This window comes from Ruegeria sp. R13_0 (genome assembly GCF_017743995.1).
Taxonomy (GTDB): Bacteria; Pseudomonadota; Alphaproteobacteria; order Rhodobacterales; family Rhodobacteraceae; genus Ruegeria.
In genome coordinates, this window is the sequence record NZ_JAGHRB010000004.1 from 168025 (window position 1) to 223828 (window position 55804).

The following is a 55804-nucleotide window of genomic DNA, read 5'->3' on the forward strand; positions in this document are numbered from 1 at the left end:
GTCAAGGCCTTCAGGCCGCCGCGCGATCGCCAGACCGCCCGCACGGGCTGGCGATTTTGAAGCCTCACAAACAGAAACCTCGTCGGCGGTACTTGGCTGGCATAAAGCACACCGTTCCACCGTTTGATCGCCATCCCGCGGTCTGGCAATCGCGCGGCTTGGCGCCCTATAACAACCCTTCTTCGCGCAGCAATTCTTGCATGTTCGCCTCGGGGCGCGGGCCGATATGGCTGATCACTTCGCGCGCGCAGACATTGCCGATCTTGGCGCAGGTCTCATAGTCGCGGCCGGTGGCCATGCCGAACAGGAAACCGGCGGCGAACTGATCGCCTGCGCCGGTCGCATCCACGGGCACTACTTTTTCGACCGGCACGTCATACCGCGCATCGCCGTTCAGAACCGTCACGCCATCGCCCGAACGGGTGCAGACGACCAGAGGGCAGATCGCGGCGGTTTTGGCCAGTGCGTCCTCAAGATCGTCGGTTTCGAACAGGGATTTGATCTCGGCCTCATTACCGATCACGAAGTCCAGTTCGTTCTCGATCAGCAGCAGGAAATCGACCCGGTGACGCTCGACGCAGAAAGGATCGGAAATGGCGATACCGGCCTTGCCGCCGCCCTTGTGGCAGGCGCGCGCGGCCTCAAGAAACGCGGCTTTGCCCTTTTCCTTGTCGAACAGATACCCCTCGAGGAACATGATCTGGCTGTTCCCGGCAACCTCGTCCGAGACGTCCTGAGACGACAGTTCCGAGGAAATCCCCAGATAGGTGTTCATCGACCGCTCGCCATCAGGCGAGACAAAGATCATTGAGCGCGAGGTCGGCAGCTCGCCACCCGGCACAGGCGGGTTCACGAAATCCACACCGTCTTCGTTCATCGCATCGGCATAGAAGCGACCCAACGCGTCATCATGCACACGGCCAATAAAGGCGGCATCCAGACCCAGCGCACCCGCGCCCGCGATCGTATTCGCGACCGAGCCGCCCGGCGTCTGCACTCGGCCTTCCATCGAGGCATAGAGCACTTCGCCGCGCTCCTGCTCGATCAGTTGCATGATGCCTTTTTCAATGCCCATCAGTTCCAGGAAACTGTCATCGGCCTGGGAAATGACATCCACAACGGCATTTCCGATGCCGGTCAGTTGGTAGGTTTTCATAGGGTCTTGTCCTCGAATTGACAGAGATCACGGATGATACAGGTCGGGCATTGCGGCTTGCGCGCTTTGCAGTGATAGCGCCCGTGCAGGATCAGCCAGTGATGTGCATGGAGTTGAAAGTCGGCTGGAATATTGTCCTCGATGGCGCGTTCGACGGCGTCTACGTCCTTACCGGGGCAAATACCAGTGCGGTTGCCGACACGGAAAATATGCGTGTCCACTGCTTGCGCTGGTTGCCGCCACCACATGTTCAAAACCACATTGGCCGTCTTGCGCCCGACACCGGGCAGGGATTGTAACGCAGCGCGGGAATTGGGAACCTCACCGTCGTAGTCTTCGACCAGTATACGGCTGAGCTTGATGACGTTCTTCGCCTTCTGGCGGAACAGTCCGATGGTTTTGATGTGCTGGGTCAGGCCCTCTTCGCCCAGATCCAGCATCTTTTGCGGAGTGTCTGCGATCTTGAACAGCTCACGCGTGGCTTTGTTGACGCCCGCATCGGTCGCCTGCGCCGACAGCGCCACTGCCACGACCAGAGTGTAGACGTTCACATGCTCCAGCTCGCCCTTGGGTTCCGGGTCGGCCTCTTGAAAGCGCGTAAAGATCTCGCGGATCGTGTGATAATCGAGTTGCTTTGCCATCCGCGCCTTAATGCCGCCCAAGGGCCAATGACACAAGCCCAAAGCCAATGCGCAAGTTCCGGGTCGCGGGAGCGTGAGCTGCGCGTTATGGTTCAGATCAACAGATGAGGTGAAAGCCATGAACGTCCAGACGCACGAAAGCGGATACCACTACAACGTCATGCGCCGCGCGATTGAGTTGATCGATCAGGGCGGCGAAACCCTCAGCCTTGAAGAACTGGCCAGTCAGATGGGCATGAGCCCCGCCCATTTCCAGCGCCTGTTCTCGCGCTGGACCGGGGTGTCGCCGAAGCGGTACCAGCAATATCTGACTTTGGGCCATGCCAAGGCGCTGCTGCGGGAACGGTTCACTACGTTGGAGACCGCCCACAATGTCGGCCTGTCCGGCAGCGGTCGCCTGCATGATCTTTTCCTGAAATGGGAATCGATGAGCCCCGGTGAGTACGCCCGCAAAGGCGCGGGGCTGACGGTCTACTGGGGGTGGTTCGATTGCCCCTTTGGTCCGGCGCTGGTCATGGGGACCGACAAGGGTATCTGTGGCATGGCGTTCGGTGCAGAAACCGGTGAGGCCGCCGCGATGGAGGACATGACCGCGCGCTGGCCCAAAGCCAATTTCGTCGAGGAAGCCGAAAAGCTGCGTCCTTGGGTCGAGGCCTCTTTTGGCGCGGACCGGTCCGAAACACCATTGCATCTGATCGGCTCACCCCTGCAGATCAAGGTTTGGGAGGCGCTAATGCATATCCCTTCGGGTCAGGTCACAACTTATTCAGAGATCGCACAGCGGGTGGGGTCGCCTCAGGCGGTGCGCGCGGTGGGGACGGCGGTTGGCCGCAATCCGGTCAGCTGGTTAATCCCCTGCCACCGAGCCTTGCGCAAGTCGGGAGGTCTGGGCGGATACCACTGGGGTCTGCCGGTGAAGCGCGCGATGCTGGCCTATGAGGCCGCGCAGGCGGATGCCTGAAATAGAGCGAGGCACCGCGAGGTGCCTCACCGCTGGATCCCCAAGAGTGTTTACTCGGGCACCCAGCCGCCGACGGCTTTGACCTCAAGGAAGTCTTCCAGGCCGAATACACCACCCTCGCGGCCGTTGCCGGATTGCTTCATGCCACCGAACGGAGAACCGGCGCTGCGCGACTGGCCGTTCATCTCCACCATCCCGGACCGCAACACCCGCGCCATACGGTTGGCGCGCGCGCCGTTCTGTGTCTGGACATAGTTGGTCAGGCCATAGGGCGTGTCATTGGCGATCTCGACGGCTTCTTCCTCGGTGTCGAAGGGGATCATGGTCAGAACTGGGCCGAAGATCTCCTGACGCGCAATGGTCATCTGGTTGTTGGCATCTGCAAACACCGTCGGGCGCACGTAGTAGCCTTTGTTCAACCCCTCGGGCCGTCCGGTACCACCCGCAACTAGCCGCGCGCCTTCATCAATACCGGCTTGGATGAGGTCCTGAATTTTGGTCCACTGAAGCTCATTCACAACGGGGCCGATATGGCGGCCTTCCTCCGTTGCAGGACCGACCGTGACAGCATTGGCCACTTCGGCTGCGGTCTCAACGGCCTTGTCATAAATCGGGCGCTGCACCAGCATACGGCTGGGGGCGTTACAGCTTTGGCCGGTGTTGTTCATCATGTGCAGAACGCCGCGTTTCACGGCCTTTTCATCCGCGTCCTCAAAGATCACGTTGGCGCCTTTACCGCCCAGCTCCAGATGCACTTTCTTTAGCGTATCGGCAGCGCTTTTCGAGATCGCAGTGCCCGCGCGGGTCGAGCCGGTGAAGCTGATCATGTCCACATCCGGATGCGCAGAGAGTTGCGAACCGACACCCACGCCATCGCCGTTCACCAGATTGAATACTCCTGGTGGGAAACCGGCCTCGTCCATCAGTTCGGCAAAGATCATCGCGTTCAGGGGGCTTTGCTCGGATGGTTTCAGAACCATCGTACAGCCCGCGATGGCCGCCGCGCCTACCTTGAGGGTGATCTGGTTCATTGGCCAGTTCCACGGGGTGATCAGACCTGCGACACCCACGGCTTCATAAATGATGCGATCATTGGGGGCGTGATCGCCCAGTGGGCGCTCGAATTCAAACGCCTTGGCAGCGCGGATGAAGTTCTTCAGGTGATAGATCCCGGCACCGGATTGAGCCGTGCGCGACATGTCGATCGGCGCGCCCATCTCAAGCGACATGGCCTGCGCCAGGTCCTCGGACCGGGTCATGTAGAGGTCGGCCAGCTTTTCAACCAGGGCGATACGCTCTTGGACCGGCGTAGCCATCCAGCCGAGCAAGGCCGCCTTGGCCGCGGCAACGGCGGCGTCAGTGTCGGCCTGAGCGCCGAGGGAGATCACCGCGCAGGGTTCCTCGGTCGAGGGGTTGATTACCTCGAAATCATTCGCCTCAGATGGAGCAACCCATTGACCGTTAATGTAGAAATCGCGTTTTTCGATCATGGCGTATCCTCCGGGCCGTGATGTCAAAGACTGGTTTTGCCGCACAGTCTGTCATTCGCTCTGAGGCGCGGCAAGGGGGTAATTTGATCAAATTTGTTTGGCGACCTCCCGGAAAAAGACTTTTGCGGAAGGTTTAACTCTGGCGCAAAGTGGTTAGGTTCACAGCATTCGACTCGGTCAGTAACCAAAGAAGGAGTTGCACCATGGGTTTGCGTATCAACGACACGGTCCCGAATTTCACCGCAGAGACGGATCAGGGCACCATTCAGTTTCACGATTGGATTGGTGACAGCTGGGCGATCCTGTTCTCGCATCCCAAGGACTTCACCCCGGTCTGCACCACCGAGTTTTCGGCTGTGGCCCAGTTGAACGACGAATGGGCGGCGCGCAATACCAAGGTGATCGGTGTTTCGGTCGACGGGGTCGAGGACCACAAGAAGTGGAAGAAAGACATCGAAGCCTATGGCAAGGCCAACCCCGGTTTCCCGATCATCGCAGATGATGGGCTGGCGGTGTCCAAGGCCTTTGACATGCTGCCCGCCGAGGCCTATCTGCCCGATGGCCGCACTCCTGCGGATAGCGCCACCGTACGTTCGGTTTTCATCATCGGACCCGACAAGCAGTTGAAACTGTCGATGACCTATCCGATGACCGTTGGCCGGAACTTTGCCGAGATCCTGCGGGCACTGGACGGGTTGCAGATGTCGTCCAAGGGTGTTGCGACACCTGCGAACTGGGTGCCGGGTGAGGATGTGATCATCCCGCCCACCGTTTCGAACGAAGACGCCAAAGCGAAGTTTGGTGAGTTCGAGACGATCTTCCCTTATCTGCGCAAGACCAAGGCTCCGTCCTGATTTAGGTCGGGTCAGGGGGGCTGTCTGCCCCCCATCGCGCCTGAGGCGCCATTCCCCCCGAGGATATTTTCAGCCAGATGAAGCAGGCGGGCGCTGCGGGTGCAGGTGGAGCTGTGCTCGGTAAGCGGCGCGTTTGACTTCGCGGGTCAGTTTGTCTGAGAAGGGCGGTTTCGTCTGGATGGTCGAGCCGCCGATATCGCGGGCCACTTCGCGGTTGCCGCTGCCCAGAACGGCATGGATGGGCTGACCGGTGATCCAGTGCATTTGCAGGAAGGTATCCACAGGGCGGTCGATTTGATCGGTCGCCTTCAGGAGCCGTTTGGCGGCGTTGCGGCCGACCATCTGGCAGACGCATTGCAGGCCGATCACTTTGGGCAGGATCACGCTTAGGCCATCTTGCTCGGCCAGTGTGTGGGCCGCGACTTCGCGTTGTTTGACGGGGATGCGGATATAGTGATCCGGGGTGGCGATGGCGCGCAGCATTTTGATGGCTTGGGCTATTTTGTCAGGATCGACGCGCAGGTCATCTTCGGTGATGATGGCCAGGTCGATCTCTTCATCCACCAGTTTCTGCCAGAGGCGACGGTGGCTTTGGAATACGCCGATCTCCGCGGGGCGCAGGTCGAACGGGTAGTGCGGTTTGTGCAGGGTGCCGGGATGCAGGCTGACATCTGCGATCTGGTCCGGGTCGCGCCCGTTGGTCGCCTCAAACAGTTCGGCATTCGGCAAGTCCTTGCACAGCTGGTCTGCGTTGGCGCGGCGGGCCGTACTGGAGGACATATGGATGATGAAAGATCGCATGCCCCCGTGCATAGAACACGCGGGCATGCGGGGGAAGCGAAACCGGAGAAAAACGCCTCCCCCAAACGGGTTTAGAAACTGTAGCGCAGGCCGAAGTTCAGGCTGAACGTGTCCAGATCGTCCTCGACCGTGCCGGTCAGGGCACCGTTCGGGGCCAGACGCTCGGACGAGACGTCAAACGCGCGGGAATAGCGCGCGTCGACGGTGAAGGCAGTGTTGGCGTTGATATCATAGGCGACCCCGGCGATCAGTTGGGCGGCAAAGTTGGTGTCGCTGTCGTCCAGCTCGACCCCCGGCCCGTAGGCGAAGTTGATATCCGAATAGGTGGCCCCCAGACCAAAGCCCGCATATGGGGTCAGCGGACCGGATTGTTTGAAGTCAAACAGGATGTTGGCAAAAAGCGAGGTCTGTGTGATGTCGCCCGAAACATTGGCCTCGGCCGCAGGGCCATTGCCCGAGAAGTTCACGCCATCCACGTCATTGTCGCGGTAGGACAGCTCCAGCTCGATCCGGGTGCCGATGCTGTCGTTTGACCATTGGGGGATCTCTTTGCCGAATGCGATACCCAGCCCGTACCCGGCGTCGAAATCCGTATCGACGGTTTGAGAGTTGCCGCCGATTGTGCCCGAGAAATCTGTGTCCTGCAGTTGGCTGTAACCAACGAAGCCCTGGATATAAGCACCGTCGGTCAAGCTCTGCGCTGCTACAGCGGATGCCCCGAGTGTCAGTGCCGCCGAGGCAAGAATAAGTCGCGTAGCCATGTTCGTGTCCTTTGTTCCACATTGCGTATGGCGCAGATGTGGGCAGAACGTGGCCAAAGGGAAGCCCACGGGCTTTCACTTCGGATCACAGCAATTTGGAGGGGCGTGACCGAATAATTTTGCAATGGACGGCTGTGTTTTGTTGCAGCAGTTACGGCTTGTAAAACGTTGTTCTTCCCGTCGGTTCAGGCCGAAACTGTTCCCATTTCGGGCAGAGCTCGCGGTACGGTCAAATCTGCCTGCAGCATACGGGCTTCAAAAGCTTTCATGACCGGAAGGGCGGTGTTCCCGTAATATGCCGCATCCACAAACAACTCTGGAAACAGTTCACACAACTCGCGTTTCACTGCAGGGGCCAGAGCGTCCATTGTTGTGTCACCGGGGAAAAAGGACTCGGACCAAACGCCTTCGACATTCACCAATTCGTGTTGGTCGAAAAGCAGATGGATATACACAACTTCGTTCTCTGGCGACATGTGGCGAATGCGTGTGCCGTCTACAAGGGCTTTGGCTGGGGCGAGCATCATGGAGTTGAAGAAGTGAACCTCCATCAGGTCGGATGTCACGACTATTCTGTGTTGCGGCGATACCTTCAAGTCGCGCGACGGAAGCCCATTTGCGAAGTGGTTCATTGGAATACAGACCGGACGTAAATGTGGCGCTTTGACCAGGTCGTCCAAGGACAAGCGACGGAACCCAATCCACCTGACGGGCGCGGCGCGACCCTGGGCCGTCAGAACCATATCGCCAGGCTTAAGTGTCTCGATCCGGCGGTCCCCCTCTGGGGTCTTGATCAGCGCCCCTTCGGTGAAACAGACGAACGAGGGCAGTGTTTCGTATTCTGAAGGTGGTGCTGTTATGATCGAGTTGTTGGTGTTTTCAATCGTGTCGCCGACCTCTACCTCGCCTGAAGTGACGACAATGTACTGTGGGTTGAAAAACTGCAGCAGAGTAAAGGTAACAGGTTCTCCACCAACGTCGCCGCTATAGGTTTCAAAGACCTGGAAGTTTGTCGAGTTTCCAATGAAACCCGGTACTGCGCTGACATCTAGCTGCAGTCCACCATCCGCGTCTGGGTCTTCCAGTTCGTCGTCATTGTCGACGATGGCAACCTGAAATGCGGCCAGAACGACGACATCTGAACTACCGAGCGGGTCAACGTCTATTTCGTAAATCGTAATAAACTTCATGTTGGGCGTGCCCTAAATAAATGAAGAAAATTCGAAGTTACGCTGAAGGATACACGCTATAGGAGAGTTTTGATAGTTATTAGTTGTTTGGCCTTGTCGGGAGCGCCCGCGGCATCCCAATTGAAAAAAAGACCCCGGACAAGGCCGGGGTCTTTCTGCTTTGGAAAGGGGCAGATTACTCTGCGTCTTCCTTCTTTTCTTTCTTCTCAGGAACGATCTCTTCGCCGGTTTCCTGATCGACGACTTTCATCGATAGGCGGACCTTGCCGCGATCGTCGAAGCCCAGCAGTTTGACCTTAACTTCCTGACCTTCTTTCAGAACATCCGACGGATGGTTCAGGCGGCGGTTTTCGATCTGGGACACGTGGACAAGGCCGTCGCGCTTGCCAAAGAAGTTCACGAAGGCACCGAAGTCGACGATCTTGACCACTTTACCGGTGTAGATCTGACCTTCTTCCGGCTCGGCCACGATCGAATAGATCATGTCATAGGCCTTCTGGATCGACTCACCATCCGGCGAGGCGATCTTGATGACGCCGTCGTCGTTGATGTCGACCTTGGCACCCGAAACCTCGACGATCTCACGGATGACCTTACCACCCGAGCCGATCACTTCGCGGATCTTGTCAGTCGGGATGTTCATGGTCTCGATGCGCGGAGCGTGGACCGAGAATTCGTTGGTCTCGGACAGGGCTTTGCCCATCTCGCTCAGGATGTGCATACGGCCATCTTTGGCCTGTGCCAGAGCGGTCTCCATGATCTCGGGCGTGATGCCCGCAACCTTGATGTCCATCTGCAGCGAGGTGATGCCGTTTTCGGTCCCCGCCACCTTGAAGTCCATGTCGCCCAGGTGGTCTTCGTCACCCAGAATGTCGGTCAGAACAGCGTAGTCACCGTCATCTTCCAGGATCAGACCCATGGCCACACCGGCAACCGGTGCTTTCAGCGGAACACCCGCGTCCATCATCGACAGCGAACCGCCGCAGACGGAAGCCATCGAGGACGAGCCGTTGGATTCAGTGATCTCCGACACCACGCGAACGGTGTAGGGGAAGTCGGTCGGCGCAGGCAGAACCGCCTGCAGCGCGCGCCATGCCAGCTTGCCGTGACCGATCTCACGACGGCCGGGCGAGCCAACGCGGCCCACTTCACCAACCGAATAGGGGGGGAAGTTATAGTGCAGCAGGAAGTTCGATTTGAAGTTGCCGTGCAGTGCGTCGATGAACTGCTCATCGTCACCGGTGCCCAGCGTGGTTACGGCCAGCGCCTGAGTTTCACCACGGGTGAACAGGGCGGAACCGTGGGTCCGGGGCAGCATCGAGGTTTCGGCTTCGATGGCACGCACGTCGGTGGTCGAGCGACCGTCGATGCGCTTGCCGCCCTTGACGACGTCACCGCGCAGGATGCCAGCTTCCAGCTTTTTCATTGCCGCGCCGAGGTTCGCGTCTTCCAGCTGTTCCTCGGTCAGCGCTTCTTTGATCGCTTCACGGGCCGCGGCAACAGCGGCGGTGCGCTCTTGCTTGTCGGTGATCGCGAATGCGGCGCGCATCTGCTCTTCACCGGCTTCGGAAACAGCGGCGTAGAGGCTCGAATAGTCGGGTGCTGCGAACTCAAACGGCTCTTTTGCGGTTTCTTCGGCCAGATCGATGATCAGGTCCAGAACCGGCTGGATTTGCTCATGCGCGAAGTTCACGGCACCCAGCATTTCGGCCTCGGACAGCTCGTAAGCTTCCGATTCCACCATCATCACGGCGTTTTTGGTACCGGCAACAACCAGGTCCAGACGCTGTTCGGGGTTCAGGCGCAGGTCCTGCATGTCGTCCACGGTCGGGTTCAGGACGTATTCGCCATCCACGAAACCAACGCGGGCACCGGCGATCGGGCCCATGAACGGCGCGCCGGAAATGGTCAGAGCAGCGGATGCCGCGATCATCGCAACGATGTCGGGGTCGTTGACCAGATCGTGGCTCAGTACGGTGCACATCACCAGAACTTCGTTTTTGAAGCCGTCAACGAACAGCGGGCGGATCGGACGGTCGATCAGACGCGCGGTCAGCGTCTCTTTCTCGGTCGGGCGCGCCTCGCGCTTGAAGAAGCCACCCGGAACTTTACCGGCGGCATAGTATTTCTCTTGGTAGTGGACGGTCAGCGGGAAAAAATCCTGACCGGGCTTTTGTTGCTTGGCAAAGGTCACGTTGGCCATGACGCTGGTTTCGCCCAGCGTGGCAATCACGGTGCCGTCCGCCTGACGGGCAACCTTGCCTGTTTCCAGTGTGAGCGTCTCTTCGCCCCACTGCATAGATTTCTTAGTTACATCAAACATATGCGTATCCTAGAACGGAGCACTCCCGCCCCTGCGGGTCTCCGGTTTGCATGGCGGCCCCATTGCCGCCGACCCCACTTTATCTTCCATTCGAGTGCCGGGGTCAGGGCACAACGTCTCAGATACCCGCGCGCATACATGAGTTTGGGGGGGAAGGAAAGGGGAACGGCTGCGATTGGCAGAATCGCGCAGACTGGTATTTGAGCACCCTGCGCAGCGCCATTTTTGAGGCTGCGAAACGTCAGTTCCCACGGGGCTTAAGATTCAAATAAATGAATGCGTTTTGAAAAAACTGTATGCAGTGTAGACTGTTACCACTGAACCCACGGTCGAAGAGACGGGAATACGCCAAGGGGGTAACATACTCATAACCGTCAGCCGGCCGACTACCTTGGCGTTTGCAGCTTGTGAGCAAAGGGGCGAAGTATGTCTCAAACCAAGAAAATGCTGGATCCGGATCCGCGGATCTACGATTTCGAAACCGAGTATGAACTGGGTCAGGACAACGTCCGGCCATTCGGTTTGGATATCCACAATCCGGTCTTCCTGATCTCGAGTATTTTGATCTTTGCGTTCGTTTTGATCGCATTGGCCAACCAAGAGGCCGCGGCCGCCTTTTTTGGCTGGCTCAGACCATGGCTCACCAGTACGTTTGACTGGTTTCTCGTCCTGTCCGTGAACGCCATCACCCTGTTCTGTCTGGTTCTGATCGTACTGCCTGTTGGCAAAGTCAGGATCGGTGGCAAGGACGCCAAGCCTGACTATTCCTATGCCGGATGGATCGCGATGATGTTCGCCGCCGGTATTGGTATCGGTCTGCTGTTCTTCGGCGTGATGGAGCCAGTTTATTATAACTTCGCCGAAGACGGGAATGCGGTGCCTCTTGGTATTGATATCGCTGTTCCTGGGAATGAATACGCGGGTATCGTTGGTACGATCCACCATTGGGGCCTTGAAGGTTGGGCGGTGTATGCCGCCGTTGGTTTAAGTCTTGCGATCTTTGCATATAACCTGAACCTGCCCCTGACTTTACGCTCGGCTTTCTATCCGCTTCTGGGTGAGCGTGTCTGGGGTTGGTGGGGTCACCTGATCGACACTCTGGCGGTGTTTGCCACGCTGTTCGGTTTGACCACCTCTCTGGGTCTTGGGGCGCAGCAAGTTGCCGCCGGGTTGTACGAGGTGTTCGGTATCGAGCCTAGCCCGACCGTCACTGTCCTGCTGATCATCGGCATCACGCTGATCGCGCTTGGCTCGGTGCTGCTGGGTATGGATGCGGGCGTGAAACGGCTGAGCGAGATCAACATGATCATGGCCGTTGGTCTGTTCCTTTTCGTCATCATTGTCACCGGAGTGGGTACAGCCATTTCGCGGTATTTCAACGTGATGGTGGATTACGTGACCCATCTACCGGCACTGTCCAATCCATTTGGGCGAGAAGACACCAGCTATTTCCATGGCTGGACGACCTTCTACTGGGCTTGGTGGATCGCGTGGTCGCCTTTTGTGGGCATGTTCATCGCCCGCATTTCCAAGGGCCGTACGGTGCGTGAGTTCATCCTCTGCGCGCTTCTGGCCCCCACGGCGGTCTGCGCCCTGTGGATGTCGACCTTCGGCGGTGCCGCTATCGACATGCTGAACGCAGGCGGAGCAGAAGGCGTGCGCGCAACCGTGATCGACAGCTATGCCCCCGAGGGCGCCCTGTTCGGCTTCCTTAAGGAACTGCCGCTCTATGGCATCATCGCGCCGATCGCCCTGATATTGATCGTCGTGTTCTTTGTGACCTCGTCGGATTCAGGCTCGTTGGTGATTGATACGATTACTGCCGGAGGTAAGATGGATGCTCCGGTGATCCAACGGGTGTTCTGGTGCACGCTCGAGGGTCTGGTGGCAATCGCCCTGCTCTTGGGCGGCGGTCTTGCGGCTCTGCAAGGCGCGGCTGTGTCGACGGGCATCCCGTTCACGTTGGTGGTTCTGATGATGTGCTACTGCCTATGGCTGGCATTGAAATCGGAACGGGCCAAGATGTAGCGACGTACCTTGTATGCAGGGCTTTCCAGCCCTGCCCACATGGCCATGCCAAAAAAAACGCCCGCTGTTTCGGCGGGCGTTTTGATATCAGCTTGATCAGCTCTGATCTTAGCGGCGGATGCCCAGCTTTTTGATCAGGTCCTGATAGCGTGCTTCTTCCTTACCCTTCAGGTAGTCCAGCAGCTTACGGCGCTGGGCGACCATTTTGAGCAGACCGCGACGACCGTGGTTGTCTTTTTTGTGGGTCTTGAAGTGCTCGGTCAGGGTGGTGATGCGCGAGGTCAGGATGGCAACCTGGACTTCAGGCGAACCGGTGTCGCCCTCTTTGGTGCCGAATTCTTTCATGACGCGTGCTTTTTCAGCGGCAGTAATCGACATCGGGGTCTCCTTTAAAGGTTAGAGTTAATGGCGCAGGCCGGGATGTCGTCCAGCACAGGCCCATGGAGAAAACCGCACCGATTCCGATGCGGATGGGCGCGTATAGGCGCTTTTGGCGCGAATGGCAAAGGGATTCTGACGGCTCAACCAGCAGGCAGGTATTCCGCCAATTCGGCCTCGGTCAGGAGATGGATGTCGTCCACCGTCAACCCGTCGGCCCCGAACAGATGCGCGACCTCATGACCGTTGAGGCTGACGCGGGTCAGGTTCTCATTCTCGGGGTCCTGTTCGATTTCGATCTCGGGTGGGTCCTGATCTTCCCAGGTGATCAGCAGGCGGTCCTCACCGGATTGAAAGCCCATCACGGTGACTTCGGAATTCTCCGTGTCGGCGATGATGTCATCCGCGCCTGCGCCTCCGGTCGCAACGTCGCCATCTTTGGCCAGTATCGTGTCCTCACCTGCGCCGCCGTTCAGATAGTCCGTCTCGCCGTTATCTTCATCGCCCAGCAACAGGTCGTCGCCATCGCCGCCGAAGAGGGTATCCTCGCCCGTACCGCCGGTCAGAGTGTCATCACCATAGCCGCCCTGCAGGGCATCATTGCCTTCTCCGCCGTTCAGATCATCGTCGCCCTGACCACCATACAGCGCGTCACTGCCTTCGCCGCCCTGCATATGATCGTCGCCGAAATGACCGTAGAGCCTGTCATCGCCCTCATCCCCGAACAGGGCGTCATCGTCGGCCTCGCCATGCAGAAGGTCATCGCCCTGACCGCCGGACAGGGTGTCCTCACCTTCGGCTCCGTGCATCACGTCGTCGCCATCGCCGCCCATGATGTGGTCATCACCGCCATAGCCGTTGATCTGGTCCGTGCCGTCCTGCCCGGTTATGACATCGGCGTTGTCGCTTCCGGCGATCACCAGATCGCCTTCATGTTCCGAGATCACCGTGCCGCCGGTGTCGTCGCTGTCCTGCGCCGGCTCGATGCTCTCGCCCACGTCAAGGAACTCACCTTCGCCGATCTCGGTCTGGCTTTCGTCCTCCGCGCCTTCGTCTTGCTCATCTTCTTCTTCGATGAACACATCCCCAATGGCGTATGCCGCGCCGCCGACGGCGGCCAATCCGATCAACCCGGCCAGAAACATATCGAACCCTCCGAAAGAAATGAGACGCCTTGGCGGCACTGTCCCATCCGAACGGTTCATCGGTCAAAGCATAGCTGGCCGAGTGGTTAACCCTTTGTCACCAGAGTTCGGGCTGCTGGGTATAGGCGATGTAAAGCGGATGTTTCGGGTGTCCCGCTTTGGACAGGCCCAGATGAAACAGAGGCTGCCCGGTGCCGCGTAGCAGCGCCTCAACCGCTGGGCCGCGGTCCAGATGTGCGCCGTGGGTGCCCCAGGCGGCAATGACCTGATCGGCCCATTGGGCGCCATCCAGAATGGCCGCGTCGTTCGCCGGACCGACCGGATCAGCTGCGGCGCGCATCTTGCGCGGATCGGTATCGCGCCAGGCAAAGATGTTGGTGACTTGAAACGCCCCGAACCCCAGCGCCCGTGCGCGGCGTTCGCAACGCTCGACCGTCGGGTCGTTCTGCACCTCGGTCGCGGTTGACGGGTTCAGCATCACAAACAGCGCCTTACGCCCTGCCGGATCCCAAACACGGGTCAGGCTATAGCGGTATTTCTCGCAATCCGAGTAGACGGCGGTCGAGGGCGCATCGCCCTTGGTATGCGTTCGGGTAATCATGCCCTTCGCCTAACACAGGGCTCAGGTAACGAACACCCGGCTTGGGTGCAGCTCGCCGGATTTGTAGATGCCCACCGCCACGGCCTTGCCGTCCAGCGAGGCCCAGGCCTCATCGCCATATTCCACGTCCGAGGCCAGAACCATGCCCGGATTTCCGTTGCGCAGACGGGTGGCGCCTTCGTGTGTACATTTCAGTTCGGGCAGGTCAGAGAGGCCGGTTTCCAGCGGATGCAGGTAGTCGTCCAGCGCCTCGGTCTTGGCCATCTCGTCGATCTGTTCGATGGACAACCCATCTTCGGCCTCAAAAGGGCCGGACCAGATGCGGCGGAGTGCCTTCACGTGTCCGTGGCAGCCCAAAGCCTCACCCAGATCCCGCGCGATCGAGCGGACATAGCCGCCTTTGCCGCAGGTCATCTCCAGCACCACATGGTCTTCGTCGGGACGGTCAACGAGGATCAGTTCTTCGACCCAGAGGGGGCGGGCGGACAGCTCTACCTCTTCGCCGTCGCGGGCCAGCTTATAGGCGCGTTGCCCGTCGATCTTCACGGCCGAGAACTTGGGCGGCACCTGCATAATATCCCCCAGAAACGGAGCGAGGGCCTGTTTGATATCGTCATCTGTAGGGCGCGCATCGCTTTGCGCAATCACTTCGCCTTCGGCATCGTCGGTGTTGGTGGCTTGTCCAAGACGTACGGTGAAAGTGTAGGCTTTCAAAGCATCGGTGATGTAGGGAACGGTTTTGGTCGCCTCACCCAAAGCCACGGCCAGAACGCCGGTCGCCTCAGGGTCCAGAGTACCCGCATGGCCCGCTTTCTTGGCGTCCATCGCCCAACGCACCTTGTTGACCACTGCGGTCGAGGTCATGCCCGCGGGCTTGTCCACCACCAGCCAACCGGAAATGTCGCGGCCCTTGCGTTTGCGTCCCATCTTGCACCTTGCCTTTTGCTAAGGCGCGCGGGTTAGCGGATCGTTTTGCCGCTGTCAAACTCAGGGCGCGTCTTCGACGACGCCTACGATTGGCCCTAGTGAGAACCCGATATCCGACCGGTTGCTGGCGCGCTCATACATGCGCGAGATATTTCCATCGAGGAACAGCGCATTCGGCGTTTCCAGCACGTCGCGGAACAGCCTGCCGAACTCATGGAAGGTCACGTAATCCTCGGAAATCGCAAAGACCGTGCGCGTGCCATCGGCACTGGTCCCCACACCATTGCGAATGTAGCGTGAGGTCGAATCGGGCAGGAACCGGGGGTGCAACTCGCCGTCGATCACCAGCATCGGGCCGGATTGGGTTGCAAATCGGCACTTTGGGGCCTGATCCACGAAAGTGAGCGTTTCGAACACGTCAGCGCGGCGCTCGCGAATGCAGAACACCCCGTTGGGCAACAATCCGAAATTACCGGGCCCGGCATTCGGGATCACACGCATCTTCTCTTGCCCGTTTTCGACATAGTGGCCAACGGGTGAGCGGTCGTCGTGGTACATGCCCGCATTCATCGCAAAGACAAGCCGTTTGCCTTCGGGCGCGAGCGAGTCGTTCACCGATGAGAAATGCCCAAGCAGATCGCCTTCGTCATCGTTCAGAAACAGGCGCAGGTCTTCCGAGGCATCGACCTCGCAGACCGTATACCGCTTGTCCTCATGGGTCAGCTTTTCACAAGTGACCGCATGGGCCTGCGCGGCCCAGAGAGCCGCGCCAAGTGTTGCGAATGCCCGGATCACTCGTCCAGATCGCGGCGCACCGCGTCCTGTTCGAACATGCGGCGGGTGTCGTCCAGCCGGTCAAACGTATCATCCAGACGGAACCGCAGATCGGGCGAGAATTTCAGGTTCAACTTCTTGCCGATCATGCGCCGCAGCTCACCCTTGTTACGGGCGAGCAGGTCGATCACATCCTCTTGGCCTTTGCCGCCTAGCGGCAGCACATAGGCGGTGGCGATCTTGAGATCGGGCGAGGTGCGGACCTCACCTACGGTGATCGACATACGGTTCAGGTCGGGGTCGTGGACATCTCCGCGCGCCAGAACTTCGGACAGGGTGCGGCGGATCAGTTCGCCGACACGCAGTTGCCGTTGGGACGGGCCGGGGCCATCGTGGAATTTGTTCTTTGCCATACCGACGATCTAAGCCCTAACCGAGCCTTTGCCAAGCGGGCGCGAACCGGGTAGGAGGCTTTGAGCCGACTATATCTAGGGGAAGAAAGCAATGACCCATATTCCGGGGATCGTCATCACAGGGGCTTCGGGCCGTATGGGGCAGATGCTGATCAAGACCGTGACTGACAGCGATCAGGCCCGTCTTGTTGGTGTAGTCGAGCGCGCGGGCCATGACTGGATCGGTCAGGACGTGGGCACCGCGATAGGCGGGCAGGCGCTGGGCGTGACCGTGACAGACGATCCGTTGGAGGCGTTCGCGCAGGCGCAGGCCGTCATTGATTTCACCGCGCCCGAGGCGACGCTGGAGTTTGCTGCTTTGGCCGCGCAGGCGCGGTGTGTGCATGTGATCGGTACCACTGGCATGACCGAGGAACAGATCGCCGCGCTCGAGCCTGCCTCGCGCCATGCAGTGATCGTGCGGGCGGGCAATATGAGCCTTGGGGTCAATTTGCTGGTGCAACTGACCAAAAAAGTCGCCGCTGCTCTGGACGAAGATTTCGACATCGAGGTCATCGAAGGCCATCACCACCACAAGGTCGATGCGCCCTCGGGCACAGCGCTGATGCTGGGCGACGCCGCCGCTGAAGGGCGTGGTGTCAAGCTGTCGGATGTGGCCGACCGGGGCCGCGATGGCATCACCGGCGCGCGAAAGCGCGGAGACATAGGCTTCCACGCCATTCGCGGCGGAGACATCGTGGGCGAACATGACGTCCTGTTCGCCGCGCCGGGAGAGCGCATCGTCCTGCGCCATCTGGCCACGGACCGCGCCATATTTGCCCGCGGCGCGCTGAAGGCGGCGCTTTGGGGGCAGGGCAAGGCACCGGGTCAGTATGACATGGTGGATGTGCTGGGGCTGTAAGTCATAGACGGATCGCCTGACGACGCTAAGGTCTGGTTATGAGGACCCTGAAATCTCGTTTGGTAGCCGGGTTGGTGCTGGTACTGTTCTACCTGACGCTGCTGCCGTTTGTAGTGCATGGGTTCGGGATGATTGGTATCGGATTGTCCGAGAACGCGTCCCGGCAGAGCTATTTGTTCGCCGATGACGCCCGCGTCGGCAACGCCGCCATGATGCTGCATATCGGTGCTGGAACAGTCTTGGTGGCTCTCGTGCCGTTGCAATTGATCCGCGCTGTTCGTCTGAGGTTCAACCGATTTCATCGTATGTTGGGCGCGGTGCTGATCGCGCTGGCACTAGTCACAGGGCTAGCCGGTATGACCTATATTCCCCTGCGCGGAACGATCGGCGGGCCGGTGATGTCTGCTGCGTTTTTCCTCTATGGATTGTGCCTGTTCACTTCGGCCTTGATGCTGGCGCGGATGGCCCGTGTTAGGAACCGAGCAGGGCATTGGGCTTGGGGGTTGCGGCTGTTTTGGCTGGCGCTTGGGTCGTGGCTCTACCGTGTTCATTACACCCTTTGGTACCTTTTGACCGGAGGTGTCGGGTCAGAGCCCGATTTCTCGGGCCCTTTCGATCTGGTGCAGAACTTCGCGTTCTTTGTTCCCTATCTGTTGATGGTGCAGATTTGGATCTTGCGAAAGCGTTCTGCGCATCAGGCTGCATGGACTACAGGTCTTTGATTTTCTCCGCGCGCAACGGGCAAGCAAGATAGACGCCGAATTCCTTGCCGATATCTGCGCTGACGCGGGCGTGAACCGCGCCTTGCCGGTCGAGAAAGCGCTGGTTGTCTTCGACCGGGAAAATCCCCTCATGCCAAATGCCGGGATGGATATAGAAGCCGCGTGAGCCATCGCACCAGAAGGCCACCACCTTTTCCGGTGTCAGATTGTCGCCCGGCAGGGCAACGGGAACGATGAAGGGCTTGTTGTCCAGCGGCCAGAACATTTGCCCGCCATCCGGGTGGTAGTTCATGTGCCACAAAAGGACTTGATCGCGCGGTGCGCTCTGCCGCTCGACCTGTGCCTGCTGAGGATCAGTTGACCAGCCCAGAACGTAGTGGCCGCCCACGGCTTCGTTTCGGCCATAGAGGACATCGCCTTTCCACTGCCCATGGAACGTGCCTTCGACCCAGCCGCCTTCATCGCCGGTGCCTTCGTCGATGGGCCGCCAGCCTTGCTGCGGCCAGCGAGTGATCTCGATCTCGAACCCTTCGGGGTCATCGACCAGACAGCCATAGCCTTTGACCGAAGCGTCCGTGGCGCGGATCAGGGGAACCTCGTGCCACGGCAGCGAGGGTTTGGTGCTGGCTTCAAAGATATATTCCGGGGCGTTCATGGCGTACCCATGTGCTTGTCGACCATACGCTGCACCATCGGGGCGAAATGTGCAAAATCAGGGGTCTCCATATCCGCGCGCTTTCCGGCCTCATCGAGATATCGCACCTGAATGATCTCCTTTAGGTTCGGGTTGGCCTCGAACGCGGTCACTTCCTCGGAGCTCATCGGGCCGCCTTGCAGCTCCAGCGTGTGGACCGAGGCGGCGGACAGCCGGTTGAAATACTCGGGCTTCGTGGCGCAAAGATACCGTTTGGCGGCTACATGGTAGCGACAGCAATCGGTGATGACGGACGGAAAGAACTGCTCCAGCACTTCCGCACCTGCGTCTTCATGATGGCGATCCTCGGTGTCATCCGGGTGATAGGTTCCGAATTCCGAGGTGAAGTGGCCGATGTCATGCAGGAGGGCACCCACGATGATCTCTTCGGGCATGCCGTTCTGTTCGGCGATGGTGGCCCCTTGCAGCATGTGCTCGGCCATGGTCACGGGTTCGCCCAGATATTCCTCGCCACCACGGCGGTCGAAGATATCGCCGATGAAGGCCACGATATTGTCGCGGTTCAGAGTCGTGTAGTCGGGTTTCATTCCGCCGCCTCCGGTTGTGCCATGTCCATAGCGGCCAGAGTGGACAGCAACCCGTCCTTGTCGGCGTAGCAGCCTTGCAGCCACCGCGACCCTGCGCCCGAATAGCCAAGTCGCGCATGCAGCACGCGGGTGTTGTCGACGATGAAGCTCTCGCCCGGTTCAAGCTTGAACGACACGCCCATCGCAGGGTCGTCGATGATGTCCCCCAACTGGCGATAGGCGGCGTAATAGGCCTCCATTTTGTCGAAGGGCACATCCACAAAGGGCGCGGAGGAGCGGTTATTGAACCGGATGCCAATGACTTCGCCATCGGGTGACAGTTCGATCATCGGGCGGCGTGAGCGCAGGCAAACCCCGTCCGAGCCTTTGTATTCGAACCGCGCAGGATAGCCGGCCAGCAGAGCAAAGCCCTCGGGATTCTGGTCGCGCAGTTTTTCGGCGGCGCGGAACCCGTCAACGACGATCGAGTCGCCGCCCTCGGCGCTGTTTTCAAGGCAGTAGAGGATTTGTAGCGTCGGCACCGGATCGCGGTAGGGATTGTCGGTGTGGGCCTGCAATCCCAGTCCGGTATAGGCGAGGTTGGTCGGGTTCACCTCTGTCCGAACCTCAAAATAAGGGCCGTAGTTGGTCTCACGCACATAGCCAAACAGGTCGGCCACCTTCAGTAGAGACTCGGGCTCGGTCGGACCACCGGTCAGTTTGGCAAAGCCGAATTCGGCCACAGCCGCCAGCCAGTTGCGTTTGGCGCTCGGGTCGGCGTGAACCGCGTTCCAGTCGCCGCTGGGGGCTGCGATGCCGCTTTCCCATGTGGTGATGCCGGGGGCGATGCGCCCGAACGGGGCGCTTTGATCGCGATCGTAAACATGATCGGCCAGCCATTCGGCGGGGAAGGTGACGGTTTTACCCTCTGGCTGGAAGGTGACGCTCAGATCGCCGTCGATCACCTCGGCCGCGGTGACTGAGGTGTTTTCGGGGATGTCGCCAATGGTGATCAGGCGCTGCCCGTTGCCTGGCGCGCGGGTGTCCGGGTCAAGCGCGTTGTCGCGCAGCCAGATGGCATGAAATCGGGCCGAGGTTCCGTCGGTGAATTCAACAGTCACAACCGAAGGGTCAAAGGTGGCGGTGCGCAGCATGGGGTCTCTCCTGTTCAGCGCGGGCGTTGCTTGAAGGGGATACGCGCCTTATGACATTATCACAATTAATGCTTATTTCGTCTGAGGGTTGGTTTTTCTAATGACTAAGGAAAAGATCGGTTTGCCGCCTCTGGACTGGCTGCGGGTGTTCGAGGCGGCTGGTCGACTCGGCGGTTTCTCGGCCGCTGCGCGTGAGTTCGGTTTGACTCAGGCGGCGGTCAGCCAGCGGATCGGCAACCTTGAGGCATGGCTCGGGCGCATGCTTTTTGTGCGTGAGGCGCGGGGCGTGTCGCTAACCATCGAAGGCGAAAGCTATCTGCCGCTGGTGCAAGACAGCCTGCAGGCGCTGGAACGGAACACCGAAGATCTGTTCGGCAAATCCCCACGAGAGCTTCGGGTCGCGGGGCTTTCCTCACATATCCACGCACTGGTTCTGCCAGCCTTGCCTGCCTTTCTGAACATGCGGCCCAAGGTGCGGGTGATGACGGATTCGGTGACACGCAGAACGTCGCTGGAGGAGGAGCGGACATGGCTGCAAATCCGCTACGGTCGCGGTGTCTGGCCGGGGCGCAAGGCCAAGCTGATCGCGCCCGAGGTGCTGGCCCCGATGGCTGCGCCGGATGTATCATGGGGTGCGCCGTTGATTGATCTGCGGGGCGAGCGGCCCGGCTGGCAGGATTGGGCGCAGGGTTCAGGGATCAAGGACCTGCCGCAGGGCCGGATCAGCTTTGATTCCGTCGGGCACGCTATGAAGGCCGCGCGGCAGGGACTAGGGGTTGTTCTGGGATCAGTGCCCCTCGCTGCTGAAAGCTTGCAGTCGGGGCGATTGCGCAGGCTCGACCTGCCAGAGCTGAAGACCAAGGATGGCTATTGGCTGACATGGCCCGAGGATCGGGCCAAATCGAAAAAGCAGCGCGCGTTGTTGGACGATTTCCTGCAAGCGCTGCGGGCATGAGCCATCAGAAGTCGATGGCGATGCCCTTCTTCTCCCAATCGCCATAACGCGCCGGGTCCGGGCCATCACGCCCGCCCAGCTCTTTCGGCATGTCTTTTGCTTCGGCTTCGGCCTTGCGGCGGCGCTCGGCGGCCTCGGCCAGTGCGCGCTGGGCTGCGGGCGGCAGATCTTTGGTGTCGTCACTCATGACATCGGGTTCCTTTCCGGTCACGGTCTTGATATACGCCACCGTCCGCCAAAGGCAATGCGGACCACAAGCACATCAAAAGGCGGTTCCATGTCCGACAATGCAACAGCGGCGCGACGCAGCGCGATCTATCTGCTGGATCAGATTTTGGGCGAAGGGCGGCTTTTGTCCGAATGTCTGGCCGCAGGCGCGCTGGACCGTCTGGCCCCCGAAGACCGGGCGCGGGCGCAACGCCTGACGCTGGAAACCCTGCGCGGGCTCGAGCGCGCGGACCGGCTGCTCGACAATCACCTCAACCGTACCCCGGCGCTGACCGTCTACAACGCTTTGCGTCTTGGCGCGGTCGAGCTGTGCCACGGCGAGGCCGCCCATGGTGTGGTGAATTCCATGGTCGAAATTGTTGGCCGCTCACGCAAGCATGGGCGTCTCAAGGGATTGGTGAATGCGGTGCTGCGCAAGGTAGCCGCCGAAGGGCCAGACGCTTGGCCCAAGATGCGCGTGCCGCGTCTGCCGGACTGGCTGCGTGATCCGCTGGTCATGGCTTGGGGGACAGAGGCCGTTGCAGGCATGGAGCAGGCGCATTTCGCAGCCGCCCCACTGGATCTGACGGTCAAGCCGGGCTCGGATGCGCCGGGTCAGGTGCTGCCGACCGGGTCAATGCGCGTGCAGGATGCGGGGCAGGTTTCGGGTTTGCCGGGCTACAAATCGGGCGATTGGTGGGTGCAGGATGCGGCAGCGGCGATGCCGGTGCGCGTGCTGGCCCCACAAGCCGGTGAGAAAATCCTCGACCTTTGCGCCGCACCGGGGGGCAAGACGCTGCAACTGGCGGCTACTGGGGCCGAGGTGACGGCGTTGGATATATCGGAGCAACGGTTGGAGCGGGTGCGGGAAAACCTCATTCGCACCGGGTTGGAGGCAACTGTCATCGCAGGCGACGCACTGGAACATCAGGGTCAGTATGATGCGATCCTGCTGGACGCGCCCTGTTCGGCGACCGGTACGATCCGCCGCCACCCGGATCTGCCCTTTGCCAAGGACGGCTCGGAATTCGGCGGTCTGATCGAGCTGCAGACCCAGATGCTGGCCCATGCCTGGAGCCTGCTCAAGCCGGGCGGGCGGCTGGTCTATTGCACCTGCTCTTTGCTGCCTGACGAGGGCGAGGTGCAGGTCGAAGAGTCGCTGGAGATGTACCTGGACATGTCCGTGGATCGCGACGCGTTGAAGCGCGACGGGGTTGAACCGGACTGGATCACCGAGGAAGGCGGCCTGCGTCTGCGGCCCGATTATTGGCCCGATCGCGGCGGGATGGATGGATTCTACATCGCCTGTCTGAACAAATCCGCCTGAGCGCATGCTTTTCGATGACTTGACGATCGGCGCGGTCTATCGTTGGGTCTCAAGCGCCAGCAGAGCGCAAGAGGCAGAGTAACGAGCGTCATGTCAGATACGGACACCATGACCAGCCGGTGGATGCGGTTCCAGAACCGTCTCTATGCGCGCCTGAGCCAAAGGCAAAAGGCGGTCACGGGGTTTGTCACGCAGCCCGAACCGCGCACGGTTGGGTCTTTTGCCCGTGGTCGTCAGCTGGTGGCGGGCAACCTGCTGTTCTCCGGATATCTCGTCGAGGCGCAAGATACTGGCCTGTGGGAGGTCACGGCCCCCAGTCTGGGTTTTGACGATGAAAGGCACGGCTTTGCCTGGCTGGATGATCTGGCGGCTGTCGGGGATATGCGGGCGCGAGACAAGGCGCAGCGCTGGGTCTGGGGCTGGATCGAGGCGCATGGGCGCGGGCAAGGGCCGGGATGGGTTCCCGATCTGACCGGACGGCGCGTCATGCGCTGGATAAATCATGCGTCCTTCTTGCTGCGCGGCGCAGATGAGGCGCAGAGCAAACTGTTTTTCCGGTCTCTCGCGCAACAAACATGGTTTCTGTCGAAACGGGCCCATGCCGCAACGCCGGGTTTGCCAAGGTTCGAGGCACTGGCTGGTCTGGTTCAGGCTGGATTGGCCTTGCAGGGGCTGGAGGGGATGGCCGATCCCGCCCTGCGTGCGTTGGCGCGCGAATGCGAACGGCAGGTCGACAAACAGGGCGGCATCCCGACGCGCAACCCCGAAGAGCTGCTTGAGGTGTTTACGCTACTCGGCTGGACCTCTGCCGCCCTCAGCGATCTTGGTCGTGGCACACCGGTGGCGCAGGCCGCAGCGATCAAGCGGATTGCGCCCACCCTGCGCAGTTTGCGCCATGCGGATGGCGCTCTGGCCCGGTTCCATGGCGGCGGGCGCGGGGTCGAAGGCCGGTTGGAACAGGCGTTGGCCCAAAGCGGAGTCAAACACAAGGCGGCAACGGAATTGCCCATGGGTTTTGCCCGGCTCTCTGCCGCCCGCACGACGGTGATTGTGGATGCCAGCCCACCGCCCGTTGGCGCGGCCTCGTTGAACGCGCATGCCTCGACCACGGCGTTTGAGCTGACCTCGGGCCGGCGTCCGCTGATCGTGAATTGTGGCTCCGGCGCCAGTTTTGGACTGGATTGGCGCCGGGCGGGACGGGCCACCCCGTCTCATTCCACGCTCTGTCTGGATGGGTATTCCAGCGCGCGTCTCGCCAAACCTGTGACGGGCAGCGAGCGGCAGGCGCTGGTGGATGCGCCGCAAGACGTCCCTGTGGATTTCGAGGACGCGTTCGAGGGCATCCGCTTCATGGTCGGCCAAGACGGCTATACCAAGGTTTTCGGCTTGACCCACGCCCGCACGTTCGAGCTGCGCTTTGACGGGCGTGAGCTGACCGGCGAGGACATCCTGCTGACCACAAGCGACAAGTCCAAGCGGCAGTTTGACAAGGCGATGGATGCCTCGGGCCTTGCAGGTGTCGGGTTCGACATCCGGTTCCACCTGCACCCGGATGTGGATGCGGCCGTGGATCTCGGAGGTTCGGCGGTGTCGATGGCCCTCAAAAGCGGTGAGATCTGGGTTTTCCGCCATGATGGCGTGGGAAAATTGTCCGTCGAGCCAAGCGTTTACCTTGAAAAAGGGCGTTTAAAGCCGCGCGCGACAAAACAGATCGTTCTATCTGGCCGCGCAATGGAGTATGCGACGCGCATCCAGTGGACGTTGAGCAAGGCGCAGGATACAGCCTATGCCGTGCGCGACATGCACCGGGACGAACCCGAATTCGACTGACGCCAAAAGGACCTTTGGACCCATGACCGACCTTCACCCCGTGCGCCGCGCGTTGCTTTCCGTTTCCGACAAGACCGGGCTGATCGAGCTGGGAAAGGCGCTGGCCGAGCGTGGGGTTGAGCTGCTGTCCACCGGGGGGACCGCCAAGGCCCTGCGTGATGCGGGGCTTGAGGTTCGGGACGTCAGCGAGATCACGGGCTTCCCCGAGATGATGGATGGCCGGGTCAAGACCTTGCACCCGATGGTGCATGGCGGCCTTCTGGCGCTGCGCGACAATGACAGCCACGTGGCGGCCATGGAAGAACATGGCATTGGTGCGATCGACCTGCTGGTCGTGAACCTTTACCCATTCGAGGCGACGGTGGCCAAAGGGGCCGATTATGACACCTGCATCGAGAATATTGATATCGGCGGTCCGGCGATGATCCGCGCGGCGTCCAAGAACCATGCTTTTGTGAACGTGGTTGTGGATGTGCAGGATTATGACGCGCTGCTGGCTGAACTAGCGGCAAACGATGGTCAGACCTCTTACGCGTTCCGTCAGGGTCTGGCGCAGACGGCCTATGCCCGCACTGCAGCCTATGACACAGCTGTTTCGAACTGGATGGCTGATGCGCTGGCCACTGACGCTCCGCGCCGCCGTGCCTTTGCCGGTGAGCTGAAACAGACCCTGCGCTATGGCGAGAACAGCCACCAGCAGGCGGCGTTCTACACCGATGGCACCGACCGCCCCGGCGTGGCGACCGCCGTGCAGCATCAGGGCAAGGAACTGAGCTACAACAACATCAACGACACCGACGCAGCTTTTGAACTGGTTGCCGAGTTCAACCCTGCCGACACTGCCGCCTGCGCGATTATCAAACACGCCAACCCCTGCGGTGTCGCCACCGGAGCGACACTTCTGGACGCGTATAAATCGGCGTTCGATTGCGACCGGACCTCGGCCTTTGGTGGGATCGTCGCGTTGAACCAGCCTCTGGACGCGGAGACAGCGCAGGAGATCACCGGTATCTTCACCGAGGTCGTCATTGCCCCCGGTGCCTCGGATGAGGCCAAGGAGATCTTTGCCGCCAAGAAGAACCTGCGCCTGTTGACGACTGAGGGTCTGCCGGACGTGACCGCAGGAGGGAAAACCGTGCGTCAGGTGGCCGGTGGCCTTCTGGTCCAAGACAAGGATAACGGCTTTGTCGGCATGGATGACCTGAAAGTGGTCACCAAGAAAGCGCCGACCGACGAACAGATGCGAGACCTTCTGTTTGCGTGGAAAGTCGCCAAACACGTCAAATCCAACGCTATCGTCTACGTCAAGGACGGCGCGACCGTCGGGGTTGGTGCGGGCCAAATGAGCCGCGTCGACTCGGCGCTGATTGCGGCCAAGAAAGCCGAGCGCATGGCTGATGTGCTGGGACTGCCGCAGCCGCTGACCATCGGCTCCGCCGTGGCCTCGGATGCGTTCTTCCCCTTCCCTGATGGTCTGATGGAAGCCGCCGAGGCCGGTGCCACCTGCGTAATTCAACCCGGTGGCTCGATGCGCGATGACGAAGTGATCGCGGCGGCGGATGAGGCCGGTTTGGCCATGGTCTTCACCGGCATGCGCCACTTCCGCCACTGATGCGCAGCCGTCTTCTGCTCTGGGCCGCGCTGACGGCGTTTCTGATCGACCAGATCAGCAAATATCTGGTCGTACACGTGATGCGCGTGGCCGAGGGCAATATCGAGGTGCTGCCGCCGCTGCTGGTTTTCAAATACGGCGAGAATCGCGGTATCAATTTTGGCCTGTTTCAAGGCAATTCCGACGCCGCGCGGTGGGTTCTGATTGGCATTTCCGTGGCCGTATGTATCGCGGTTGCGATCTGGCTGTGGCGGTCGGCCCCGACCAAGGTGATGCTGCTAAGCGGCGGGCTGCTGATCGGCGGGGCGCTTGGCAATGTGGTTGACCGGGTGCTCTATGGCTATGTTTTGGATTTCCTGAACATGTCCTGTTGTGGTATCGACAATCCCTTCGTGTTCAATCTGGCCGATGTGTTCATCTTTGCCGGTGCCATCGGGCTTGTGTTGTTCGACAGTAAAAAGGCCTCGTGACGCGCCCGATGAGATGCGTTAAAAGCACCTGAAACAGGTTGGAGACTCTGATGCGGTTGTCGCGCGCCTTACTTGCCATGATCCTTGGTGCAGCCATTGCAGGTTGCAACAACCCCGGCCTGCGCGACCTTCAGCCTCCGGGGGACGGTCCGGATGAGTTCTCCGTGCTGCCGGTCAAACCGCTGACCCAGCCCAAGGACTATGCGTTTCTACCGGCCCCCACACCGGGCGGTGGCAACCTGACGGATCCGAACCCGAACGCAGACGCCGTGGTGGCCCTTGGGGGCAACGCGTCGGCGCTGAACCCGAATGCGGCGATCCCATCGTCGGATGCTGCATTGGTGACCGCTTCAAGCCGCTACGGCGTGCCTGAAAACGCGCGCGCCGTGGTCGAGGCTGACGACGAAGCTTTCCGCAAGCGCCGTGGTCGCTGGACCGGTCTGCGCCTGTTCCCGGTCGACCGCTACCAGCAGGTTTACGAACGTCAGTCGATCGATCCTTACGCCGAGACCGACGCTGCCCGCCGCGCGGGGGTTGAGACTCCGTCTTCACCTCCGAATGAATAATTCTTTAACTTTCTGTCATCTCCCTTGATCCCGCCGGGCACCACCGTAGTTTGAAGTCTAGAAACGAAACGGAGGATGCCCCATGGTTCGGGCTTTGGCACTATCTGCCGCCCTGATGGCAGCCACCCCGGTCCTGGCCGAGGACGGGAAAGAGGCGGTCACAACCTTCACTTTGGACAACAGCATGGATGTCGTTGTGGTCGAGGATCACCGCGCGCCGGTTGTGCAGCACATGGTCTGGTATCGCGCCGGATCGGCAGATGAGCCGATCGGGTCATCCGGCGTGGCGCATTTCCTCGAACATTTGCTGTTCAAGGGCACCGATACTTTGGCTCCGGGCGAGTTCTCGGCCACGGTTGCGGCCAATGGGGGCAATGACAACGCTTTTACCTCCTACGACTACACGGCCTATTTCCAGCGCGTCGCGGCCGACCGGCTGGAGCTGATGATGCAGATGGAATCGGACCGGATGCGGAATATTCGCCTGTCTGAAGACGATATTGCCACCGAACGCGACGTGATTCTGGAAGAGCGGAACCAACGCACGGACAACAACCCGCGCGCGCTGTTTGGCGAGCAGATGAACGCGGCGCAGTACCTCAACCACCGCTACGGCGTCCCGATCATCGGCTGGCGGCATGAGATGGAGACGCTGGACATGGAGGACGCGCTGTCCTTCTACCAGACCCACTATGCCCCCAATAACGCCATCCTTGTCGTGACCGGAGACGTCGACCCGGACGAGGTGCGCAGCCTTGCGGATCAGTATTACGGCGTGATCCCGGCCAACCCGGACCTGCCGGAACGCATCCGCTCGCAGGAGCCCCCGCAAACGGCGGAACGTCGCCTGACCTACAAAGACCCACGTGTGTCGCAGCCCTATGTGCAGCGCAGCTACCTCGCCCCGGAACGCGATCCGGGCGCACAGGAGAAAGCGGCAGCCCTGTTTCTATTGGCTGAACTGCTCGGGGGCGGCACGACCTCTTATCTGAACGAGAAACTGCAATTCGAAGATCAGGTCGTTACCTATGCAGGCGCCTTCTACCGGGGGGTCTCACTGGATGACACCACCTTTGACCTGTTGGTTGTTCCCGCCGAAGGTGTCTCGCTGCAAGAGGCCGAGGATGCCATGGATCGTGTTGTGGCCGAGTTCATCGCCGAGGGGGTGAACGAAGAAGATCTTGATCGGATCAAGATGCAGCTGCGCGCCTCGCAGACCTATGCCCGTGACAATGTGGACGGCATCGGCAACCGCTATGGCCGTGCCCTGACCAGCGGATTGACGGTTGAGGATGTACAGGCCTGGCCCGACGTCCTGCAGGCCGTGACCGGGGATGAAATCATCGCCGCCGCCCGCGAGGTTCTGCAACTGGAAAGCTCGGTCACCGGCTGGCTGATGAAGGATGATGAGGTGACCCAATGAAACGCATCTTCGCAACCCTGATCGCCTTTGTCATCGCGCTTCCCGCATGGGCCGAGATCAAGATTGAGGAGGTCACCTCGCCCGGCGGCATCACCGCATGGCTGGTCGAGGATCATTCGATCCCCTTCGCGGCGCTCGAGCTGCGCTTTCGCGGTGGCACCTCGCTGGATGACCCTGACAAGCGCGGCGCGGTTTACCTGATGAGCGGCCTGATCGAAGAAGGCGCGGGCGACATGGATGCCCGCACTTATGCGCGCGAGCTGGAGTCGCTGGCCGCCTCATTCACCTACAATGCCGGAGACGACTCGGTTTCGATCTCGGCCCGTTTCCTGACCGAAAACCGGGACGAGGTGATTGATCTGCTGCGCACAACACTGCTTGAGCCGCGCTTTGACGAGGACGCGGTGGAACGTGTGAAGGCGCAGATCCTGTCCGGCCTGCGCTCGGACCAGACCGACCCGAACGATATCGCCGGTCGCAGCTTTGCCGCTATGGCCTATGGCGATCATCCCTACGGGTCCGAGGGCAAAGGCACGCTTGAAACCGTAGCGGCCCTGACGCGCGATGATGTAGTCACCGCTTATGAGAGCGTATTTGCCAAGGATCGCCTCTATGTGGGCGCTGTCGGCGATATTACAGCCGAGGAACTGGGCGTGCTGCTGGATACGTTGCTGTTGGACCTACCCGAGACCGGCAAACCGATCCCGGACAAAGCCGAGGTTCAAATCGAGGGTGGCGTAAGCGTGGTCGAATTCGACACGCCGCAATCCGTGGCGCTGTTCTCGCAGAAAGGGATCGACCGTGACGATCCTGATTTCTTCGCTGCTTTTGTCCTGAATCACATCCTTGGCGGCGGCGGTTTCGAAAGCCGCCTGATGCAAGAGGTGCGCGAAAAGCGCGGCCTGACCTACGGTGTCTATTCCTATCTGGCGCCCAAGGACCTGGCCTCAGTCTATTTGGGTTCAGTTTCGTCCTCCAATGATCGCATCGCCGAAGCCATCGAGGTAATCCGCGACGAATGGGCCCGAGCAGCGTCCGAGGGCGTGACCCAGAAGGAGTTGGACGACGCCAAGACCTATCTGACCGGCGCGTATCCGCTTCGGTTTGATGGCAACGGCCGTATTGCCGGGATCATGGTCGGGATGCAAATGCAGGGTTTGCCGATCGACTATATCGCGACGCGCAACGACAAGGTGAATGCGGTGACGCTGGAAGAGATCAATCGCGTGGCGTCCGAACTGCTGGACCCGGAAGGCCTACACTTCACCATCGTCGGAAAACCCGAAGGGGTGGATGGCTGACGCCGTCCCCCCTGCGCTTGGCTTGCAGTAGACCCATTGATAGCAAGCGATGCGCCGCTTACCGGATCGGCAACTCTCCGCCTTAACCAACCGTTAACGCGTCTTGGCCATACTTTAGCCAGAAATGTCGAGAATTCTGTGGTAATCGGGATGAGAGAGGGGATTCCTTTGGTCCTCATCTCTTGTCACAGCTTGGGATGGATAGTGACGCTATGGTAGTTGCGATTATGGGATTGGGAACAGTTGCGGGGTTGCTGACCTTTGCTGCCGCTCTGATTCTTGGCCAATCCCTGCTCAGCGCCTTTGCACTTTACGTAGTGGCCGGCGTGCTGACCTCGCTGCTGGTTGCCGCAGGGATTTATTTCAGAAGCTCTTGAGCTAGCTGTAGCCGAAACAAAACCCTACGGCTGAGCATTCAGCCTTCAAGCTTTAGCCCTTTTTCGCCGCCCGCAGCATCTGACCCATCATCTGGCCAAACTTGCCCGAGCCGCGCTGATACAAGGCTCCATCAACCGCCATGACTGTGCCGCTGATATAGCTGGCCATATCAGAGCTGAGGAACAGACAGGCGTTGGCCACGTCTTGCGGTTGGCCCCAACGGCCCAATGGAACGTCCTTGCGCAGCGCTTCGCCCGCATCGGGGGTTGGCGCAAGGCGCTTGGCCCCTTCAGTACCTTCGATAAAACCAGGCACGACCGAGTTCACACGGATGCCTTCGACGCCCCATTCCATGGACAAGGTTCGGGTGATCTGATCAACGCCCGCCTTGGCCGCGCAGACATGCGCCTGCCCTTCGTAAGGCAGATAGGATTGCGGGGCCGAGATGTTGATGATGCTGCCACCGGGCCGTTTGAGGTAAGGATAAGCCCCTTTCAAAACATGAACGGTGCCCATCAGATCGATGTCGACAACGGTTTTGAACGCATTGACCGACATCTCGGACATCAGCGCCGGGAAATTCCCTGCCGCGCCGGATACCAAAACGTCGAAATCGCCAAACGCGTCATGGAACTGTTTCAACCCCGCCGCCACTGCGTCCGGATCGCGCACGTCAAACGCCGCACCGATGGCCTCTGCCGCGCCTGCCGCTTTCAGCGCAGCGACCGTGTCATCCACTTTCTCTTGTGAACGGCTGGCAACGGCAAGTTTGGCGCCCGAGGCCGCAAAGGCCTCGGCAATCCCCCGGTTAATACCGCTGGTGCCGCCAATGACGATGACGGTTTTGTTTGCAAAGTCCATGTGGGCCTCCCGTGATGCGGGAGCCCTACTCGCCGTAGGGCACCCAGATGTTTTTCACTTCGGTCGCAGCCTGCAGGAAGCGGCGGGAATGGTCCATGCTCCAGTCAAATGCCGTCGCGTTATTGACCCAGGTTCGTTTCAGGTTCCCGGCTGAGACAACCTCGATCTCTTTCGAGAGATCCGTCGAAGAGAAGGACCAGACCGCATCCACGTTCAGGTGTGAGGCCAGTGGTTTCGCCAATTCCGCATGGCTGCCGGTTAGGATATTGACCACACCGGCGGGCACGTCCGAGGTCTCGAGGATCTGATAGAAATCGGTGGCGGCCAGCGGATACGGCTCGGATGCGGCCAGGACCACCCGATTCCCCATCGCAATCGCAGGCGCCATCGCCGAGACCAGACCCAGCAGAGGTGCCTCATCCGCGCAGAGTGCGCCGATCACGCCGACGGGTTCTTTCATGGCGATTGCCACGCCCCGGATCGGAACGCCATGCACCTGACCGTCATATTTGTCGGCCCAGGCGGCTGCGGTGAAAAGGCGCTGGATCGAGGCTTCGACCTCTTTCACGCCGTCTTTCTTGCCGGTCATGGCGTCGATACGGGCAGCGAATTCACCCGCGCGGGCCGAGAGGTTTTCGCCGATATAGTATAGGATCTGTGCCCGCAGATGACCGGTGGTCTTGGACCAGCCTTTCGCGCCAGCGGCGGCCTCAACCGCGTTGCGGACGTCCTTGCGGTTGGCCAAACCCACGTGACCCAACAGACCTGCCTTGCCCCAGACAGGCTTGGAATACCCGCCATCCGGCCGCGCCTGCTTGCCGCCCACATACATCTTGGCGGTGCGGTCGATGGGGTCGACCGAGGCACCTTCGCCCATGGTCGCCTCGACCTTTGTCAGCGCCTTCGCCTTACCCTTGGGCTTGGTATAGGCCGCCAGCCCTTCCCAACCGCCTTCGCGGCCAAAGCCGCTTTCGCGCATACCGCCGAACCCCGCGGCGGCGTCGAACAGATTGGTGGCGTTGACCCAGACTACGCCCGCAACCAGCTTGGGCGCGATATCCAGCGCGAGGTTCACATTCTCGGTCCAGACCGTCGCGGCCAGTCCGTAGCGGGTGTTGTTGGCCAATTCCACGGCCTCAGCCGGGGTGCGGAAGGTCGAGGAGACCAGAACCGGGCCAAAGATCTCCTCCTGCATCAGCGGGTCCGAGGTCTCGAGCCCCGAGATCAGCGTGGGCGGGTAGTAGCAGCCGTTTTCCGGCAGCTCGCAGGCCGCGTGGTGAACATGGCCTGCGGTGTTGCTGTCGACCATGGCTTTGATCGTCTGCAACTGAACCGGGTCCACAACCGCGCCGACGTCGATGCATTTGTCCAGCGGATCACCGATGCGCAAGCCGTCCATCCGGGCGCGCAGCTTGTTGTGAAAGCGGTCGGCAATGCCCTCTTGCACCAGCAGGCGGGACCCTGCACAGCAGACCTGCCCCTGATTGAACCAGATCGCATCGACCAGACCTTCGATGGCTGAATCGATATCAGCGTCGTCGAACACGATATAGGCGGACTTTCCGCCCAGCTCCAAGGTCAGTTCCTTGCCCGATCCAGCCGTCGCCTCGCGAATACGCCGCCCCACAACGGTCGAGCCGGTAAACGCGATCTTGTCCACGTCCGCGTTTACGATCATCTCGCCCACAGCGCCGTCTCCGGTCACGATATTGACGACGCCCTTGGGCAGCCCAGCCTGCGAGCAGATATCAGCGAACAGCAGCGCGGTCAGCGAGGTATACTCGGCCGGTTTCAGAACCACCGTATTCCCCATCGCCAGCGCGGGCGCGATTTTCCAGGCCAGCATCAGCAAGGGGAAGTTCCACGGGATGATCTGCCCGCACACGCCCAAGGCCTCGGCATCGGGCAACTCACTCTCCATCAATTGCGCCATACCGGCGTGATAGTAGAAGTGCCGCTGCGCCAGAGGGATGTCGATGTCACGCGATTCCCGGATTGGCTTGCCGTTATCCATGCTCTCCAGCACGGCGAACAGGCGCGCGTGTTTTTGCAAAAGCCGCGCAATGGCATAGAGATACCGCGCCCGGCCTGCGCCGCCCAGCTTCTCCCATTTTGGCTGTGCCTTGCGGGCAGCGGCGACGGCGGCGTCCACATCAGCCTGCTTGGCCTGGGTCAGCTTGGCCAGCACCTCTCCGGTCGCGGGGTTGCGGCTTTCGAACCCCTTGCCCGGTTTGGTGAAACTCCCGTCGATATAGTGACCGAACGCGTCACCCTGATCGACCAGCCAGGCCAGCGCCTCAGCCGCGCTTTCAGGGGCCGGGCCATAGTCCATGGTCTCAAAAATCTCTTTCACGCTCATGACTTCATCTTTTCCCAAATACTCACTGTCCTGACATCAGCCACAGGCTCAGCCGAGTGAATGACGATAACCAGCCGAGTACGCCCCGGTGACATAGTGTTCCAACTGCCGTTCGATATCGCCCAGCAGTGACGAGGCGCCAAAGCGGAACAGGTCCGGCTCCAGCCAGCGGTCGCCCAGCTCATCCTTGATCAGCGACAGGTACACCAAGGCATCCTTGGCCTTGGAGATACCACCCGCAGGCTTGTACCCCACACGATACCCGGTGCGGTCACAGTAGTCGCGGATCGCGCGGATCATCACCAGAGAAACGGGCAGGGTGGCGTTGACGCTTTCCTTCCCGGTCGAGGTCTTGATGAAATCCGCCCCCGCCATCATGCACACCAATGAGGCGCGGGCGACATTGCGCAGGCTGCCCAGCTCTCCGGTCGCCAGGATGGCTTTGACATGGGCATCGCCGCAGGCGGCGCGGAAGGCCTTCATCTCATCGTACAAAGCCTGCCAGTCCCCAGACAGCGCGTGACGGCGCGAGATGACGATGTCGATCTCTTCCGCTCCGGCTTTCACGCTTTCTTCGATCTCGGCCACGCGCAGATGGAATGGCGACAGGCCCGCCGGAAACCCGGTGGAGACGGCAGCCACCGGTATCCCAGTGCCCTTCAAAGCGGCAACGGCAGTTTCGATCATGTCGTGATAGACGCAGACGGCCCCAGTCGTGATCGCAGGCATATCCAGCGCTTGCAACGTTGCTGGCGCAACCGGCTGGCGCGCTTTGGCGCACAAACGGCGCACGCGTCCTACCGTGTCGTCACCCGATAGGGTGGTGAGGTCGATCATCGTGACTGCCTTCAGCAGCCACGCGGCCTGATAGTCCTTCTTCACCGAGCGCCGACCGGGCAGAGTTGCCGCGCGGCGCTCAATGGCCGAGGTATTGGCCTGAACGGCCCGAACCCAATCCAGATCAAGGTCCATTCCAGGGTTTCTGGGTTCAGTGACTTGCGGCAGATGCGCGGTGCGCACGGGGCTGTCTGAGCGCTGCGGTTCCATTCTCACATCCTTTGGGAGGTTTGCGCCAAAATCGCACGGCTTGGCAATAAATGGAAGGCAGCAGAGCGGCCTTGTGGTATTTTTTTGACCATTTGGACAAATAAACTAGGATTTTGTTGCGACTAATTCGCAATAGCATTGACTTAGTTGCGAGTCGTTCTCATATTTAAACGCAACAGGGTCCGAATTCCGGAGATCAACTATGATTCGTCGCAGTTTCCTTGCTGCTATAGCTATCGCTAGCGCCATGCCGCTTGCTGCATGGGCGCAGGCGCCGCTGAAAGTCGTGGCGACGACCGGCATGATTGCCGACGCCGTGCGACAGGTCGGTGGCGATCAGGTCGAGGTAAAGGGCCTCATGGGTCCCGGCGTTGATCCGCATGCCTACCGTCAGACCCGCAGCGATATCGTCGCCATGACCCGCGCAGATCTGGTGCTGTGGCACGGTCTCTATCTCGAAGCGCAGATGGAAGATTTCTTTGAAGATCTCAGCCGTAAGCAGACCGTGGTAGCCGTGGCTGAAGGCGTAGATAAATCCAAATTGCGCGCGCATGACGACTATGCCGACAAATATGACCCGCACATCTGGATGAGCCCAACCCTGTGGGCCGATGTGGTCACCATGGTCCAAGAGACATTAACCGAGGCCCGCCCCGAAGCTGCCGAGATTTTTGCCGCAAACGCACAGGCGCATCTGGCCGAGCTGGACGCCCTGACAGCCTATGCCGAAAGGGCCCTGACAGCAGTGCCCGAAGACAGCCGCGTTCTACTGACCGCCCATGACGCCTTTGGCTATTTCGGTGCGGCCTATGGCTATGAGGTAATGGGCGTTCAGGGCATCTCGACCCAGTCCGAGGCCGGTCTGAACCGGATCGGAGAATTGGTCGACACTTTGGTCGACCGCCAGTTGACCGCTGTGTTTGTAGAAAGCTCGGTCTCGGATCGCTCGATGCGTGCGCTGATCGAAGGGGCTGCGGCCAAGGGCCACAAGGTCTCGGTCGGGGGTGAGCTGTTCTCGGACGCAATGGGCGAGGATGGCACATATGAGGGCACTTATGTCGGCATGCTGGATCACAATATCACCGTGATCGCAGGGGCCTTGGGGGCGGATGTTCCCGATCAGGGTCTGAACGGCAAACTGTCCGCGGGGTTTTGAGTGATGCTGGAGCTTGCAGCGGTTCAGGGTGTGTCCGTCGAAGACCAAGGGATTGAGGCCAGCCCACTGGCTGTGCGTGGCCTGACAGTCTCATACGGTCAGAAGCCTGCTGTATTCTCTGTGGATATGACCGTTCAGCCGGGGGCGATGACCGCGATTATTGGCCCCAACGGGGCAGGGAAATCGACACTCCTGAAAGCGGCGCTTGGGATCGTGGCGCCCTTGTCCGGGCAGGTGACTGTATTTGGTCAACCACTCGAGGAACAACGTGCCCGGATTGCCTATGTCCCGCAGCGCGCCAGTGTCGACTGGGATTTCCCGACCCGCGTAATTGATGTGGTTCTCATGGGCCTGTCGCGTCAACTGGGCCTGTTGGGCCGTGCCCGCGCGCGGCACAAAGCGGCTGCGATGGATTGCCTGAACCGCGTTGGTATGCGCGACTTTGCGGATCGTCAGATCGGTCAGCTGTCCGGCGGCCAGCAACAGCGGGTGTTCTTAGCCCGTGCCTTGGCGCAGGACGCCGATCTTTACCTGCTGGACGAGCCGTTCGCCGGCGTCGATGCGGCCACCGAAAAAGCCATCATCGCGGTGCTGAAATCGCTGAAAGAGGGGGGCAAGACCGTCGTGGTCGTCCATCACGATCTGGCCACGGTCTCGGATTATTTCGATCATGTCTTCTTGATCAACACACGCAAGATCGCCGAGGGTTCGGTGGCGCAGGCCTTTACCGCCGAGACCCTTCAATCCGCATACGGAGGCCGCTTGGCCACCGCCCAAATCGACCAGATTTCGCGCGCGCTGGGGTAGAGAATGCTCTGGGATGCGCTCAGCCTGCAGCTTGGTTACAACGCCACGCTGGTCGCTATCGGTGCGAGTTTGCTGGGAGTCGCGGCCGGTGTGACCGGCACCTTTCTGTTTTTGCGCAAACGCGCGCTGGTCAGTGACGCGATCAGCCATGCGACTTTGCCGGGGGTCTGTCTGGCCTTTATGTTGCTTGTGGCTTTGGGTGGGGACGGGCGCAACCTTCTAGGGCTGCTGGCCGGATCGGCAGCGTCGGCCTGGGTGGGTCTGCTTTGCCTGAACTGGCTAACCCGCCACACGCGACTGGCCGAGGATGCCGCCATAGGCGCGGTTCTATCGGTGTTTTTCGGTTTTGGCATCGTTCTGCTGACCGTCATTCAGACCATGGGCGTTGGGCGGCAAGCGGGGTTGGAGGGGTTCCTTCTGGGCTCAACCGCCGGGATGCTGTGGGCGGATGCCTTGATCATCGCGATCGGAGGCGCGGCGACCCTGGTGCTGGTGATGATCCTGCGTCGCCCTATGACTTTGGTGGCGTTTGACCCCGAATATGCCGCCGCCCGGGGCTTGCCCGTGCATCGCATTGACCTTGCCATGATGGGTCTGGTGATGGCGGTCACTGTGGTGGGTCTGAAGATCGTTGGTCTGATCCTGATCGTGGCTTTGCTGATCATCCCTCCAGTCACCGCGCGGTTCTGGTCCGAGCGGTCGGATCGCGTCGTCTTGCTGGCCGGTCTCGCGGGTGGTTTGGCGGGCTATATCGGCGCCGCCCTGTCGGCCACTGCGCCGAATCTGCCGACTGGGCCAATCATCGTTCTGGTCAGCTTCGCCTTCTTCGTCTTGTCCCTGTTCCTCGCCCCGGTTCGAGGCGTTCTGGCCGCCGTTCTGCGCCATCTGAGGTTCCAACGTCGGGTGCATATCCGGCAAGGGCTGTTGGCTTTGGCGCAAGGCCAGAAGATCTACGAGCCTTTGACCCTGCGCCTGTTGCGACGCGCCGATCTTGTGCGCGCCGATGGCGTGGCGACCGAAGCCGGAAAAGCCCGCGCCGCCAAAGCCTTGCGCGATGAAAAACGGTGGGAGGTCGTGCGCGCGGATCAGGCGCATGAGGCGACTGCCGCGCTGTATGATGGCCTGCGCGATATCGAAACCGTACTGACCAAGGATCAGATTGCCGAAATAGACCACCGCATCGGCGGACCACAGGGGGTTCCGACATGAGTGGTGAGGAATTCGTACCCCTGTCGTTGACGCCGCTGCTGATCGGCACCTTTGCGGCGATCGCCTGCGCCTTGCCCGGCAACTTCCTCGTGCTGCGCAAACAGGCGCTGATCGGGGATGCGATCAGCCATGTGGTGCTGCCCGGTATCGTTGTGGCCTTTCTGCTGACCGGAGCGATCTCGACCTGGCCCATGATGCTGGGCGCGGCGGGCGCGGCGATCGTGGCCGTTGTTCTGATCGAGGCGATCCGGAGGCTGGGTCAAATCGAGCCGGGTGCGGCGATGGGTGTGGTCTTTACGACCATGTTCGCGGCAGGTGTGCTGCTGTTGGAGCAGACAGATACCTCGACAGTGCATCTGGATGTGGAACATGCGCTGTATGGCAATCTGGAAAGCCTGATCTGGCTGGATGCGACGGGCTGGTCTTCGCTTTGGGATCTGCAGGCCTTGGCCGGGCTGCCACCGGAACTGCCTCGGATCGCGGTGACGATGCTGGGTGTTCTGCTGTTCACATGGCTTTTCTGGCGGCCGCTGAAAATCTCGACCTTCGATGAGGGGTTCGCGCGTACCATAGGCATCCGCACGGGCGCGCTAGGGCTGGCGTTGGTCATCGTCGCCGCGATCGCCGCCGTTGCCGCCTTTGATGCGGTCGGCTCGATCATCGTGATCGCCATGTTCATCTGCCCTCCTGCTGCGGCACGCATGATGACCAACCGGCTGGAGACGCAAATTGCCTGGAGCGTGGGATTCGCCATCCTCTCAGCTGTTTCGGGATATGTGCTGGCCGGGTATGGCCCGCTTTGGCTGGGTGCAGCGGACGCCGTCAGCGCGGCAGGGATGATCGCCACAATGTCCGGCGTGATTCTGGCCCTGACCGCCCTCTTCGGCCCGTGCCGCACCCGAGTGGGTGCGCACACGCCTGCGTGAAGCGGCACTTTCCTGCCACCGGTTCCCGCAGGTCATCGGCTGAACTTTGCCCAGAGTAAACAAAGATGACTCTTAATAAGCAATTTAACTAATTGCGTGTTAGGTCAATTGCATTACCGGCTAACACCTACCACTCACTTCGGTAAGTCCGGGCAGGGTTTGGTGAGGGCGGCACAGCCAGCCCCCGAACACTGTCCGGCCCCCCTCCCTTGTTGATCTGATAGATCGGCCGATATTACGGTTCAATCCGGTGGCAGAATCGGGCCGTGATGTGCTAGGTCTGGTGGTATGGCGCAGACGACCCCCAATATCAGCGAAACACGACCCGTTATCCGGCAGCTCGACGATGCTGCGATCAACCGCATCGCCGCCGGTGAGGTTGTCGAACGTCCGGCCTCGGCCGTCAAGGAACTGGTCGAGAATGCCATCGACGCCGGAGCCACCCGTATTGCCATAGATATCGCGGACGGGGGCAAGACCTTGATTCGTGTCACCGACGATGGCTGTGGTATCGCGCCCGAGGACTTGCCGCTGGCCTTGTCGCGTCATGCGACCTCGAAAATCGACGGGTCGGACCTTTTGAACATTCACACCTTCGGCTTTCGGGGTGAAGCTTTGCCCTCGCTCGGCGCGGTAGGTCGTTTGTCGATCACCAGCCGCGTTTCGGGGGCGGATGCGGCGTCAATCACTGTGTCGGGCGGCCGGATGGAGGCGGTGAAGCCCGCCGCACTTCGGGCAGGCACAGTGGTCGAGCTGCGCGATCTGTTTTTCGCTACGCCGGCGCGGCTCAAGTTCATGCGCACCGACCGGGCCGAGGCGCAGGCCATAGGCGATACGGTCAAACGCCTGGCCATGGCCGAGCCTTCCGTCACGTTCACCTTGCGCGATGTTTCGGGCGGAGGTGAGGGCCGCGTGACCTTCCGCGCCGACCGCGAGAATGGCGATCTTTTCGATGCCCTCCACGCCCGTTTGGCCCGCGTGATCGGTCGCGAGTTCGCCGAAAACGCCCTGCAGATCGATGCGACGCGCGAAGGTATTCGGTTGTACGGCTATGCTGCCCTTCCGACCTATTCGCGCGGGGCTGCGGTTGCGCAATACCTGTTCGTCAATGGCCGTCCAGTCCGTGATAAGATGCTGACTGGCGCGCTTCGGGCCGCATATTTCGACTTCCTCAGCCGTGACCGCCACCCGGCTGCGGCGCTGTTTATCGACTGCGATCCGACGCTGGTGGACGTGAACGTGCATCCCGCCAAGTCGGAGGTTCGGTTCGGCGATCCCGGCGTTGCGCGCGGTTTGATCGTATCCGCCCTGCGCCACGCGCTGGCCGAGGCCGGGCATCGCGCGTCCTCGACCGTTGCCAATGCGACTTTGGGCGCGATGCGTCCCGAGGCGCCTCAATCCGCCCCCGCGCGGGTCTACCAGATGGACCGCCCGTCGCAGGCGGCTCGGCAAGCAGCGTATCGGGCGCAATCCCCCGGCTTTGCTGAATTGGCAAGGGACTATAGCGGCAGCATCGTTGAACCGACCCCGGTTGTGACCCCGGTGACCACTGAAGAACCTGTGCCGCAGGACCTTCCCTTGGGCGCTGCACGCGGTCAGGTGCATGAGAATTACATCATCGCGCAAACAGCCGACGGGATGGTCATCGTCGACCAGCACGCGGCGCATGAGCGGTTGGTCTATGAAAAACTCAAAACGCAGATGGCCGAAAATGGCGTCGCCGCGCAGGCTTTGCTGATCCCCGAGATCGTCGAACTGTCCGAAGGCGATTGCGCGCGGTTGATGGCAGTGGCCGATGACCTCTCACGCCTTGGCCTGACGCTCGAGCCTTTTGGCGGCGGTGCCATTGCCGTGCGCGAAACCCCTGCCATTCTGGGCGAGGTCGATGCCCGCGCGATGATCCTGGATATCCTCGATGAGCTGGCCGATCAGGGCGACAGTCAGATGGTGCAAGCGCGGATCGAGGCGATCCTCAGCCGCGTTGCCTGCCATGGTTCGATCCGCTCTGGCCGCCGGATGCGGGCCGAGGAAATGAACGCCCTGCTGCGCGAGATGGAGGCCACCCCGCATTCCGGCCAATGCAACCACGGGCGACCCACTTATGTTGAACTGAAACTCAGCGATATCGAGCGTCTGTTCGGGCGCAGTTGATCGGGTCTCGCGAAGTGTTTAAGAAGATAGAAACAAAACGAGAACATACAGGTTCATATGATTGAGATTGCAGGCACCCAATATGCACTGAATGACCCCGTAATCCTCGTTGCGGGTGGCGTTCTGGCGCTGATCCTTTTGTTGCTGTTCCTGTCGCTGCGGGCGTCGCAGCGTTCCGCCCGGATGGCAGAGCCTCTGGCGCGTCAGATGGCGCATCTGGGGCAACATGTGCAGGCTTTGGGGCAGGGGCAGGAGCAATTGCGTGGCGGGTTGCAGCACGTCTCGGACACCCAGGCCAATGCGCAGGTGCAGGTGATCCAGACGGTCGAAACCCGCCTGTCCTCGGTGCAGCAGCAGATGAATGACCGGCTGGCCGACAATGCTATGAAATCGGCCCGCGCGCTGGCGGAGATGCAAGAGAGGATGAAGGAATCGCTGCACGGGTCCTCGAAACAGACCGCGACCTCGCTGACTCAGTTGCAGGAGCGGTTGGCCGCCATCGACAAGGCGCAGGATAACATCACCAAGCTGTCCGGCGATGTGTTGTCGCTGCAGGATATCCTATCGAACAAGCAGACGCGGGGTGCGTTTGGTGAGATTCAGTTGAACGACATCGTCTCCAAGGCGCTGCCGCATGACAGTTTCCAGTTGCAGGCGACACTCTCGAACGGCCGCAGGGCGGATTGTCTGATCCATCTTCCGAACCCACCGGGGCCGATTGTGATCGACAGCAAATTCCCTTTGGAGGCCTATGAGGCGCTGATCGGATCGACCAATGACGCCGAGCTGAAGGCGGCGGTGCAGATGTTCCGCAGCACGGTGCGCAAACACATCAACGATATCGCTGAGAAATACATTCTGGATGGCGAAACCGCCGATGGCGCGCTGATGTTCCTGCCGTCCGAGGCGGTCTACGCCGAGTTGCACGCCAAGTTCCCCGAATTGGTGCAGGAGAGTTTTACCAAACGCGTTTGGATCGTGTCACCGACCACCTGCATGGCGACGCTGAATACGATGCGCGCGATCCTCAAGGACGCGCGGATGCGAGAACATGCAGGCGCCATCCGCAAAGAACTTGGGATGCTACACAAGGATGTCGAGCGTTTGGGCGACCGCGTTGCCAATTTGGATCGCCATTTCGGGCAGGCGGCCAAGGATATCTCGGACATCAAGATCAGCGCGGAAAAAGCTGGCCGCAGGGCGCAACGGCTTGATAACTTTGATTTTGAGGAACTGGCGCCAGAGGCCCCCTCGGAGGTCGTCCCTTTAACGCGGCACGAGGGCTGAGTGCGCATCCTGACAGACAGGTTGCTGAATGAAAAATGCGGCGCACCCGCCAGAAATTGACCAACTGCTGAGAACGGCCGAACAGGACGCGGAGCAGATCGTTGGCCTGTTGCGAATGGGGGTGGCAGCAGGTCTTGGCGTCTTCTTCCTCGTCACGATCCAACCGGTTTCGAACAGTGGACATGCGGTTCTGGAGCGCCAATGGGCGTTCGCGTTCGGAACCCTCTTTGCCTATTTCCTGCTTGGCTTCGTGACTTGGATGGCGGCTAGCAGGGGGCGCTTTTCGGGTTGGATGGCGTGGCCTGTGTCAGGCGCAGATTCTGTGTTCCTGATTGTTTCGGTTTGGTTGGGCTTACTCAATACCGGTCTTGTCGGGGACGAGGTCTTCGTTTTGCCCGCCGTCTGGCTGGCCCCTGTAGTCCTGGCTTTCGGAGTATTGCGCGGCAACCCCAAGGTCATGTTGATGCAGGTTGTCTTGCTGTCGCTTGGGTTTCTGTTCCTGATCGGGATAGATGCAGGATCTGCGCGGGGTCACACAGACAGCCCCATCTGGCTGTTTCTGGCACCCCCTCCCAACCTGATCCGCGTCTTCATGATCGCTCTGGCCGGGGTGGTTCTGATCGTCGCCGCAAGGCGGGTTCACAAGTTGCTGTTCCAATCCATAACTGAGGCGCAGCGTCGCGCGAACCTGACGCGCTACCTGCCCTCGCAGGTCGTTCAGGACCTCGGCGACAGCGGATTGGCGGCTTTGAAAAACGGACGCCGCCAGAAGGCCGGTTTGATTTTCATCGATCTGCGCGGTTTCACGACACTGTCGCAACAGCTGGAGCCGGATGAGGTCTCTGAGCTGATCTCAGACTACAGACGCCGGGTCTCGGCCGTTGTGCGTCGGGAAAACGGGATCATCGACAAGTTCATCGGAGACGCTGTCATGATCGTGTTTGACGGAGAACAGGCCGCAAAACGGTGCCTGAACTGCGGCGCGGGACTGTTGAAAGAAATGGCCCGATGGACCGCCGAGCGCAAATCGGCGGGCCTTCCTTCACTTGGCACCGGAATCGGCTTGCATTGGGGTGAGGTTTTTCTCGGAGTGATAGGCGATCAGGACAGGCTGGAGTTTTCAGTGTTCGGAGATGCGGTGAACACAGCCGCAAGGCTTGAAAGCCTGACCCGCGATCTGGAAATGGACCTGATCGTCTCGAACGACCTTGTGACAGCGGCTGGAGGGCCGGACCTCTTGGACGGGCTGGTCAGCATCTCCCCGATCGAGGTCAAAGGCCGCAGCGGTGCGTTGGAGTTGTTGGGGGTTCCTATCCGGTCTGAAAACGCCGAAGACCCCAGCGAGGGCAAGTAGCACCTTACTGGATCGACAGATCCAGATTGTAGCCCACGGTTTTGCCCATATCCCGGTCATTTCCCATCAGATAGACACGGATCGTATAGTCTCCGTCTTCGGGCAGATCGATCCGGGCAGTGTTGCCGTCAATCGAGCCGTTATAGATCGCGACGCCATCGCTGCCGGGAGGCAGGATGTTGAAATAAATCACACCATTGCCGTTGGTGTCGCTGACCTTGAGATCGGCAAACATCTCTTGCCCGGCTTTCGCGCCAAGCGAGTAGTCAAAATACTCGTCTCCGGTTACGGTACCGTTGACCATTGTGCCAAAGTTGCCTGGCTCGAATTTCACATCGGCCTTCATTTGGGCAGACGCAATCGAGGCAACGCACGCAACGCCAAGCGCGATCATATAAATTCGGTTCATAACATATCTCCTGTCAGAGGCAGTTCTGATCCGAACCATACACGATCAGATCCGCAGGAAGGGCTGGAAAAGACGCGGCATCAGTTTGCTAAACTTCAGCGGTGCATCTGTGACAGCCAAGCAGATGCAATCCTCGGTGATGTCCGCCGTTGGCGTGTGATGCAGGTCTTCATCTGCAATCTCGACATCGCCGCGCGCGAAGCGATCAACCTCATCCGAAAAGGCGCCCTGAAGAACCATCGTCAGTTCCGTACCATTGTGACTGTGATCCGGAACAGCGACACCTGCAGGGATGAACAGCAAGCGGGCGGTGGCCTCTTTGCTGGTCGGCAGGATCGCCTGTTTCACGCCCATGCCAATCGGTTTCCACTGAATGTCATCAACTGTCCCACCGACATAGTCTTGCAGGGGGGTCGGCAGGATGGCGCAGCCCGGACGGGCGGGCTTGGGGGTCGGTGCGCCTTGAGAAATCAGGGCCATCGTCGCGGCTAGGGATGAGTCGCTCATGCTGACAGCATCTGGTTGCGCGTCCAGAACATGTCCGCCCACGGCCTCATAGCTTTCGGCGCGGGCACGGCAGTGGTCGCACAGTGACAGATGGGTTGCGACCATCAGGTCGAACGCCTCGGGCAGCGAGCCGGCGGCATAGGCCATCAGCAGCTCATCTGTCAGGTGATGTTTAATCGACTGGCTCATCTTGCTCATCTCAGTTCATCGCGTGGCGCAAGCGGTCCAGCGCCAACCTGATACGTGATTTGATCGTTCCCAAGGGCAACCCGGTCTGAGACGCAATCTCTCGGTGACTCAGGTCCCCGAAATACGCCTTCTCGATCAGTTCTCTCTGCGCCTCGGGCAACGCCAGCATGGCGGTGCGCAGCTGCGCGGTTTCCTGTTGCAGCGCAAGGACATCGTCTTGTTCCGGCTCAGCCTCGGGCCCCCATCCCAGTTCCTCGGGTTCAGGGCGACGTTGCTTGCGCAGGACGTCAATGCGCTTGTTCCGAGCGATGGTGAACACCCAAGTGGCCACCGTGGCCCGTGACGGATCGAACAGATGGGCCTTGTGCCACAAGGTCGCCATCACCTCTTGCGCGCATTCTTCGGCCAGCGCGGCGTCGGATCCTGACTTCATCAGGAACGCCTTGATGCGCGGAGCGAAATGCTGGAACAGCTCGGCAAAGGCCGCCTGGTCCTGCGCGTCTCGGATGCGCCTGACTTGGTCCACCCACTCGGTCCTGGTGTCGCAACTGCCGTTCGTTCCGTTCACCTGTCTACCCTTGATGCGTTTCTTTGCGCGCCAAGGCTGAGGGGCGGCCTGTTCAGCCGCAGGTTCGTCCAAGGTCACGGTATTGATCTCGGTAAACATAACCGGATTACGCGGGGGGCACCAAGGCGGATCACTTTCATGTCACAAAAAAAGTCCAAACCGGGGTGGATTCCGTATTTCAAATGACGTCTCTTTTCTGAAAAGGGCGCAAGTCGAACAATTAACAGGCAAAGCAGGACGCGCGGCGGAATGAAAAATATCGACCACATAGCAGGTTACACCTTTCACGGTCGCAAAGGGGCGATTGAAAACGCCTTTCGCTATTCGGTCGATTACATCCTGCTGGACCCCGAGGCCGATCTGTCCACGCCGCTGCTTTTTTCGGTCGACCGCGTGAACATCACCAATTGGCGCAGGTCAGATCACGGCGGTGAACCGGGGCAGGGGATCGGAACCCCATGGTTGCGCGCCCGGTTTGAGGAACTGGAGGTGCCCCAGCCGGCGCAGATCATGTTGCTGACGCAGCCGAGGGTTCTGGGCCATGTTTTCAACCCTGTCAGTTTCTGGTTCTGTTTCGATCGGGATGGACAGCTTTACGCTGTGGTCGCTGAGGTCACGAATACTTACGGGACGCGCCACAGCTATGTTTGCCACAAGCCGGGTTTTGCGGTCATCGACCCTTCGGACCGGGTGGTGGCGGACAAGCTGATGCATGTGTCGCCCTTCCAGAAGATTGAGGGGAATTACACGTTCCGCTTCGACTATCGCCCCGACCGTGTTGGGGTTTGGATCGACTATGGACGGGAAGGAGGCGGGCTGATCGCCACGCTGACGGGTCCGCGTCAGCCTCTGACCAACCGCTCTATTCTGTGGTCGTTGTTGCGCCGTCCGTTTGGCGCGCGACGCACCTTTGCGCTGATCGTGTGGCAGGCAATCAAGCTGTGGATCAAGAAAGCCCGGTTTCGTCCGTTCCGCACCGCGCCTGTTCCGGAGCAGCCTGTGTCGCGGGTTCGGCGATAGTTGCCCCTCTGTTTGCGTAAGATCAAAGACTCGGGGTGCGTGTCGGGGTCTGATGTGTCGAAACCGCGAACAAGAGGAGCTGAAGGCATGTTGGAAATTTCGGCAAGGAAAGTGGCTCAGGTTGCTATGATGGGGCGTGAGCTGGGACGGGCCGAAGGTGAGTTGCGCGCCTTTGTCGACCGGATGAGCGAGGATGAGCAGGCCGAGTTGGTCGCCATCATGTGGATCGGGCGCGAAAGCTTTTTCGCCGAGGATCTGGCCGAGGCCATTGCCACCGCCAAATCCGAGGCCTCAACCCCCTGCGCCGATTATCTGATCGGCACGCCGCATATGTCGGACCATCTTGAGAACGGCTTGGATGCGTTGGGCATATCGGCTGAGGATATCGAGAACGATCTGATGTAGCCGAAGGCTCCGGATAGCGCGTGCCATCGCGCCCCATCTTCCTAAAGAAACTTTAATGGAACGCTGCTTTTTGGTTAACGCAGCGTTCCTTTATTTGATGTCAGTACTGCACTGAAAATCAAATTTAGGAGGAAAAGAAATGGCATATACACATACTGCAGAAGCCCGGACTGGCCTCTTTGACGGTTTGTTCTCGAACTACGCGGACGCAAAGGTCGAGTATTTTCGCAGACGCATTTTCTCGAACACGGTGCGCAATCTGGAAAGACTTTCGGATCGCCAACTCGCGGATATCGGGATTGATCGGAGCGAGATCAAACAGCGCGCCTATGAGAGCGTTTTCAACGGTGCCCCGCTTCGACATTGAAACAGGGCCCGCGACCGTTCGCGAGCGCCGTTTTCAAAATGAGTGAGGTAACGAATATGTTTGATGTCATCCCGCCCGTAGATCAGCCAACGCCATCCGCTACGGCTCTGCTGTTGTTTGATCGCGCCATGCGTATCAGGGCCATAAGTCCGGAAATTGTGCGTGCTGCGCAGTATCTGGATGGCCTGAGCGACAATCAGTTGGCCGAGTTGGGCATAAACCGCAGCGATATCGAGGACACGATCAATCGATATATCTGACGCTCGGGCGTCGTAAGGAAAGCCAGACTAAGAGATGGAAAAATACGAGATTGAAGGCCATTCCAGACATGCTGGGATGGCCTTTTTCTTTTGCCGGCTGGTTAACCCAGGTGATCCACGATTTGCAGATGCTGCGCGAGCGTGTCGATTTCACCCATCCAGCTTTGCACCAGTTTCGGGTCGCTGGGGGCGGCGTGAACGCCGGCAGGGATGGCGCGGTTCAGGACGGCCTCAACGGCCAGTGAAACCGGGATCGACACCAGACGTGCCATCGCGGTGCCGCGTTCATCGCCCCAGGCATCCATGACGTAGGTTTTGTTCCAAACCGGGGCGCCGTCATTCTCGGCTTTCAGGCCGACGCAAAGCACCACGCGGTCGGGCTCGCCTTCGTCATAGGCGTTTTCGGCCCAGAACTGGTCGGACATCTCCTTCAGACGCGCGTCGCCTTCGGGGCCTGAGAGGGTTTCGATTTCGGTAAACACGTCGGCCCAGGCATCGGTCCAGCCATTCAGGCGCAGGGTGCCGCGGACGAACTCTTTGACCGGCCAGTGATCCTCAAACTGGTATTCGGCCATGAAGGGCAGCGAGTCGCGGTTTGGGTAGACCTCGAAGCTTTCCGGGGTCGGCAGTGGCGCGATATAGCTGCTGATCGCGTCCCAAGGGCGGGCGACGTCCAGCGGGGCATAGTCGCGGATCGATTTTGACGGTGAGCGAAGCGCCTTGAGTACGCCCAGTGGCGACCAGCTGAACTTGTAGCGGAACGGGTTCGGGTTCTTAGGGATGCCGCCACAATAAGAAATAAAACTCAGATGGTTTTGCGCATCGAACGCCTCCGAGGCGCGGTAGTCGGCCATCAAAGCATGCGCCATCAGGTGGTCGATGCCCGGGTCCAGACCAACCTCATTGACCAAAGCCACACCAGCCTCGCGTGCCTTGTCGTCCAACGCACGCATTTCGGGGGCAATGTAGGAGGACGAGACAAAGTTCGCTTCCTTGGAGATCGCCAGTTCCGCCAGCGGCACGTGCCAGTCGCCCGGCAGCATCGAGACGATCACGTCGCCCTTCTCCAGCACCGCACCCAGAGCGTCGATGTCAAAGGCGCGGATGTCGTCGGTCAGGTCTCCGACCTCGGCTTTGGCCTTTTCGATGGTTCGGTTCCAGACGGTGACCTTGTGCCTGCCTTCGATCAGGCGGCGCAGGCCGGGGATGGCCGACAGGCCGGTGCCACACCAGTGAATCGTCATCGCTCAGATCCCTTCGATATGAGTTTTATAGGTTGCTTCTGCCCGACCCCAGACGCCGCTGCCCAGATCGGTGAGCGTCAGCAGGGACGGCAGCAGTTGCGCCGCGTAGTCTTGCGAGCTTTCGACTGGCAGCATCGAGGGCAGGTTGTCGATGGCCATCACATCCATCACCGGGTCGGTGGCCACGCGCAGGGCGGGCGCCTCCCATGTGGTGGCGCGGTCGTAGACCGGTACCGGGTTGTAGTCGCTGTCCGGGTCGCAGGCCACGTCGCCGATGGCGGTCAGGGTGCGCGGGGCGGTCAGAGCGTCACGCGGGACAAAGACCGGCGTGCCGGGGCGGGCGAAGATGCAGTTCAGGAACAGGTTGTGGTTCAGGATGTCCGGGAATGGCCCGCCGCTGGCGGTCTCGGCCATGTCCCATTTGGTAACGGCGACGCCCATCGCTTCGCACATATCTGCGGCACCCGTGCCCACTCTGCCCAACGCGCCGATGACGATGGCACGGGGGCGGGTGCCAATGGCGTTCAGCTCGGCCAGCAATTCGGCATTCAGGGCGTCTTTGTTGGCATAGACGCCAACGGGCGGGCATTCCTGTCCGCATTGCTGTGCGGCCCATGTTTTCAGTGTGACCGCGGCACCGGCATAGCCAGCCCAATAGCCAAAGGCAGCGACGCGGCGGCCGTTTTCGTCGACCAGATATTCCAGATCATAAAGCGTGCCGCCACCCGCCTTGAACCGCTCTAGCAAAGCCCGACCAGAGTGCTGGCCCTTGTAGGCATGGCCAAACATGATGTGGCGATGAGGCAGGGGTGTGCCGTCCTCGGGCAGCTCTTTCAGGCCGAAGATGATTGCGTCCTTTGGGGCCTCGGGCCAGCTGTTTTCAGCCGCGATCTCGCAGCCTGCGTCTTTGTATCCGTCCAGCGGGATGGCACGGACAGAGCTTTCCTCGACCGTCACACGAACGCCTGCCGCGATCAGTGCGGCGGCGCCTTCCGGGGTCATCCCGACCCGATCCTCGTTCGGGCGCTGTTCTGCCCGGACCCAGAGATGTGTCATCGTAATTCCTTTTGTCAGAGCATTCCGGCGGCATGGACCGCCTGAACGGAAGGGCGTGCCTCCATCGCTTCGCGGAAGGCGAGGATTTTGTGGAAGGCCGAGACGTCAACGCCGTCGCCCTCCAGCCAACTGCACACCACATAGAGATAGGCATCGGCGAGCGAGAAGGCCTCACCCAGAACAAACGGCCCGCGCAGCCCGTTCGACGAGATGTATTTGCAGGACGCGGTCATGGTCTGCGCGACCTTGTCCTTCATGTCTTTCCAGCTGGATTTCTTGTCGGCCCAGCGGTGCGCGCGCATCTTGTGGGCGTGATTCACATGCATGGTCGAGGCGAGGTAATACATCACCTCGCGCATCCGCGCAGCCATGACCGGGTTTTCGGGGACCAGCCCAGCCTGCGGGGCGATGGTTGCGATATAGTCGAGCAACGCGCCGGTTTCGGTCAGGATACCGCCATCCACCGCCAGCGCCGGAACCCGGCCCTTGGGGTTGATCTGCTTGTAGGCGGGCTTGGTCTGTTCGCCATCGGCAAAGTCCAGCCGGATCGCCTCATAGTCCAGACCGGCCTCCTCAAGCGCGATGGCAACAGCGACCGAGATGGTGCGGGGAGCGTAGTAAAGCTGCATCGGGACCTCCTTACAGATGGGTCTGGGCGAATTGCCGGTCTGGCGCTTCCAGATGCGGGGTCGCGTTGAAAAGAACCGGGCTGAGCTGCGCTCCAATCGGGTGGAGGCGGTGCAGCGAGGTGTTCATGATGGCAAGTGCCACCCGCGCCATCGACGGGATATCCAGACCCATTGCCTGCCGAACCACCATCGAGATCAGCCCGCCCGAAGTGACGACAATGGCCGGCCCGCCCTCGGTTCCGATCTCATGCAGGGCGTCGCTGACGCGGGTTTCGAACTGTTCGAAACTTTCGGGCGCATCCTGGATGTCGCCAGCGGCCCAGGCGGCGAATGTACGGGGCAGGTGATCAACAAACCCTTCGCGATCTGTCGGGATCGCCACACCGTGCTGTTCGTGAAACAGCTGCGCCAAGGTGAAATACTCGATCTCATTCAGGCGTGCATCGCGAACCGGCTCGGGCAGCCCCATGCTGGAGGCGGTTTCAACATGCCGGGTCAGCGTGCCGCAATAGACGCGAGGATAATGCGCGCGCGTGTCGCGCAGATGCGCGCCCAGCCAGCGCGCCTGCTGGTGGCCCAGATCGCTGAGCTTGTCATAGTTAACCTCGTCCCGCGCTGCCGTGTTGGCCTGACCGTGACGAACCAGTGTGATATGTGACATGGCGGTCCCTCTTGCTGGCAAGTCTTAGGGCAGGTTCCGGGCCGGGGCCAGAGGGGTTCGGCAAAAATCGAAGTGTGATTGCAGGTTGCCACCCTGGCGCTATGGTGGGCCGCGCAATACGTTGGGGGGAGTTCATGGCAATCAACGAAAACCGCTTTGTGGCCGATCTGCACAAGCTGCGCGAATTCGGAGCCTCGGGCGTTGGCAAAGGCGTCATCCGTCCGGCCTATTCCGAGGCCGACATTGCCGCCCGGACATGGCTTGCAAACCGGATGGCTGATGCAGGCCTGACCCCGCATTTCGATCCGGTCGGGAATCTGTTTGGTTTGGCGGACGGGCCGTCCCTGCTGATGGGGTCACATAGCGACAGCCAGCCCGAGGGCGGTTGGCTCGACGGTGCTTTGGGCGTGATCGCCGCGCTGGAGATTGCGCGCAGCAGTGATCAGCCTGTCTCGGTCGTCAGCTTTCAGGATGAAGAGGGACGGTTTGGCGTCACCACAGGTTCGGCCATCTGGTCGGGCGGTTTGCCTTTGGATCAGGCGGACGAGCTGACCGACCATACGGGTATACCTTTCGCTACAGCTCGGGGCGCGATGGGAGATTTGACCGAGGGCTTTGTCGATCCCACCCGCTTCACCGGCTTCATCGAGATGCATATCGAACAAGGCCCGACGCTTGATACCCAGAAAGAGCAAATCGGCGTTGTCACCGACATCGTTGGCATACGCGATATGGTGGTTCAGTTCGAGGGTCAGCAGAACCATGCCGGAACCACCCCGATGCATCTGCGCCGCGACGCGTTTCAGGCTCTGTCTGCGTTCAACACCCGTTTGAACGACCGGTTCCGAAACGTGGTTACGCCGCAAACCGTCTGGACCATTGGGCATGTAGATCTGCACCCCAACGCCTCGTCCATTGTACCGGGACGGGTGCGGTTTTCGGTGCAATGGCGTGACGGGGATGCCGACCGTTTGGCAAGGATGGAGGAGATCATTCGCGTTACAGCCGCCGAGATCGCGGCAGAGATGGGCATGGGCCTGAGCTACGGCCCGATGCTGGGATTGGAGCCCGTGGCCATGGACCCTTCGCTGAGAGCAGCGTTGGAGCATGGGGCCGAACAGGTCGCGTCCGGTAAATGGCGCAGGATGCCCTCGGGCGCGCTTCATGATGCCACCAACGTCTCGCGCCTGATGCCGGTTGCCATGCTGTTTGTGCCGTCTATCAACGGAATCAGTCACGATTTCGCCGAGGATACCGCCGAAAGTGACCTGATCGCCGGGCTTCACGTGCTGGATCACGCTGTTCAAAGGCTGCAGCCAAAACCGTAGCGAATCCGCAAATTCTCAATCGTAAGCATGACCATAGCCGCAATCCGAGTTGAACGCGCAGCTTCGCGAATGTGCCAGTTTCCAGCGCTGGGAATATCGTCTGTTGCCTAACGGAAAAAAGTTTCCTATAGGAACATTATCGATGCATGCGCTCGTATACATGCTCGCTCTGGCTGCGGTTCTTCGCCGAAACACCAAGGCTGAATCGTTGCATTAGTTCCAGCTTGGGGCGAACTTACGGGTATGCGTTCAGAACACTCGATACGAAAAGGTATCTGCCATGACCGACGCGCCAAAACGCACCCCACTTTACTCTCTTCATGTTGAGTTGGGTGGAAAGATGGTTGATTTTGCGGGCTGGGAGATGCCTGTTCAGTATCCGTTGGGGATCATGGGGGAGCACAAGCAATGTCGTGAGAAGGCGGCGGTGTTTGATGTGAGCCATATGGGTCAGGTGATCCTGCGCGGTGAGAATGTGGGCGAGAAGCTCGAGGCGCTCTGCCCGCAGGCCTATGCGACGCTGAAGGAAGGCAAGGCGCGGTACGGGTTCTTTACGAATGAAGACGGCGGGATCATGGATGACCTGATCGTGTCGAATGCGGGGGATCACTACTTTGTGGTGGTGAACGCGGCGCTGCGCCATCAGGACATTCCGCATATGCGCGAGCACCTCGAAGGCGTCGAAGTGACCGAGATCTTCGACCGCGCGCTGGTTGCGGTGCAAGGCCCCGCAGCGGAGAACGTTGTGGGTGAGCTTTGCCCGCCCGCCCGCGATCTGAAGTTCATGGAAACCACCGTGGCCGATATCAACGGCGTCGAATGCCGTATCTCGCGCATGGGCTATACCGGTGAGGACGGCTACGAGATCTCGATCCCCGAGGACAAGGCCATCGAGATCACCCGCGCCTTCCTGGCGCATGAGGATTGCGAAACGGCCGGTCTGGGCGCGCGCGACAGCCTGCGGCTGGAGGCGGGGCTGTGCCTCTATGGCAATGACATCGACCAGAGCACCTCGCCCATCGAAGCCTCGCTCAGCTGGGCGATCCAGAAGCGCCGCAAGGAAGAGGGCGGGTTCCCGGGGGCCGAGCGCATCCAGAGAGAACTGGCCGAGGGCGCATCCCGCAAGCTGGTGGGCATCAAGCCCGAGGGCCGCGCACCTGCGCGTCAGGGCGTTGAGATCCAGTGTACGGAAGGCAACACCATTGGCCAGATCACCTCGGGCGGGTTTGGCCCGACGGTCGGTGGCCCCGTTGCGATGGGCTATGTGTCCGCAGGGCACGCAGAGCCGGGCGAGACCGTCAATCTGATCATTCGGGGCAAGCCGCAACCAGCGCAGATCGTGGCGCTGCCCTTCGTCACCCAGAATTACAAGCGTTGAAGTCAGGAGAGAGAAGCATGGCAACCTATTATTCTGAAGAGCACGAGTGGATCGACGTGAACGGCGATACAGCCACTCTGGGCATCACCAAACATGCCGCCGAGCAGCTGGGCGATGTGGTCTTCGTGGAACAGCAGGAAGTGGGTGACGCGTTTGAGAAAGACGGCGAGATCGGCGTGATCGAATCCGTCAAGGCGGCGTCCGAGCTCTATGCCCCGGTTGATGGCGAGATCGTCGAGGTCAACGAGGCGCTGGCCGACAATCCTGGCGCGCTGAACGAAGACCCCGAAGGTGAGGCATGGATCTACAAGATCAAGATCACCGACGCCTCGCAGCTGGAAGATCTGATGGATGAGGCCGGTTACAAGGACTTCATCGGCTAAACCCACGGCGGATCTTTGCACGGATCCGCCCTTCATCTGGCTAAAAATATCCCCGCCGGAGGCTCCCGCAGTCGACGCCGGGCCTGACCTATCCGTGAGGAGCGCACCAATGGCTTTCAAACTGACCGACTACGAAGCCTACGACTTTGCCAACCGTCGCCATATCGGTCCCAGCCCGACCGAGATGCGCGACATGCTCAAGGTGATCGGCTTCAAGACGCTGGACCAACTGATCGACGCCACCGTCCCGCCCGCGATCCGGCAGAAAGAGCCGCTGGACTGGGGTCCGGCGATGACCGAACGCGATGCGCTCTTTCACATGAAAGAGGTCGCCAGCAAGAACACCGTTCTGACCTCGCTGATCGGTCAGGGCTATTACGGCACCACCACGCCCGCGCCGATCCTGCGCAACATTCTGGAAAACCCGGCCTGGTACACCGCCTACACACCTTATCAGCCCGAGATCAGCCAGGGCCGTCTTGAGGCGCTGCTGAACTTCCAGACCATGGTCAGCGACCTGACCGGGCTGGACGTGGCCAATGCCTCCTTGCTGGACGAAGCCACAGCGGCGGCCGAAGCCATGGCGATGGCCAAGCGCGGCGGGCGTTCGAAAGCCAACAACGCGGCCTTCTTTGTTGACAAGAACTGCCACCCGCAGACCATCGCAGTCATCAAAACCCGCGCTGAGCCTTTGGGGATCGACGTGCAAGTCGCCGATCCTGACAACCTCGACGCAGGTGCCGTCTTTGGCGCGATCTTCCAGTACCCCGGCACCCACGGCCATGTGCGCGACTTCACCAAGGAAATCGCAGCGCTGCACGAACATAAGGCGATCGCCATCGTTGCTGCCGACATCCTGTCGCTGGCCCTGCTGAAGTCACCGGGTGAGATGGGCGCGGATATTGCCATCGGCTCGACCCAGCGCTTTGGCGTTCCGATGGGTTATGGCGGCCCGCACGCCGCCTACATGGCGACCACCGACAAGCTGAAGCGCTCCATGCCGGGTCGGATCATCGGGGTGTCGATCGACAGCCGCGGCAACAAAGCGTATCGCCTCGCGCTGCAAACCCGCGAGCAGCATATTCGCCGCGAGAAAGCGAACTCGAACGTCTGTACTGCGCAGGCGCTGCTGGCGGTGATTGCCTCGATGTATGCCGTGTATCACGGCCCCGACGGCATCAAGGCCATCGCGCAATCGGTACACCGCAAGACCTCGCGCCTGGCCGCTGGCCTGGAAGAGGCGGGCTTCTCGGTCGAACCCGAGGTGTTCTTCGACACCATCACCGTTGAGGTCGGCCATCTGCAGAAGACCGTCATGGAGGCCGCCGTGACCCGAGGCGTCAACCTGCGCAAGGTTGGCGACACGAAGGTGGGCATCAGCCTGGACGAACAGACTCGCGCTGAGACGATCGAAGCGGTCTGGGGAGCCTTCGGCATCGACCGCCAAGACGACAGTTCGAACGTCGCCTATCGCCTGCCGGATTACGCGCTGCGCGAGACGCCCTATCTGACCCATGAGATCTTCCACAAGAACCGGGCCGAGGCCGAGATGACCCGCTATATGCGCCGTCTGGCCGACCGCGACCTGGCGCTGGACCGGGCGATGATCCCGCTGGGGTCCTGCACCATGAAGCTGAACGCCACGATCGAGATGATCCCTGTCACCTGGCCCGAGTTCGGCAATCTGCACCCGTTCTGCCCGGAAGATCAGGCGCAGGGCTATCACGAGATGA

56 protein-coding genes (1 of these 56 cut by a window edge) are annotated in these 55804 nt (G+C 60.4%); 29 read left to right on the forward strand and 27 right to left on the reverse strand.

The window, feature by feature from the left end; genetic code table 11:
* Window positions 1-166: 166 nt before the first annotated feature.
* Together J7394_RS06920 and nth are read right to left on the reverse strand one after the other, a co-directional pair.
* Entirely contained in the window at window positions 167-1156 is a 990-nt protein-coding gene (locus tag J7394_RS06920; RefSeq protein WP_209251842.1) for an adenosine kinase, read from the reverse strand.
* The gene (gene nth / locus J7394_RS06925; RefSeq protein ID WP_209251844.1) at window positions 1153-1797 is read right to left on the reverse strand and encodes an endonuclease III; all 645 of its coding nucleotides are present in this window, start codon (window positions 1795-1797) and stop codon (window positions 1153-1155) included. The genes J7394_RS06920 and nth overlap by 4 nt, the downstream gene beginning before the upstream one ends.
* A 118-nt stretch (window positions 1798-1915) precedes the next feature.
* On the opposite strand from nth, the gene J7394_RS06930 reads away from it, so the two are divergent.
* Window positions 1916-2758, forward strand: coding sequence for a bifunctional helix-turn-helix domain-containing protein/methylated-DNA--[protein]-cysteine S-methyltransferase (locus J7394_RS06930; RefSeq protein WP_209251846.1), 843 nt, complete (start codon window positions 1916-1918; stop codon window positions 2756-2758).
* Window positions 2759-2808: 50 nt separating this feature from the next.
* On the opposite strand, the gene J7394_RS06935 is transcribed toward J7394_RS06930, so the two are convergent.
* The gene (locus tag J7394_RS06935) at window positions 2809-4248 is read right to left on the reverse strand and encodes an aldehyde dehydrogenase family protein (RefSeq protein WP_209251848.1); all 1440 of its coding nucleotides are present in this window, start codon (window positions 4246-4248) and stop codon (window positions 2809-2811) included.
* A gap of 203 nt (window positions 4249-4451) precedes the next feature.
* Here J7394_RS06935 and J7394_RS06940 point away from each other — a divergent pair, with 203 nt between their 5' ends.
* Window positions 4452-5102 carry a peroxiredoxin gene (locus J7394_RS06940; protein ID WP_170459651.1) on the forward strand — a complete coding sequence of 217 codons (651 nt, stop codon included), beginning with the start codon at window positions 4452-4454 and terminating at the stop codon, window positions 5100-5102.
* A gap of 69 nt (window positions 5103-5171) precedes the next feature.
* Here the strand turns inward: J7394_RS06940 and J7394_RS06945 are convergent, their stop codons facing one another.
* The 4 genes from J7394_RS06945 to pnp form a co-directional block, all read right to left on the reverse strand.
* Complete coding sequence (locus J7394_RS06945) at window positions 5172-5903, reverse strand: glycosyltransferase family 25 protein (protein WP_209251850.1); 732 nt, start codon at window positions 5901-5903, stop codon at window positions 5172-5174.
* Between the two features lie 71 nt (window positions 5904-5974).
* The gene (locus tag J7394_RS06950) at window positions 5975-6664 is read right to left on the reverse strand and encodes an outer membrane protein (RefSeq protein ID WP_209251852.1); all 690 of its coding nucleotides are present in this window, start codon (window positions 6662-6664) and stop codon (window positions 5975-5977) included.
* Window positions 6665-6849: 185 nt separating this feature from the next.
* Complete coding sequence (locus tag J7394_RS06955) at window positions 6850-7854, reverse strand: Hint domain-containing protein (protein ID WP_209251854.1); 1005 nt, start codon at window positions 7852-7854, stop codon at window positions 6850-6852.
* 175 nt (window positions 7855-8029) lie between these two features.
* Window positions 8030-10177: a polyribonucleotide nucleotidyltransferase gene (gene pnp, locus J7394_RS06960; RefSeq protein ID WP_209251856.1), complete on the reverse strand. Its 2148-nt coding sequence runs from the start codon at window positions 10175-10177 to the stop codon at window positions 8030-8032.
* 426 nt (window positions 10178-10603) lie between these two features.
* Between pnp and J7394_RS06965 the strand changes: the two genes are divergently transcribed.
* Window positions 10604-12205, forward strand: coding sequence for a BCCT family transporter (locus J7394_RS06965; RefSeq protein ID WP_209251858.1), 1602 nt, complete (start codon window positions 10604-10606; stop codon window positions 12203-12205).
* A gap of 108 nt (window positions 12206-12313) precedes the next feature.
* On the opposite strand, the gene rpsO is transcribed toward J7394_RS06965, so the two are convergent.
* The 6 genes from rpsO to rbfA all read right to left on the reverse strand — a co-directional run bounded on the left by rpsO (window position 12314) and on the right by rbfA (window position 16443).
* Entirely contained in the window at window positions 12314-12583 is a 270-nt protein-coding gene (rpsO, locus tag J7394_RS06970; protein WP_170379357.1) for a 30S ribosomal protein S15, read from the reverse strand.
* Between the two features lie 143 nt (window positions 12584-12726).
* Window positions 12727-13728, reverse strand: a complete 1002-nt coding sequence (locus tag J7394_RS06975; RefSeq protein WP_209251859.1) for a calcium-binding protein — start codon at window positions 13726-13728, stop codon at window positions 12727-12729.
* Window positions 13729-13825: 97 nt separating this feature from the next.
* Entirely contained in the window at window positions 13826-14329 is a 504-nt protein-coding gene (locus tag J7394_RS06980) for a DUF1643 domain-containing protein (RefSeq protein ID WP_209251861.1), read from the reverse strand.
* Between the two features lie 21 nt (window positions 14330-14350).
* Window positions 14351-15256 (reverse strand): tRNA pseudouridine(55) synthase TruB, encoded by a 906-nt coding sequence (gene truB / locus J7394_RS06985; RefSeq protein WP_209251863.1) that lies wholly within the window; start codon window positions 15254-15256, stop codon window positions 14351-14353.
* 60 nt (window positions 15257-15316) lie between these two features.
* Window positions 15317-16051, reverse strand: coding sequence for a phosphodiester glycosidase family protein (locus tag J7394_RS06990; RefSeq protein ID WP_209251865.1), 735 nt, complete (start codon window positions 16049-16051; stop codon window positions 15317-15319).
* Window positions 16048-16443 (reverse strand): 30S ribosome-binding factor RbfA, encoded by a 396-nt coding sequence (gene rbfA, locus J7394_RS06995; protein ID WP_170379347.1) that lies wholly within the window; start codon window positions 16441-16443, stop codon window positions 16048-16050. Before rbfA ends, J7394_RS06990 begins: the two co-directional genes overlap by 4 nt.
* Window positions 16444-16534: 91 nt before the next feature.
* Here rbfA and dapB point away from each other — a divergent pair, with 91 nt between their 5' ends.
* Window positions 16535-17344, forward strand: a complete 810-nt coding sequence (dapB, locus tag J7394_RS07000; RefSeq protein ID WP_209251867.1) for a 4-hydroxy-tetrahydrodipicolinate reductase — start codon at window positions 16535-16537, stop codon at window positions 17342-17344.
* 38 nt (window positions 17345-17382) lie between these two features.
* A complete protein-coding gene (locus tag J7394_RS07005; RefSeq protein WP_209251868.1) occupies window positions 17383-18066 on the forward strand; it encodes a DUF2306 domain-containing protein in 684 nt (227 codons plus the stop codon).
* On the opposite strand, the gene J7394_RS07010 is transcribed toward J7394_RS07005, so the two are convergent.
* From J7394_RS07010 to J7394_RS07020, 3 genes are read right to left on the reverse strand one after another with little or no spacing between them, the layout of a single operon-like run.
* Window positions 18053-18721 (reverse strand): ureidoglycolate lyase, encoded by a 669-nt coding sequence (locus J7394_RS07010; RefSeq protein ID WP_209251870.1) that lies wholly within the window; start codon window positions 18719-18721, stop codon window positions 18053-18055. The two genes, J7394_RS07005 and J7394_RS07010, sit on opposite strands and share 14 nt — an antisense overlap.
* On the reverse strand, window positions 18718-19308 hold the full coding sequence (locus tag J7394_RS07015; protein WP_209251872.1) for an HD domain-containing protein: 591 nt from the start codon (window positions 19306-19308) through the stop codon (window positions 18718-18720). Before J7394_RS07015 ends, J7394_RS07010 begins: the two co-directional genes overlap by 4 nt.
* Window positions 19305-20441 carry a gamma-butyrobetaine dioxygenase gene (locus J7394_RS07020; protein WP_209251874.1) on the reverse strand — a complete coding sequence of 379 codons (1137 nt, stop codon included), beginning with the start codon at window positions 20439-20441 and terminating at the stop codon, window positions 19305-19307. The genes J7394_RS07015 and J7394_RS07020 overlap by 4 nt, the downstream gene beginning before the upstream one ends.
* Window positions 20442-20541: 100 nt before the next feature.
* Between J7394_RS07020 and J7394_RS07025 the strand changes: the two genes are divergently transcribed.
* Window positions 20542-21396 (forward strand): LysR family transcriptional regulator, encoded by an 855-nt coding sequence (locus J7394_RS07025; protein WP_209251876.1) that lies wholly within the window; start codon window positions 20542-20544, stop codon window positions 21394-21396.
* A gap of 4 nt (window positions 21397-21400) precedes the next feature.
* Here J7394_RS07025 and J7394_RS07030 read toward each other — a convergent pair whose 3' ends face one another.
* Window positions 21401-21583, reverse strand: coding sequence for a DUF1674 domain-containing protein (locus J7394_RS07030; protein WP_170643653.1), 183 nt, complete (start codon window positions 21581-21583; stop codon window positions 21401-21403).
* 90 nt (window positions 21584-21673) lie between these two features.
* Between J7394_RS07030 and J7394_RS07035 the strand changes: the two genes are divergently transcribed.
* From J7394_RS07035 to J7394_RS07070, 8 genes are all read left to right on the forward strand, one after another.
* Entirely contained in the window at window positions 21674-22930 is a 1257-nt protein-coding gene (locus J7394_RS07035) for an RsmB/NOP family class I SAM-dependent RNA methyltransferase (RefSeq protein ID WP_209251878.1), read from the forward strand.
* Between the two features lie 90 nt (window positions 22931-23020).
* Window positions 23021-24760 carry a heparinase II/III family protein gene (locus J7394_RS07040; protein ID WP_209251880.1) on the forward strand — a complete coding sequence of 580 codons (1740 nt, stop codon included), beginning with the start codon at window positions 23021-23023 and terminating at the stop codon, window positions 24758-24760.
* A 22-nt stretch (window positions 24761-24782) separates the two neighbouring features.
* On the forward strand, window positions 24783-26372 hold the full coding sequence (purH, locus tag J7394_RS07045) for a bifunctional phosphoribosylaminoimidazolecarboxamide formyltransferase/IMP cyclohydrolase (RefSeq protein WP_209251881.1): 1590 nt from the start codon (window positions 24783-24785) through the stop codon (window positions 26370-26372).
* Window positions 26372-26842, forward strand: coding sequence for a signal peptidase II (gene lspA / locus J7394_RS07050; protein WP_209251882.1), 471 nt, complete (start codon window positions 26372-26374; stop codon window positions 26840-26842). Before purH ends, lspA begins: the two co-directional genes overlap by 1 nt.
* 50 nt (window positions 26843-26892) lie before the next feature.
* On the forward strand, window positions 26893-27408 hold the full coding sequence (locus J7394_RS07055; RefSeq protein ID WP_209251883.1) for a DUF3035 domain-containing protein: 516 nt from the start codon (window positions 26893-26895) through the stop codon (window positions 27406-27408).
* Between the two features lie 82 nt (window positions 27409-27490).
* The gene (locus J7394_RS07060; protein WP_209251884.1) at window positions 27491-28831 is read left to right on the forward strand and encodes a pitrilysin family protein; all 1341 of its coding nucleotides are present in this window, start codon (window positions 27491-27493) and stop codon (window positions 28829-28831) included.
* Window positions 28828-30132, forward strand: a complete 1305-nt coding sequence (locus tag J7394_RS07065) for a pitrilysin family protein (RefSeq protein ID WP_209251885.1) — start codon at window positions 28828-28830, stop codon at window positions 30130-30132. Before J7394_RS07060 ends, J7394_RS07065 begins: the two co-directional genes overlap by 4 nt.
* A 212-nt stretch (window positions 30133-30344) precedes the next feature.
* Entirely contained in the window at window positions 30345-30509 is a 165-nt protein-coding gene (locus J7394_RS07070; RefSeq protein WP_170379318.1) for a hypothetical protein, read from the forward strand.
* Between the two features lie 52 nt (window positions 30510-30561).
* Here J7394_RS07070 and J7394_RS07075 read toward each other — a convergent pair whose 3' ends face one another.
* From J7394_RS07075 to deoC, 3 genes are read right to left on the reverse strand one after another with little or no spacing between them, the layout of a single operon-like run.
* Window positions 30562-31371 (reverse strand): SDR family oxidoreductase, encoded by an 810-nt coding sequence (locus tag J7394_RS07075; RefSeq protein ID WP_170692073.1) that lies wholly within the window; start codon window positions 31369-31371, stop codon window positions 30562-30564.
* Window positions 31372-31396: 25 nt separating this feature from the next.
* Window positions 31397-33730 carry an aldehyde dehydrogenase family protein gene (locus tag J7394_RS07080; protein WP_209251887.1) on the reverse strand — a complete coding sequence of 778 codons (2334 nt, stop codon included), beginning with the start codon at window positions 33728-33730 and terminating at the stop codon, window positions 31397-31399.
* Between the two features lie 48 nt (window positions 33731-33778).
* The gene (gene deoC / locus J7394_RS07085) at window positions 33779-34777 is read right to left on the reverse strand and encodes a deoxyribose-phosphate aldolase (protein ID WP_209251888.1); all 999 of its coding nucleotides are present in this window, start codon (window positions 34775-34777) and stop codon (window positions 33779-33781) included.
* A gap of 202 nt (window positions 34778-34979) precedes the next feature.
* Between deoC and J7394_RS07090 the strand changes: the two genes are divergently transcribed.
* From J7394_RS07090 to J7394_RS07120, 7 genes are all read left to right on the forward strand, one after another.
* A complete protein-coding gene (locus J7394_RS07090; RefSeq protein WP_209251889.1) occupies window positions 34980-35933 on the forward strand; it encodes a metal ABC transporter solute-binding protein, Zn/Mn family in 954 nt (317 codons plus the stop codon).
* A 3-nt stretch (window positions 35934-35936) separates the two neighbouring features.
* A complete protein-coding gene (locus J7394_RS07095; RefSeq protein WP_209251890.1) occupies window positions 35937-36740 on the forward strand; it encodes a metal ABC transporter ATP-binding protein in 804 nt (267 codons plus the stop codon).
* 3 nt (window positions 36741-36743) lie between these two features.
* A complete protein-coding gene (locus J7394_RS07100; protein ID WP_209251891.1) occupies window positions 36744-37949 on the forward strand; it encodes a metal ABC transporter permease in 1206 nt (401 codons plus the stop codon).
* Window positions 37946-38875, forward strand: a complete 930-nt coding sequence (locus tag J7394_RS07105) for a metal ABC transporter permease (RefSeq protein ID WP_209251892.1) — start codon at window positions 37946-37948, stop codon at window positions 38873-38875. The genes J7394_RS07100 and J7394_RS07105 overlap by 4 nt, the downstream gene beginning before the upstream one ends.
* A gap of 288 nt (window positions 38876-39163) precedes the next feature.
* On the forward strand, window positions 39164-41026 hold the full coding sequence (gene mutL, locus J7394_RS07110) for a DNA mismatch repair endonuclease MutL (protein WP_209251894.1): 1863 nt from the start codon (window positions 39164-39166) through the stop codon (window positions 41024-41026).
* A 57-nt stretch (window positions 41027-41083) separates the two neighbouring features.
* A complete protein-coding gene (locus J7394_RS07115; protein ID WP_209251896.1) occupies window positions 41084-42313 on the forward strand; it encodes a DNA recombination protein RmuC in 1230 nt (409 codons plus the stop codon).
* A gap of 28 nt (window positions 42314-42341) precedes the next feature.
* A complete protein-coding gene (locus J7394_RS07120; RefSeq protein ID WP_209251898.1) occupies window positions 42342-43667 on the forward strand; it encodes an adenylate/guanylate cyclase domain-containing protein in 1326 nt (441 codons plus the stop codon).
* Between the two features lie 4 nt (window positions 43668-43671).
* On the opposite strand, the gene J7394_RS07125 is transcribed toward J7394_RS07120, so the two are convergent.
* From J7394_RS07125 to J7394_RS07135, 3 genes are read right to left on the reverse strand one after another with little or no spacing between them, the layout of a single operon-like run.
* Window positions 43672-44076, reverse strand: coding sequence for a hypothetical protein (locus J7394_RS07125; RefSeq protein WP_209251900.1), 405 nt, complete (start codon window positions 44074-44076; stop codon window positions 43672-43674).
* A 45-nt stretch (window positions 44077-44121) separates the two neighbouring features.
* Window positions 44122-44772, reverse strand: coding sequence for a ChrR family anti-sigma-E factor (locus J7394_RS07130; protein WP_209251903.1), 651 nt, complete (start codon window positions 44770-44772; stop codon window positions 44122-44124).
* A 10-nt stretch (window positions 44773-44782) separates the two neighbouring features.
* Window positions 44783-45439: a sigma-70 family RNA polymerase sigma factor gene (locus J7394_RS07135; protein WP_247748101.1), complete on the reverse strand. Its 657-nt coding sequence runs from the start codon at window positions 45437-45439 to the stop codon at window positions 44783-44785.
* A 150-nt stretch (window positions 45440-45589) separates the two neighbouring features.
* Here J7394_RS07135 and J7394_RS07140 point away from each other — a divergent pair, with 150 nt between their 5' ends.
* The 4 genes from J7394_RS07140 to J7394_RS07155 all read left to right on the forward strand — a co-directional run bounded on the left by J7394_RS07140 (window position 45590) and on the right by J7394_RS07155 (window position 47392).
* The gene (locus J7394_RS07140) at window positions 45590-46360 is read left to right on the forward strand and encodes a DUF1365 domain-containing protein (protein WP_209251905.1); all 771 of its coding nucleotides are present in this window, start codon (window positions 45590-45592) and stop codon (window positions 46358-46360) included.
* Between the two features lie 87 nt (window positions 46361-46447).
* Window positions 46448-46765: a DUF3775 domain-containing protein gene (locus J7394_RS07145; protein ID WP_170482210.1), complete on the forward strand. Its 318-nt coding sequence runs from the start codon at window positions 46448-46450 to the stop codon at window positions 46763-46765.
* A 139-nt stretch (window positions 46766-46904) separates the two neighbouring features.
* Window positions 46905-47132, forward strand: a complete 228-nt coding sequence (locus J7394_RS07150; RefSeq protein WP_209251907.1) for a DUF1127 domain-containing protein — start codon at window positions 46905-46907, stop codon at window positions 47130-47132.
* A 56-nt stretch (window positions 47133-47188) separates the two neighbouring features.
* The gene (locus tag J7394_RS07155) at window positions 47189-47392 is read left to right on the forward strand and encodes a DUF1127 domain-containing protein (RefSeq protein WP_209251909.1); all 204 of its coding nucleotides are present in this window, start codon (window positions 47189-47191) and stop codon (window positions 47390-47392) included.
* Between the two features lie 101 nt (window positions 47393-47493).
* On the opposite strand, the gene J7394_RS07160 is transcribed toward J7394_RS07155, so the two are convergent.
* The 4 genes from J7394_RS07160 to J7394_RS07175 are packed head-to-tail and all read right to left on the reverse strand — an operon-like array spanning window position 47494 to window position 50982.
* A complete protein-coding gene (locus J7394_RS07160) occupies window positions 47494-48636 on the reverse strand; it encodes a saccharopine dehydrogenase family protein (protein ID WP_209251911.1) in 1143 nt (380 codons plus the stop codon).
* A 3-nt stretch (window positions 48637-48639) separates the two neighbouring features.
* On the reverse strand, window positions 48640-49692 hold the full coding sequence (locus J7394_RS07165; RefSeq protein WP_209251913.1) for a saccharopine dehydrogenase: 1053 nt from the start codon (window positions 49690-49692) through the stop codon (window positions 48640-48642).
* Between the two features lie 14 nt (window positions 49693-49706).
* Complete coding sequence (locus tag J7394_RS07170) at window positions 49707-50321, reverse strand: glutathione S-transferase family protein (RefSeq protein WP_209251915.1); 615 nt, start codon at window positions 50319-50321, stop codon at window positions 49707-49709.
* A gap of 10 nt (window positions 50322-50331) precedes the next feature.
* A complete protein-coding gene (locus tag J7394_RS07175) occupies window positions 50332-50982 on the reverse strand; it encodes a histidine phosphatase family protein (protein ID WP_209251917.1) in 651 nt (216 codons plus the stop codon).
* Between the two features lie 134 nt (window positions 50983-51116).
* Here J7394_RS07175 and J7394_RS07180 point away from each other — a divergent pair, with 134 nt between their 5' ends.
* From J7394_RS07180 to gcvP, 4 genes are all read left to right on the forward strand, one after another.
* Complete coding sequence (locus tag J7394_RS07180) at window positions 51117-52310, forward strand: Zn-dependent hydrolase (RefSeq protein WP_209251919.1); 1194 nt, start codon at window positions 51117-51119, stop codon at window positions 52308-52310.
* Between the two features lie 280 nt (window positions 52311-52590).
* The gene (gene gcvT / locus J7394_RS07185) at window positions 52591-53688 is read left to right on the forward strand and encodes a glycine cleavage system aminomethyltransferase GcvT (protein ID WP_209251921.1); all 1098 of its coding nucleotides are present in this window, start codon (window positions 52591-52593) and stop codon (window positions 53686-53688) included.
* A gap of 17 nt (window positions 53689-53705) precedes the next feature.
* Entirely contained in the window at window positions 53706-54071 is a 366-nt protein-coding gene (gcvH, locus tag J7394_RS07190) for a glycine cleavage system protein GcvH (RefSeq protein WP_170680939.1), read from the forward strand.
* Window positions 54072-54180: 109 nt separating this feature from the next.
* Window positions 54181-55804, forward strand: partial view of an aminomethyl-transferring glycine dehydrogenase gene (gene gcvP, locus J7394_RS07195; RefSeq protein WP_209251923.1) — the 5' portion only. Its footprint extends 1232 nt past the window's final position; the window shows 1624 of its 2856 coding nt (coding positions 1-1624); its start codon is at window positions 54181-54183; its stop codon lies beyond the right edge, outside the window.

Excerpts from the sequence above, each read along its gene's own strand:
- J7394_RS06920 (WP_209251842.1), bottom strand. The coding sequence starts at position 1,156 with ATGAAAACCTACCAACTGACCGGCATCGGAAATGCCGTTGTGGATGTC.
- nth (WP_209251844.1), bottom strand. The coding sequence starts at position 1,797 with ATGGCAAAGCAACTCGATTATCACACGATCCGCGAGATCTTTACGCGC.
- J7394_RS06930 (WP_209251846.1), top strand. The coding sequence starts at position 1,916 with ATGAACGTCCAGACGCACGAAAGCGGATACCACTACAACGTCATGCGC.
- J7394_RS06935 (WP_209251848.1), bottom strand. The coding sequence starts at position 4,248 with ATGATCGAAAAACGCGATTTCTACATTAACGGTCAATGGGTTGCTCCA.
- J7394_RS06940 (WP_170459651.1), top strand. The coding sequence starts at position 4,452 with ATGGGTTTGCGTATCAACGACACGGTCCCGAATTTCACCGCAGAGACG.
- J7394_RS06945 (WP_209251850.1), bottom strand. The coding sequence starts at position 5,903 with ATGCGATCTTTCATCATCCATATGTCCTCCAGTACGGCCCGCCGCGCC.
- J7394_RS06950 (WP_209251852.1), bottom strand. The coding sequence starts at position 6,664 with ATGGCTACGCGACTTATTCTTGCCTCGGCGGCACTGACACTCGGGGCA.
- J7394_RS06955 (WP_209251854.1), bottom strand. The coding sequence starts at position 7,854 with ATGAAGTTTATTACGATTTACGAAATAGACGTTGACCCGCTCGGTAGT.
- pnp (WP_209251856.1), bottom strand. The coding sequence starts at position 10,177 with ATGTTTGATGTAACTAAGAAATCTATGCAGTGGGGCGAAGAGACGCTC.
- J7394_RS06965 (WP_209251858.1), top strand. The coding sequence starts at position 10,604 with ATGTCTCAAACCAAGAAAATGCTGGATCCGGATCCGCGGATCTACGAT.
- rpsO (WP_170379357.1), bottom strand. The coding sequence starts at position 12,583 with ATGTCGATTACTGCCGCTGAAAAAGCACGCGTCATGAAAGAATTCGGC.
- J7394_RS06975 (WP_209251859.1), bottom strand. The coding sequence starts at position 13,728 with ATGTTTCTGGCCGGGTTGATCGGATTGGCCGCCGTCGGCGGCGCGGCA.
- J7394_RS06980 (WP_209251861.1), bottom strand. The coding sequence starts at position 14,329 with ATGATTACCCGAACGCATACCAAGGGCGATGCGCCCTCGACCGCCGTC.
- truB (WP_209251863.1), bottom strand. The coding sequence starts at position 15,256 with ATGGGACGCAAACGCAAGGGCCGCGACATTTCCGGTTGGCTGGTGGTG.
- rbfA (WP_170379347.1), bottom strand. The coding sequence starts at position 16,443 with ATGGCAAAGAACAAATTCCACGATGGCCCCGGCCCGTCCCAACGGCAA.
- dapB (WP_209251867.1), top strand. The coding sequence starts at position 16,535 with ATGACCCATATTCCGGGGATCGTCATCACAGGGGCTTCGGGCCGTATG.
- J7394_RS07005 (WP_209251868.1), top strand. The coding sequence starts at position 17,383 with ATGAGGACCCTGAAATCTCGTTTGGTAGCCGGGTTGGTGCTGGTACTG.
- J7394_RS07010 (WP_209251870.1), bottom strand. The coding sequence starts at position 18,721 with ATGAACGCCCCGGAATATATCTTTGAAGCCAGCACCAAACCCTCGCTG.
- J7394_RS07015 (WP_209251872.1), bottom strand. The coding sequence starts at position 19,308 with ATGAAACCCGACTACACGACTCTGAACCGCGACAATATCGTGGCCTTC.
- J7394_RS07020 (WP_209251874.1), bottom strand. The coding sequence starts at position 20,441 with ATGCTGCGCACCGCCACCTTTGACCCTTCGGTTGTGACTGTTGAATTC.
- J7394_RS07025 (WP_209251876.1), top strand. The coding sequence starts at position 20,542 with ATGACTAAGGAAAAGATCGGTTTGCCGCCTCTGGACTGGCTGCGGGTG.
- J7394_RS07030 (WP_170643653.1), bottom strand. The coding sequence starts at position 21,583 with ATGAGTGACGACACCAAAGATCTGCCGCCCGCAGCCCAGCGCGCACTG.
- J7394_RS07035 (WP_209251878.1), top strand. The coding sequence starts at position 21,674 with ATGTCCGACAATGCAACAGCGGCGCGACGCAGCGCGATCTATCTGCTG.
- J7394_RS07040 (WP_209251880.1), top strand. The coding sequence starts at position 23,021 with ATGTCAGATACGGACACCATGACCAGCCGGTGGATGCGGTTCCAGAAC.
- purH (WP_209251881.1), top strand. The coding sequence starts at position 24,783 with ATGACCGACCTTCACCCCGTGCGCCGCGCGTTGCTTTCCGTTTCCGAC.
- lspA (WP_209251882.1), top strand. The coding sequence starts at position 26,372 with ATGCGCAGCCGTCTTCTGCTCTGGGCCGCGCTGACGGCGTTTCTGATC.
- J7394_RS07055 (WP_209251883.1), top strand. The coding sequence starts at position 26,893 with ATGCGGTTGTCGCGCGCCTTACTTGCCATGATCCTTGGTGCAGCCATT.
- J7394_RS07060 (WP_209251884.1), top strand. The coding sequence starts at position 27,491 with ATGGTTCGGGCTTTGGCACTATCTGCCGCCCTGATGGCAGCCACCCCG.
- J7394_RS07065 (WP_209251885.1), top strand. The coding sequence starts at position 28,828 with ATGAAACGCATCTTCGCAACCCTGATCGCCTTTGTCATCGCGCTTCCC.
- J7394_RS07070 (WP_170379318.1), top strand. The coding sequence starts at position 30,345 with ATGGTAGTTGCGATTATGGGATTGGGAACAGTTGCGGGGTTGCTGACC.
- J7394_RS07075 (WP_170692073.1), bottom strand. The coding sequence starts at position 31,371 with ATGGACTTTGCAAACAAAACCGTCATCGTCATTGGCGGCACCAGCGGT.
- J7394_RS07080 (WP_209251887.1), bottom strand. The coding sequence starts at position 33,730 with ATGAGCGTGAAAGAGATTTTTGAGACCATGGACTATGGCCCGGCCCCT.
- deoC (WP_209251888.1), bottom strand. The coding sequence starts at position 34,777 with ATGGAACCGCAGCGCTCAGACAGCCCCGTGCGCACCGCGCATCTGCCG.
- J7394_RS07090 (WP_209251889.1), top strand. The coding sequence starts at position 34,980 with ATGATTCGTCGCAGTTTCCTTGCTGCTATAGCTATCGCTAGCGCCATG.
- J7394_RS07095 (WP_209251890.1), top strand. The coding sequence starts at position 35,937 with ATGCTGGAGCTTGCAGCGGTTCAGGGTGTGTCCGTCGAAGACCAAGGG.
- J7394_RS07100 (WP_209251891.1), top strand. The coding sequence starts at position 36,744 with ATGCTCTGGGATGCGCTCAGCCTGCAGCTTGGTTACAACGCCACGCTG.
- J7394_RS07105 (WP_209251892.1), top strand. The coding sequence starts at position 37,946 with ATGAGTGGTGAGGAATTCGTACCCCTGTCGTTGACGCCGCTGCTGATC.
- mutL (WP_209251894.1), top strand. The coding sequence starts at position 39,164 with ATGGCGCAGACGACCCCCAATATCAGCGAAACACGACCCGTTATCCGG.
- J7394_RS07115 (WP_209251896.1), top strand. The coding sequence starts at position 41,084 with ATGATTGAGATTGCAGGCACCCAATATGCACTGAATGACCCCGTAATC.
- J7394_RS07120 (WP_209251898.1), top strand. The coding sequence starts at position 42,342 with ATGAAAAATGCGGCGCACCCGCCAGAAATTGACCAACTGCTGAGAACG.
- J7394_RS07125 (WP_209251900.1), bottom strand. The coding sequence starts at position 44,076 with ATGAACCGAATTTATATGATCGCGCTTGGCGTTGCGTGCGTTGCCTCG.
- J7394_RS07130 (WP_209251903.1), bottom strand. The coding sequence starts at position 44,772 with ATGAGCCAGTCGATTAAACATCACCTGACAGATGAGCTGCTGATGGCC.
- J7394_RS07135 (WP_247748101.1), bottom strand. The coding sequence starts at position 45,439 with ATGTTTACCGAGATCAATACCGTGACCTTGGACGAACCTGCGGCTGAA.
- J7394_RS07140 (WP_209251905.1), top strand. The coding sequence starts at position 45,590 with ATGAAAAATATCGACCACATAGCAGGTTACACCTTTCACGGTCGCAAA.
- J7394_RS07145 (WP_170482210.1), top strand. The coding sequence starts at position 46,448 with ATGTTGGAAATTTCGGCAAGGAAAGTGGCTCAGGTTGCTATGATGGGG.
- J7394_RS07150 (WP_209251907.1), top strand. The coding sequence starts at position 46,905 with ATGGCATATACACATACTGCAGAAGCCCGGACTGGCCTCTTTGACGGT.
- J7394_RS07155 (WP_209251909.1), top strand. The coding sequence starts at position 47,189 with ATGTTTGATGTCATCCCGCCCGTAGATCAGCCAACGCCATCCGCTACG.
- J7394_RS07160 (WP_209251911.1), bottom strand. The coding sequence starts at position 48,636 with ATGACGATTCACTGGTGTGGCACCGGCCTGTCGGCCATCCCCGGCCTG.
- J7394_RS07165 (WP_209251913.1), bottom strand. The coding sequence starts at position 49,692 with ATGACACATCTCTGGGTCCGGGCAGAACAGCGCCCGAACGAGGATCGG.
- J7394_RS07170 (WP_209251915.1), bottom strand. The coding sequence starts at position 50,321 with ATGCAGCTTTACTACGCTCCCCGCACCATCTCGGTCGCTGTTGCCATC.
- J7394_RS07175 (WP_209251917.1), bottom strand. The coding sequence starts at position 50,982 with ATGTCACATATCACACTGGTTCGTCACGGTCAGGCCAACACGGCAGCG.
- J7394_RS07180 (WP_209251919.1), top strand. The coding sequence starts at position 51,117 with ATGGCAATCAACGAAAACCGCTTTGTGGCCGATCTGCACAAGCTGCGC.
- gcvT (WP_209251921.1), top strand. The coding sequence starts at position 52,591 with ATGACCGACGCGCCAAAACGCACCCCACTTTACTCTCTTCATGTTGAG.
- gcvH (WP_170680939.1), top strand. The coding sequence starts at position 53,706 with ATGGCAACCTATTATTCTGAAGAGCACGAGTGGATCGACGTGAACGGC.